Annotated in this window: 59 protein-coding genes (2 of these 59 running past the window's edge); 31 read left to right on the forward strand and 28 right to left on the reverse strand. The window is 62.8% G+C overall.

Annotation, left to right across the window (positions count from 1 at the left end; all coding sequences use genetic code 11):
* The 4 genes from V6767_RS06515 to V6767_RS06530 all read left to right on the forward strand — a co-directional run.
* Positions 1-859: the 3' portion of a urate hydroxylase PuuD gene (locus V6767_RS06515; RefSeq protein ID WP_448472712.1), read on the forward strand. It extends 380 nt beyond the left edge of the window; the window shows 859 of its 1239 coding nt (coding positions 381-1239); its start codon lies beyond the left edge, outside the window; its stop codon occupies positions 857-859.
* Positions 823-2154 carry a guanine deaminase gene (guaD, locus tag V6767_RS06520; protein ID WP_448472713.1) on the forward strand — a complete coding sequence of 444 codons (1332 nt, stop codon included), beginning with the start codon at positions 823-825 and terminating at the stop codon, positions 2152-2154. Before V6767_RS06515 ends, guaD begins: the two co-directional genes overlap by 37 nt.
* A gap of 98 nt (positions 2155-2252) precedes the next feature.
* Entirely contained in the window at positions 2253-3401 is a 1149-nt protein-coding gene (locus tag V6767_RS06525; protein WP_448472714.1) for an alpha-hydroxy acid oxidase, read from the forward strand.
* 31 nt (positions 3402-3432) lie between these two features.
* The gene (locus tag V6767_RS06530; protein ID WP_448430832.1) at positions 3433-3825 is read left to right on the forward strand and encodes a hypothetical protein; all 393 of its coding nucleotides are present in this window, start codon (positions 3433-3435) and stop codon (positions 3823-3825) included.
* Positions 3826-3838: 13 nt separating this feature from the next.
* Here the strand turns inward: V6767_RS06530 and V6767_RS06535 are convergent, their stop codons facing one another.
* From V6767_RS06535 to V6767_RS06565, 7 genes are all read right to left on the reverse strand, one after another.
* On the reverse strand, positions 3839-4576 hold the full coding sequence (locus tag V6767_RS06535) for a metallophosphoesterase family protein (protein WP_448472715.1): 738 nt from the start codon (positions 4574-4576) through the stop codon (positions 3839-3841).
* Entirely contained in the window at positions 4576-4932 is a 357-nt protein-coding gene (gene uraH, locus V6767_RS06540) for a hydroxyisourate hydrolase (protein WP_448430827.1), read from the reverse strand. The genes V6767_RS06535 and uraH overlap by 1 nt, the downstream gene beginning before the upstream one ends.
* Positions 4929-5426 (reverse strand): ureidoglycolate lyase, encoded by a 498-nt coding sequence (locus V6767_RS06545; RefSeq protein ID WP_448472716.1) that lies wholly within the window; start codon positions 5424-5426, stop codon positions 4929-4931. The genes uraH and V6767_RS06545 overlap by 4 nt, the downstream gene beginning before the upstream one ends.
* A complete protein-coding gene (alc, locus tag V6767_RS06550; protein WP_448472717.1) occupies positions 5423-6454 on the reverse strand; it encodes an allantoicase in 1032 nt (343 codons plus the stop codon). Before alc ends, V6767_RS06545 begins: the two co-directional genes overlap by 4 nt.
* Positions 6455-6457: 3 nt before the next feature.
* On the reverse strand, positions 6458-6952 hold the full coding sequence (gene uraD, locus V6767_RS06555; protein WP_448472718.1) for a 2-oxo-4-hydroxy-4-carboxy-5-ureidoimidazoline decarboxylase: 495 nt from the start codon (positions 6950-6952) through the stop codon (positions 6458-6460).
* Positions 6949-7884 (reverse strand): allantoinase PuuE, encoded by a 936-nt coding sequence (gene puuE, locus V6767_RS06560; protein WP_448472812.1) that lies wholly within the window; start codon positions 7882-7884, stop codon positions 6949-6951. Before puuE ends, uraD begins: the two co-directional genes overlap by 4 nt.
* Before the next feature lie 125 nt (positions 7885-8009).
* A complete protein-coding gene (locus V6767_RS06565; RefSeq protein WP_448472719.1) occupies positions 8010-8726 on the reverse strand; it encodes a DUF1045 domain-containing protein in 717 nt (238 codons plus the stop codon).
* A gap of 448 nt (positions 8727-9174) precedes the next feature.
* Here V6767_RS06565 and adhP point away from each other — a divergent pair, with 448 nt between their 5' ends.
* Positions 9175-10200 (forward strand): alcohol dehydrogenase AdhP, encoded by a 1026-nt coding sequence (gene adhP / locus V6767_RS06570; RefSeq protein ID WP_448472720.1) that lies wholly within the window; start codon positions 9175-9177, stop codon positions 10198-10200.
* Between the two features lie 99 nt (positions 10201-10299).
* On the opposite strand, the gene V6767_RS06575 is transcribed toward adhP, so the two are convergent.
* Complete coding sequence (locus V6767_RS06575) at positions 10300-11472, reverse strand: NAD(P)/FAD-dependent oxidoreductase (protein WP_448472721.1); 1173 nt, start codon at positions 11470-11472, stop codon at positions 10300-10302.
* Between the two features lie 29 nt (positions 11473-11501).
* On the opposite strand from V6767_RS06575, the gene mnmD reads away from it, so the two are divergent.
* The 5 genes from mnmD to V6767_RS06600 all read left to right on the forward strand — a co-directional run bounded on the left by mnmD (position 11502) and on the right by V6767_RS06600 (position 17287).
* Positions 11502-12206: a tRNA (5-methylaminomethyl-2-thiouridine)(34)-methyltransferase MnmD gene (mnmD, locus tag V6767_RS06580; RefSeq protein ID WP_448472722.1), complete on the forward strand. Its 705-nt coding sequence runs from the start codon at positions 11502-11504 to the stop codon at positions 12204-12206.
* A gap of 277 nt (positions 12207-12483) precedes the next feature.
* Positions 12484-13848: a DEAD/DEAH box helicase gene (locus tag V6767_RS06585; RefSeq protein ID WP_448472723.1), complete on the forward strand. Its 1365-nt coding sequence runs from the start codon at positions 12484-12486 to the stop codon at positions 13846-13848.
* A 237-nt stretch (positions 13849-14085) separates the two neighbouring features.
* Positions 14086-15507, forward strand: coding sequence for a circularly permuted type 2 ATP-grasp protein (locus tag V6767_RS06590; RefSeq protein WP_448472724.1), 1422 nt, complete (start codon positions 14086-14088; stop codon positions 15505-15507).
* Between the two features lie 2 nt (positions 15508-15509).
* Complete coding sequence (locus V6767_RS06595; protein WP_448466257.1) at positions 15510-16448, forward strand: alpha-E domain-containing protein; 939 nt, start codon at positions 15510-15512, stop codon at positions 16446-16448.
* Between the two features lie 20 nt (positions 16449-16468).
* Complete coding sequence (locus V6767_RS06600; RefSeq protein WP_448472725.1) at positions 16469-17287, forward strand: transglutaminase family protein; 819 nt, start codon at positions 16469-16471, stop codon at positions 17285-17287.
* Positions 17288-17292: 5 nt separating this feature from the next.
* Here the strand turns inward: V6767_RS06600 and V6767_RS06605 are convergent, their stop codons facing one another.
* The 5 genes from V6767_RS06605 to V6767_RS06625 form a co-directional block, all read right to left on the reverse strand.
* Positions 17293-17583, reverse strand: coding sequence for an addiction module antidote protein (locus V6767_RS06605; RefSeq protein ID WP_448472726.1), 291 nt, complete (start codon positions 17581-17583; stop codon positions 17293-17295).
* Positions 17584-17647: 64 nt separating this feature from the next.
* Entirely contained in the window at positions 17648-18196 is a 549-nt protein-coding gene (locus V6767_RS06610; RefSeq protein WP_448472727.1) for an ImmA/IrrE family metallo-endopeptidase, read from the reverse strand.
* Positions 18162-18554 (reverse strand): hypothetical protein, encoded by a 393-nt coding sequence (locus V6767_RS06615; protein WP_448472728.1) that lies wholly within the window; start codon positions 18552-18554, stop codon positions 18162-18164. Before V6767_RS06615 ends, V6767_RS06610 begins: the two co-directional genes overlap by 35 nt.
* A gap of 160 nt (positions 18555-18714) precedes the next feature.
* Positions 18715-20217, reverse strand: a complete 1503-nt coding sequence (guaB, locus tag V6767_RS06620; protein WP_448472729.1) for an IMP dehydrogenase — start codon at positions 20215-20217, stop codon at positions 18715-18717.
* A gap of 182 nt (positions 20218-20399) precedes the next feature.
* Positions 20400-21389: an MBL fold metallo-hydrolase gene (locus V6767_RS06625; RefSeq protein ID WP_448472730.1), complete on the reverse strand. Its 990-nt coding sequence runs from the start codon at positions 21387-21389 to the stop codon at positions 20400-20402.
* A 45-nt stretch (positions 21390-21434) separates the two neighbouring features.
* Here V6767_RS06625 and V6767_RS06630 point away from each other — a divergent pair, with 45 nt between their 5' ends.
* The 4 genes from V6767_RS06630 (at position 21435) to glpK (ending at position 26100) form a co-directional block, all read left to right on the forward strand.
* On the forward strand, positions 21435-21581 hold the full coding sequence (locus V6767_RS06630; protein ID WP_448472731.1) for a hypothetical protein: 147 nt from the start codon (positions 21435-21437) through the stop codon (positions 21579-21581).
* Positions 21578-22987 (forward strand): MFS transporter, encoded by a 1410-nt coding sequence (locus tag V6767_RS06635; RefSeq protein WP_448472732.1) that lies wholly within the window; start codon positions 21578-21580, stop codon positions 22985-22987. Before V6767_RS06630 ends, V6767_RS06635 begins: the two co-directional genes overlap by 4 nt.
* 95 nt (positions 22988-23082) lie before the next feature.
* Positions 23083-24585: a glycerol-3-phosphate dehydrogenase gene (gene glpD / locus V6767_RS06640; RefSeq protein WP_448472733.1), complete on the forward strand. Its 1503-nt coding sequence runs from the start codon at positions 23083-23085 to the stop codon at positions 24583-24585.
* A gap of 24 nt (positions 24586-24609) precedes the next feature.
* The gene (gene glpK, locus V6767_RS06645; RefSeq protein ID WP_448472734.1) at positions 24610-26100 is read left to right on the forward strand and encodes a glycerol kinase GlpK; all 1491 of its coding nucleotides are present in this window, start codon (positions 24610-24612) and stop codon (positions 26098-26100) included.
* A 357-nt stretch (positions 26101-26457) separates the two neighbouring features.
* Here glpK and V6767_RS06650 read toward each other — a convergent pair whose 3' ends face one another.
* The 5 genes from V6767_RS06650 to V6767_RS06670 all read right to left on the reverse strand — a co-directional run bounded on the left by V6767_RS06650 (position 26458) and on the right by V6767_RS06670 (position 29540).
* Entirely contained in the window at positions 26458-26952 is a 495-nt protein-coding gene (locus tag V6767_RS06650; RefSeq protein ID WP_448472735.1) for an N-acetyltransferase family protein, read from the reverse strand.
* 67 nt (positions 26953-27019) lie between these two features.
* On the reverse strand, positions 27020-27532 hold the full coding sequence (locus V6767_RS06655; RefSeq protein WP_448472736.1) for a lysozyme inhibitor LprI family protein: 513 nt from the start codon (positions 27530-27532) through the stop codon (positions 27020-27022).
* A 137-nt stretch (positions 27533-27669) separates the two neighbouring features.
* The gene (locus V6767_RS06660; RefSeq protein WP_448472737.1) at positions 27670-27990 is read right to left on the reverse strand and encodes a TraR/DksA family transcriptional regulator; all 321 of its coding nucleotides are present in this window, start codon (positions 27988-27990) and stop codon (positions 27670-27672) included.
* 53 nt (positions 27991-28043) lie between these two features.
* Positions 28044-28454 (reverse strand): universal stress protein, encoded by a 411-nt coding sequence (locus tag V6767_RS06665; RefSeq protein WP_448430775.1) that lies wholly within the window; start codon positions 28452-28454, stop codon positions 28044-28046.
* 72 nt (positions 28455-28526) lie between these two features.
* Positions 28527-29540, reverse strand: coding sequence for a LysR substrate-binding domain-containing protein (locus tag V6767_RS06670; RefSeq protein ID WP_448472738.1), 1014 nt, complete (start codon positions 29538-29540; stop codon positions 28527-28529).
* Between the two features lie 258 nt (positions 29541-29798).
* Between V6767_RS06670 and ytfQ the strand changes: the two genes are divergently transcribed.
* The 8 genes from ytfQ to V6767_RS06710 all read left to right on the forward strand — a co-directional run bounded on the left by ytfQ (position 29799) and on the right by V6767_RS06710 (position 39352).
* A complete protein-coding gene (gene ytfQ, locus V6767_RS06675) occupies positions 29799-30749 on the forward strand; it encodes a galactofuranose ABC transporter, galactofuranose-binding protein YtfQ (RefSeq protein WP_448472739.1) in 951 nt (316 codons plus the stop codon).
* A gap of 141 nt (positions 30750-30890) precedes the next feature.
* Complete coding sequence (locus V6767_RS06680) at positions 30891-32402, forward strand: sugar ABC transporter ATP-binding protein (RefSeq protein ID WP_448472740.1); 1512 nt, start codon at positions 30891-30893, stop codon at positions 32400-32402.
* Complete coding sequence (locus V6767_RS06685) at positions 32402-33415, forward strand: ABC transporter permease (RefSeq protein WP_448472741.1); 1014 nt, start codon at positions 32402-32404, stop codon at positions 33413-33415. The genes V6767_RS06680 and V6767_RS06685 overlap by 1 nt, the downstream gene beginning before the upstream one ends.
* Positions 33412-34383: a galactofuranose ABC transporter, permease protein YjfF gene (gene yjfF, locus V6767_RS06690; protein WP_018064763.1), complete on the forward strand. Its 972-nt coding sequence runs from the start codon at positions 33412-33414 to the stop codon at positions 34381-34383. The genes V6767_RS06685 and yjfF overlap by 4 nt, the downstream gene beginning before the upstream one ends.
* Before the next feature lie 67 nt (positions 34384-34450).
* Positions 34451-36112, forward strand: coding sequence for a ribulokinase (locus V6767_RS06695; RefSeq protein ID WP_448472742.1), 1662 nt, complete (start codon positions 34451-34453; stop codon positions 36110-36112).
* Positions 36113-36201: 89 nt separating this feature from the next.
* Positions 36202-37710 (forward strand): L-arabinose isomerase, encoded by a 1509-nt coding sequence (gene araA, locus V6767_RS06700; protein ID WP_448472743.1) that lies wholly within the window; start codon positions 36202-36204, stop codon positions 37708-37710.
* A 10-nt stretch (positions 37711-37720) separates the two neighbouring features.
* Positions 37721-38413, forward strand: coding sequence for an L-ribulose-5-phosphate 4-epimerase AraD (araD, locus tag V6767_RS06705; protein ID WP_448472744.1), 693 nt, complete (start codon positions 37721-37723; stop codon positions 38411-38413).
* Between the two features lie 144 nt (positions 38414-38557).
* Entirely contained in the window at positions 38558-39352 is a 795-nt protein-coding gene (locus tag V6767_RS06710; RefSeq protein ID WP_448472745.1) for a metallophosphoesterase family protein, read from the forward strand.
* 3 nt (positions 39353-39355) lie between these two features.
* Here the strand turns inward: V6767_RS06710 and V6767_RS06715 are convergent, their stop codons facing one another.
* Both V6767_RS06715 and V6767_RS06720 read right to left on the reverse strand, forming a co-directional pair.
* Entirely contained in the window at positions 39356-40666 is a 1311-nt protein-coding gene (locus V6767_RS06715) for a surface lipoprotein assembly modifier (protein WP_448472746.1), read from the reverse strand.
* Positions 40667-40855: 189 nt separating this feature from the next.
* Positions 40856-41650, reverse strand: coding sequence for a transferrin-binding protein-like solute binding protein (locus tag V6767_RS06720; RefSeq protein WP_448472747.1), 795 nt, complete (start codon positions 41648-41650; stop codon positions 40856-40858).
* 204 nt (positions 41651-41854) lie between these two features.
* Here V6767_RS06720 and V6767_RS06725 point away from each other — a divergent pair, with 204 nt between their 5' ends.
* Complete coding sequence (locus tag V6767_RS06725) at positions 41855-42607, forward strand: SapC family protein (RefSeq protein ID WP_448472748.1); 753 nt, start codon at positions 41855-41857, stop codon at positions 42605-42607.
* A gap of 26 nt (positions 42608-42633) precedes the next feature.
* On the opposite strand, the gene V6767_RS06730 is transcribed toward V6767_RS06725, so the two are convergent.
* The 4 genes from V6767_RS06730 to V6767_RS06745 form a co-directional block, all read right to left on the reverse strand.
* Positions 42634-43398: an SDR family NAD(P)-dependent oxidoreductase gene (locus V6767_RS06730; RefSeq protein WP_448472749.1), complete on the reverse strand. Its 765-nt coding sequence runs from the start codon at positions 43396-43398 to the stop codon at positions 42634-42636.
* A 140-nt stretch (positions 43399-43538) separates the two neighbouring features.
* Positions 43539-44042, reverse strand: a complete 504-nt coding sequence (locus V6767_RS06735; protein WP_448472750.1) for an invasion associated locus B family protein — start codon at positions 44040-44042, stop codon at positions 43539-43541.
* A 224-nt stretch (positions 44043-44266) separates the two neighbouring features.
* On the reverse strand, positions 44267-44644 hold the full coding sequence (locus V6767_RS06740) for a YkvA family protein (protein WP_448472751.1): 378 nt from the start codon (positions 44642-44644) through the stop codon (positions 44267-44269).
* 39 nt (positions 44645-44683) lie between these two features.
* Complete coding sequence (locus V6767_RS06745) at positions 44684-44989, reverse strand: 4a-hydroxytetrahydrobiopterin dehydratase (protein ID WP_448472752.1); 306 nt, start codon at positions 44987-44989, stop codon at positions 44684-44686.
* A gap of 47 nt (positions 44990-45036) precedes the next feature.
* Between V6767_RS06745 and V6767_RS06750 the strand changes: the two genes are divergently transcribed.
* Entirely contained in the window at positions 45037-45507 is a 471-nt protein-coding gene (locus V6767_RS06750; protein ID WP_448472753.1) for a low molecular weight protein-tyrosine-phosphatase, read from the forward strand.
* Here V6767_RS06750 and thpR read toward each other — a convergent pair.
* Positions 45459-46052, reverse strand: coding sequence for an RNA 2',3'-cyclic phosphodiesterase (thpR, locus tag V6767_RS06755; protein WP_448472754.1), 594 nt, complete (start codon positions 46050-46052; stop codon positions 45459-45461). The two genes, V6767_RS06750 and thpR, sit on opposite strands and share 49 nt — an antisense overlap.
* A gap of 65 nt (positions 46053-46117) precedes the next feature.
* Entirely contained in the window at positions 46118-46771 is a 654-nt protein-coding gene (locus V6767_RS06760) for an arylesterase (protein ID WP_448472755.1), read from the reverse strand.
* 104 nt (positions 46772-46875) lie between these two features.
* Between V6767_RS06760 and V6767_RS06765 the strand changes: the two genes are divergently transcribed.
* Positions 46876-47568, forward strand: a complete 693-nt coding sequence (locus tag V6767_RS06765) for an ABC transporter ATP-binding protein (RefSeq protein WP_448472756.1) — start codon at positions 46876-46878, stop codon at positions 47566-47568.
* Positions 47565-50114 (forward strand): ABC transporter permease, encoded by a 2550-nt coding sequence (locus V6767_RS06770; protein WP_448472757.1) that lies wholly within the window; start codon positions 47565-47567, stop codon positions 50112-50114. The genes V6767_RS06765 and V6767_RS06770 overlap by 4 nt, the downstream gene beginning before the upstream one ends.
* A gap of 18 nt (positions 50115-50132) precedes the next feature.
* Here the strand turns inward: V6767_RS06770 and V6767_RS06775 are convergent, their stop codons facing one another.
* Positions 50133-50336: a YqaE/Pmp3 family membrane protein gene (locus V6767_RS06775; protein ID WP_230721072.1), complete on the reverse strand. Its 204-nt coding sequence runs from the start codon at positions 50334-50336 to the stop codon at positions 50133-50135.
* A gap of 277 nt (positions 50337-50613) precedes the next feature.
* On the opposite strand from V6767_RS06775, the gene V6767_RS06780 reads away from it, so the two are divergent.
* From V6767_RS06780 to phnN, 5 genes are all read left to right on the forward strand, one after another.
* Complete coding sequence (locus V6767_RS06780) at positions 50614-51369, forward strand: Bax inhibitor-1/YccA family protein (RefSeq protein ID WP_448430730.1); 756 nt, start codon at positions 50614-50616, stop codon at positions 51367-51369.
* A 347-nt stretch (positions 51370-51716) separates the two neighbouring features.
* Positions 51717-52250 carry an N-acetyltransferase family protein gene (locus tag V6767_RS06785; protein ID WP_448472758.1) on the forward strand — a complete coding sequence of 178 codons (534 nt, stop codon included), beginning with the start codon at positions 51717-51719 and terminating at the stop codon, positions 52248-52250.
* Between the two features lie 131 nt (positions 52251-52381).
* Positions 52382-53137, forward strand: a complete 756-nt coding sequence (locus tag V6767_RS06790; RefSeq protein ID WP_448472759.1) for a DUF1045 domain-containing protein — start codon at positions 52382-52384, stop codon at positions 53135-53137.
* The gene (locus V6767_RS06795) at positions 53134-54273 is read left to right on the forward strand and encodes an alpha-D-ribose 1-methylphosphonate 5-triphosphate diphosphatase (RefSeq protein ID WP_448472760.1); all 1140 of its coding nucleotides are present in this window, start codon (positions 53134-53136) and stop codon (positions 54271-54273) included. The genes V6767_RS06790 and V6767_RS06795 overlap by 4 nt, the downstream gene beginning before the upstream one ends.
* A 22-nt stretch (positions 54274-54295) precedes the next feature.
* Positions 54296-54847: a phosphonate metabolism protein/1,5-bisphosphokinase (PRPP-forming) PhnN gene (gene phnN / locus V6767_RS06800; RefSeq protein ID WP_448472761.1), complete on the forward strand. Its 552-nt coding sequence runs from the start codon at positions 54296-54298 to the stop codon at positions 54845-54847.
* Positions 54848-54850: 3 nt separating this feature from the next.
* Here the strand turns inward: phnN and V6767_RS06805 are convergent, their stop codons facing one another.
* Positions 54851-55399: the 3' portion of a 2Fe-2S iron-sulfur cluster-binding protein gene (locus tag V6767_RS06805; protein ID WP_448466327.1), read on the reverse strand. Its footprint extends 537 nt past the window's final position; the window shows 549 of its 1086 coding nt (coding positions 538-1086); its start codon lies beyond the right edge, outside the window; the stop codon is at positions 54851-54853.

Consider the following 55399-nt stretch of genomic DNA (forward strand, 5'->3'; position numbering starts at 1 on the left):
GGCGTCGCTGTCGATCGGCTGGCTGTTTTACCATTATCTGTGCAAATCGCCGCTCGGCAAGCACACCATCGGCCTGATGCTGCTGCTCTATGTGCTGCTGGTGTTCATGGCCTGGGGGTACTCGCATCTGTTCACCGGCCGCGCCGCCTTCCTGCATATGGGCGCATTCACGGCGACGATCATGACGGCAAACGTGTTCTTCGTGATCATTCCCAACCAGAAGATCGTGGTCGCTGATCTGAAGGCCGGAAGGACGCCCGACCCCAAGCTCGGCAAGGAGGCCAAGCAGCGCTCGCTCCACAACAACTACCTGACGCTGCCGGTCATCTTCTTCATGCTGTCGAACCACTATCCGCTGGCATTCGCGACCACCTATAGCTGGATCATCGCCTCGCTGGTTTTCCTGATGGGCGTTACCATAAGGCACTATTTCAACACCGTGCACGCCCGCAAGGGTCAGCCGAACTGGACCTGGCTGCTGACCGCGCTCATCTTCATCGTGATCATGTGGCTGTCCACCTCGCCGCAATTCTTCAAGGTGGAAAACCCCGACATGGCTGTCGCCCCCGCCTTCGAGAAATTTGCCGCGGACCCGCATTTCGCCGACGCCAAACAGGTCGTCTCAACACGCTGTTCTATGTGCCACATGGCCGAGCCCGTCTATGAGGGCATTCACCGCCCGCCGCTCAATGTGCGCTTCGAGACCGACGCCGAAATCGCCTCGCGCGCCAACCAGATTTACTTGCAGGCCGGGCGCAGCCATGCCATGCCTCCGGGTAACGTGACCGGCATGACGCCGGACGAACGGGCAAAGCTGGTGGCATGGTACAGGTCGAGCACGCAGGCAAAGAGCGAATGATCCTCAGGGGGCGGTTGCTGTCGTTTCACCGCCGCCCCGAGAACCTGTCGGATACGGGAAGCTATCTCTACGAGGAAGATGGCGGCCTGCTGATCGAAGACGGCCGCATCACCGCCTGCGGCGCGTTTGGCGATGTCCGGGCGCAGGCCCCGGAGGACGTCGCGATCATCGATCATCGCCCGCATCTGATCCTGCCGGGCCTGATCGACACCCATCTGCACTTCCCGCAGATGCAGGTGATCGGCTCCTATGCTGCGAACCTGCTGGAATGGCTCAACACCTACACCTTTGTCGAGGAACAGCGCTTCGTCGATTCCGCGCACGCCGCCCGCATCGCCGTCGCCTTCTTCGACGAGATGATCCGCCAGGGCACCACCACATCCGTTGCCTACTGCTCGGTCCACAAGGCCTCCGCCGACGCCTATTTCGCGGAAGCCGCGCGCCGCAACATGCTGATGCTCGGCGGCAAGGTGATGATGGATCGCAATGCCCCGGACGCGCTGACGGATACGCCGCAATCGAGCTATGACGACACCAAGGCCGTGATCGCCGACTGGCACGGCAGGGGCCGCAACCATGTGGTCATCTCGCCGCGCTTCGCCATCACCTCCACGCCGGAGCAGATGGAGATGGCGGCCGCACTCGCCCGCGAGCATCCCGACCTGCATATCCAGACGCATCTGTCGGAAAACCTGGCGGAGATCGAATTCGCCTGCTCGCTCTATCCGAAGGCGAAGGACTACACCGATATCTACGCGCATTACGGCCTGCTGCGCCCCAACATGCTGCTCGGCCACGCGATCCACCTTTCGGAGCGCGAGCGCGATGCGTTGTCGGAAACCGGCGCGGTCGCCGTCCATTGCCCGACATCGAACCTGTTTCTCGGCTCCGGCCTGTTTCCGCTGAAGGAATTCGAGCGCCGGGACAGGCCGGTGCGCATCGCGGTCGCCACCGATATCGGCGGCGGCACCAGCTATTCGATGCTGAAGACCATGGACGAGGCCTACAAGATCCAGCAATTGCGCGGCGAAAGGCTGACGCCGCTGGAGAGCGTCTTCCACATGACCCGCGGCAATGCCGAGGCGCTTGGCCTTGCCGACAGGATCGGCACGCTGGAGCCGGGCAGCGATGCCGATATCGTTGTACTCGATGCGCGCGCGACCCCGGCCATGGCGCTGAAGATGGAAGCCGTCACCACGCTTGCCGAGGAGCTGTTCCTGCTGCAGACGCTCGGCGACGACCGGGCGATCGCCGAGACCTATATCGCCGGCAGGCCGGCCAAATCGGCGCTCTGACACCGCTTGCCGGGCTGCGTACCGCCGCCGTGTTTGCAGGCTTGGCGCGGCACGCCGGATTTGCCATAAGCGATATGCGGCGTTTACCGGAGAGACCGATGTTTTCTGAGCCACTGACGATTGCCGACCTGAAGAAACGGGCCAAACGGCGCGTGCCGAAGATGTTCTACGACTATGCCGACAGCGGCGCGTGGACGGAAAGCACCTATCGCGCCAACGAGGCGGATTTCGCGAAAATCCATCTGCGCCAGCGGGTTCTGGTCGATATGTCGGATCGCTCTCTCGCAACCACCATGGTGGGCGAGAAGGCCTCGATGCCGGTCGCGCTCGCGCCCACCGGGCTTTGCGGCATGCAGCATGCCGATGGCGAAATTCTCGCCGCCCAGGCGGCCGAGGAGGCGGGCGTTCCCTTCACCCTGTCGACCATGAGCGTGTGTTCGATCGAAGATGTCGCCGAGCACACCAACAAACCGTTCTGGTTTCAGCTCTATGTGATGAAGGATCGCGGCTTCGTCGAAAGCCTGATCGGCCGCGCCAAGGCCGCCGGCTGCAGCGCGCTGGTGCTGACGCTCGACCTGCAGATTCTCGGCCAGCGCCACAAGGATATCGTCAACGGCCTTTCGACCCCGCCGAAATTCACGCCGAAACATGTCTGGCAGGTCGGCACCCGCCCGTTCTGGGCGCTGGAAATGCTGCAGACCAAGCGCCGCTCGTTCCGCAATATCGTCGGCCACGCGCCGGCCTCGTCCGATCTGTCCTCGCTCGCGGTCTGGACCGCCGAACAGTTCGACACGCGGCTTTCCTGGGCGGATGTCGAATGGATCCGCGAGCGCTGGGGCGGCAAGCTGATCCTCAAGGGCGTGCTCGATACCGAGGACGCCGCGATGGCGGCAAAGACCGGCGCCGACGCAATCATTGTCTCCAACCATGGCGGCCGACAGCTCGACGGCGCGCTGTCCTCGATCTCCATGCTGCCGAAGATCGTCGATGAAGTCGGCGGCGAGATCGAGATCCACATGGATGGCGGCATCCGCTCCGGCCAGGATATCCTGAAAGCCCGCGCGCTCGGCGCGAAAGGCACCTATATCGGCCGCCCCTATCTCTACGGCCTCGGCGCCATGGGCAAAAAAGGCGTCACCCGCGCCCTCGACATCCTGCGCAAGGAACTCGATGTGACGATGGCGCTCTGCGGCAAGCGCGATATCGAGGAGATCGACCGCAGCATCATCGCGAAGGTGGATTTTTGAGTTGACGTTGATTCGCCGAACCGCAGTTTTGATGACGCTGACAATATCAGGCACCGGCCTTCTGGCCTCTTGCAGTCAGACATTGCCTGCTTTCAGCCAATGGAACGAAGCCGACTTCACGATACAAAGTGGCCCTGCCGCGCTATCCGCACCCCGGTTCAAGTTTCGAAATGGCGTCGTGACAGTCTACGAGAAAGATTTCAGTTGTTCCGGGAAGCTGAAGGAAATTTTGGCAGAATCGGAACCGGTCCGTATTGCAATAGATTGCGGAGAAATGGGCGAAGGATCTGCAACGTTTAAGGTCACTCATTTGCCAAACGGGACAAGCCGGTTGGTTGGGATATTTGCGTATCCCAATCGAACCGCGCGGCCGCTTATCGTCAAACAATTGGCTCAAGTTTCCGCGTTGGATCAGCCCCTATGACTGGCCCTTGGCATCATACTCGCCCCGTGGCCAATACCCGCGCCCAATCCTCGTAACCGCGCTCCCGCGCCAGTCCTACCATCCGCGCGGTGTCATAGCGCACCTGCCGAAAGTTCGGCGTCCAGCCGGCATCCGTTTTCTCGATGAGCGCGTAGCAGGCCATGGGGCTGGCGGTTTCGAGCTTGTGGTCAACGGGAATGTGATAGGCGAAGCCCGGGCAGCCGACGGAGCCCGGATTGACGATCAGGCGGCCATCGGCGAGCATCGCCGAGCGGGCGACGTGACTGTGGCCGCACAGGATAAGCGGATAGGTGATGCCCGCCGCGAAGGTTTCGATCTCATGCTGGCCGCGCAGCGTGAAGCGGCCATTGTCGAGCAGTTCCTCCAGCCACATGATCTCGTCGTTCTTCGGCGTGGCGTGGCAGAGATACACCTCCTGCGCCACCACGGCGGCGCTCGGCATATCGCGGAACCATTGCAGATGCGCATCCGAAAGCTCGCCGAAGATCGGCTGCTCCCAGTCGCCCATCTCCTCGAAGGGACGATCGACAAGGGCGCGATCGTGGTTGCCGCGCACCGTGGTCAGGCCGAGCGGCAGCAGGCGGGCGGCGGTTTCGCCGGCGGCGAGCGGGCCGGAAAGGCTGTCGCCGAGATTGACGATAAGATCCGGCTGATGCTGCTCGATATCGGCAAGCACCGCCTCGAGCGCGTCGATATTGCCGTGAATGTCGGCGATCGCGGCAATCTTCATCAACTGCCCCGATAGGTGGAATAGGCGTGCGCGGAGACCAGCAGCGGCACGTGGTAATGGGCGGTCACATCCGCGATCGCGAACCGCAGCGGGATATCCTCCAGGAAGGCGGGCTCGGTTAGTGTCGCGCCAGTGCGCCTGAGATAGTCGCCGGCGTGGAACACGAGTTCGTACTGGCCCGGCTCGACTTCCTCCGATGTCAGCATCGCCCCGCCGTCGATCCGGCCGTCATCATTGGTGTAGACGGTCTTCAGAAAGGTGCGCTCGCCGCCCTTGATGCGATAGAGATCGATCTTCATCTCCGAAGCGGGCTGGCCAAGGGCGGTGTCGAGAACATGGGTGGTCAGGCCGGTCATGGGGTTGGCTCCTCGATGATGAACGGGTCGGAATAAAAATACTCCTCCAGATTGTCGCCCGGACCGGCGCGATCGACAACCAGAAAATCGCTGCTCTCGCCGAGCGCCATCAGCGGATGGTGCCAGATATTGGCGCGGTAGTTCACGCCCTGTCCGCCTTCCGCCAGAAAGACGCGCGGTATCGAAGGCTTGCCGCCTTCATCTTCGGCCACGACCACCAGAAAGGGGCGCGGCGACAGCGGCGAGAAGCTCTGGCTGCCCAGCGGATGCCGCTCCATCATGTCGACCGTGTAGGGAAAGCTGCGCGCCGCCCCCCGGAAGATGTTGATGATCACCGCAGCGCCTTCGCCCAAAGCCTCGGCGCGGGCAAGTTCATGGAACCGCGTAGTCGTGCCGCCATTGATCATCCTGGCTTTCGCCGGATCCGGCGCGATCACTGTCCCGAACGGGGCAAACGCCTCCGGCGTCAGCCGCTCGAGCGTCAGCCGCGTCACGCCTTCACTCCGTAAAGCCTGAGCCGGCTGATGCCGCCATCGGGGAAGATCGCCAGCCGCACATGGGTGACCGGGCCGATATCGGCGACCGCGCTGCCGCTGAATTCATGGATGTGATCGGCCTCAAGCTTGGTCTGCGGCAGGATCGGCTGCCAGTTTTCGGAGGCTTCGATCTCCTCCATGCTGAAGACGTCGTTCTGCTCCGGCAGGTTGGCGCCGAGCAGCATGCAGGTATCGGGATAATTGCCCTTGAAATGGGCGGTATCGACAACGGCACGGCGGATGATGCCGGGATGGCCGAGCTTGAAGATCACCCAGTCATGCCCTGGTCCGCGCCGGCGCGCGGTTTCCCAGCCGTCGCCCATATTGACGCCGCGACCGGGGGCCAGCATGCGGTCGGGATGGCCGTAATGGGCATCCGACCAATGCAGCGCATGGGTTCCGCCGAAGATATAGGCAAGATCGATCTCCTCGTTCTCGCCGACCTTCTCCCAGTTGAAATAGGCCGAGCCATAGACCCTCAGCCGCGCAATGCCGCCATCGGGGAAGATATGGATCCTGAGATGGGTGAACACCTTCTGGCGCGTGTCCTGGTCCATTTCGAAATAATGGTGCTTGTCGGGCCCCAGGTCGGAGCGCGCAAGCACCTCCTGCCAGTCGGCGTTCTCGTCCGGCTCGCCGCTTTCCATGAAGCAGCCCTCGATCGAACACTGCGGCGGGTAGTTGCCGGTGAAATAGCTGGTGTCGACATCGAAACCACGGATGCGGCCTGGCATGGCGAGCCTGATGATCGCCCAATCGTGTCCGGGCACGCGCTTGCGGCGGCTTTCCCAGCCATCCATCCACTTGCCGTGCTCGTCATATTCGCCGGGCAGGAAGATGGCGGCATCATCCTTCAGCATGCGGGCAAGCGGGGCGAAGAACTGGTCCGTGGCGTAGATCGCCCGCGCGCCGAGCCGGGCGGAGGCAAGGTTGATGGCGCCGACCGCGAAATCGGGCAGGGCAACGGACGTTTCTTGTTCTGACATAGTTTACTCCGCGAGCATGTGGCGCAGCCTGAGACCGGCGATCTTCTCGACCTCAGCACAGGCTGTTTCAAGCTCGACGGCTTCGGAACTGTCGATCCGTCGCCGGAAGGCGGAGAGAATATCGTCCTTATTGAGGCCGCTGACCGCAATAATGAAAGGGAACTTGAACTTGTCTATATAGGCGGAATTGAGCTCAGTAAACTCCGCATGCTCTTCAGGCGACAGCCGGTCGAGGCCCGCGCCGGCCTGCTCGCGGCGGCTTTCCTCGGTCAGTCCGCCGGCGATCGCAAGCTTGCCCGCAAGGTCCGGGTGGGCGCGCAGCACGCCGAGCCGTTCTTCCTCGGTCGCTTCGCGGAACACCGTTGCAAGCGCTTCGGCAACGCCCGTTGCCGTCAGCGGTTCGCGGATCAGGCCCCGGTCATAGGCCCGCTCGGCGATGAACGGGGAGTGCTCATAAACCCCGCCGAAACGGCTGACGAATTCTTCGCGGTCCATCATTGCGCATCCTCCTGCGGCAGGTGGTTTTCATACCAGTGGCGCGCGATCTCGATCCGCTTCGCCAGCCAGACCTTGTCGTGGTTCTGGACGTAATCGAGAAAACGCTTCAGCCCCGCCATCCGCCCCGGCTTGCCGACGAGCCGGCAGTGCAACCCGATCGACATCATCTTCGGCGCGCCCTCGCGGCCCTCGTCATAGAGCGTATCGAAGGCGTCCTTGAGATAGGTGAAGAACTGTTCGCCGGAATTGAAGCCCTGAGGGGTGGCGAAGCGCATGTCGTTATTGTCGAGCGTATAGGGAATGCGCAGGAAGGGCTTGCCGTCCTTGGTGCGCAGCCAGTAGGGCAGATCGTCGGCATAGGTATCGGAGGAGTAGAGGAAGCCGCCCTCCTCCATCACGAGATCCAGCGTGTTGACCGAAGGCTTGCCCTGATAGAGGCCGTAGGGTCGCTCGCCGGTAATTTCTGTATGAAGCCGCACCGCCTCGCGGATATGGGCGCGCTCGGTCTCGATATCGAAATCCTTGTATTCGAGCCATCTGAGACCGTGGCTGGCGATTTCCCAGTTCGCCTCCTTCATGGCGGCGACGGCTTCCGGGTTGCGGGCCATCGCCTGGGTCACGCCATAGACGGTGACCGGTATTTCCATGCGGGTGAACAGCCGCCACAACCGCCAGAAACCGGCGCGCGAACCATATTCGTAGAGCGATTCCATGTTCATGTTGCGCTGGCCGGGCCAGGCCTCGGCGCCGACGATTTCCGACAGCAGGCATTCCGACGCCGGGTCGCCGTCGAGAATGCAGCTCTCGCCGCCTTCCTCGTAATTGATCACGAACTGCACGGCGATATTGGCCTCGCCCGGCCATTGCGGGTCCGGCGGATTGCGGCCATAGCCCACAAGATCACGCGGATATGCGTTCGTTTCAGCGTCCATCATGCCCTCAATTCCATTCCTTGCCGACGGTAGACGACCGTCGCCATCGCCGGAAGAGATAAGGCGAAAAGGCCGGCAGGAATCAAGGGGAAAAGCCGGATCGACCCGAAAGCGGCCGGTTGGGTCTAAGCCGACTGCCGGGCCCTGACCGCCCCCATCGGATGCAGCGAATGGACGCAGAAGGGCGCGCCGGGCTCCTCCTCGATGAACAGCGCGATATGATCGACCTCGACCGGCTCCAGCAGGATCGGCCCGAAAAACGCCGCCACCGAGCGCTCCATCCGGGCCATTTCGCTTGGAGAAAGAGGGCCGGTCAGCGGCATGTGGAAGGAGAAGGCTGCAAGCACATCCGGCTCGCCCCAACGGTGCAGGTTGTCAAACTGAACCGGCGTCAGCCCGCCCGACGCCCGCCGCTCGATCTCGGCCTCGGAAAGCGGCGCGCGGAAGCCATCGAACTCGGTGACGATGCTGGCGGCAAGCGTATCGAGCGCGGGCACAGCCGTCATCGGCGCGAGCGCCAGAATATCGCGGCGATGCACGACCGTGAGCGGCGGCAGGGTGAAGGGCTGAAAACGCATGGCAAAGCGCATCATCGCCTTCAGCAGCATGGATTCATTCATGCCGTCGGCCAGATGGAACGGCGATTTCAGCATGCCCTGAAAGCCGTAGCGGCGCGGCAGCGCCGTGTGATAGGCGATTTCGGCAAGCGGCAGGCCAGAAATCATCGGCGGCTCGACCACCTCACCGGAAAACGCGCTCCGCCCGATCCAGTTCGCGCCCACGATGGCGAGCCCGTCATGCGGCGATGGCGTAAAGCAGATGGCATAGCGTTCGGCGGGCATCGCGGATCACATGAGCAAGCGGTTTCTCGCCTCTGAGATAGCTGATTCCAATGACACTGATACGACGGGCTTACCGTTTGCGGCGCCGCCCAGGTGCGGCAATCTACACCATGGACAATCCGGCACCACGTTCTATTCTGTTTATGCGCAATGCCTGTGCATGACATCAAGGTGTCGGCCATCTCGGACCGCGCGGACGATCTGCGGTGAAAAATTGCCGGCATCGGTTGAAATGACAGGCGCATGCCAACCGGGAAAGGAAGCGTCGTGCACTTCGGTTGCAAATATTCCCGATCAGAGAACAGTCGCCTCCGCTGCGCCTTAAAGCAGGCCCTAGCAGGCGTTGGTCGACGTCTCGAAAACGATCGGTCGCCCCGAAGACCGCCTTCCCCGGCCAAACCCTTTTGCGGAAGCTCCATTCCGCATTTTCTCAAGACAGGATGTTCCGATGGATAAGACCATGAAAGCCGCCGTTGTCCGGCAATTCGGCAAACCTTTGGTAATGGAGGAGGTTGCGGTCCCCTCGGTCGGACCGGGCCAGATTCTCGTCAAGATGGCCGCAAGCGGCGTCTGCCATACAGACCTGCACGCGGCGGAGGGCGATTGGCCGATCAAGCCCGAGCCGCCCTTCATTCCGGGCCATGAGGGCGTGGGACACGTCGTCGCCGTGGGCGCCGGGGTAACCCATGTCAAGGAAGGCGACCGCGTCGGGGTTCCGTGGCTCTACACCGCCTGCGGCTGCTGCAAGCATTGCCTCGGCGGATGGGAGACGCTGTGCGAATCGCAGCAGAACACCGGCTATTCGGTCAATGGCAGTTTCGCCGAATATGTTCTGGCCGACCCGAACTATGTCGGACACCTGCCTGACAATGTCAGCTTCACAGAGATTGCGCCGATTCTCTGCGCAGGCGTTACGGTCTACAAGGGCCTCAAGGTGACGGACACGAAGCCCGGCGACTGGGTCGTGATCTCGGGTATCGGCGGGCTCGGCCATCTGGCCGTGCAATATGCAAAGGCGATGGGCCTGAACGTGCTTGCCGTGGATATCGACGACGCGAAACTCGATCTGGCGAAGCGTCTTGGCGCAAGTCTGGCGGTCAATGCCCGCAACACCGATCCGGTGGCCTACGTGAAAAAGGAAATCGGCGGCGCGGAAGGGGTTCTGGTCACCGCCGTTTCGCCCAAGGCCTTCGAACAGGCGCAGGGCATGGTCCAGCGCGGCGGAACCGTATCGCTCAACGGCCTGCCGCCCGGTGATTTCCCGCTGCCGATCTTCGACACCGTGCTGAACGGCATCACGGTGCGCGGATCGATCGTCGGAACCCGGCTTGATCTGCAGGAGGCGCTGGATTTCGCCGGCGCGGGGAAGGTCAAGGCGACGATCAAGACCGACAAGCTCGAAAACATCAACGAGATCTTCGCAAAGATGCATCACGGCGAAATCGAGGGCCGTATCGTCATCGATTATCAGTGATCGCCGAGCCCGACAAAGCAAACAGCCGCGTTCCATCCGGATGCGGCTGACGACAGGCAGACGGAGCCGTTTTGCGTTTCGCAGGAAAGCAGAACGGCTCTATCGCTTTTCGCCATGAGCGCGTCTGCGATAGATCGCAAGATCGTAGATATCGGGCAGCGCCTCGACCGGCTGGCCCGCAGCAAGCCGCACGGCATGCCCCGCCAAGCGATGAGCGATGCCGAAGCTTGTCTTGAAACCGCCGCCAAGCGCGATGACGCGAGGGGCGGCATCGATTGCGCCGATCATCGGCTCGCGGTGAACGCCGCGCGGCCGCAGGCCCGCCCAGCGCTCGACGACCGGCGCATCGGCAAGCGCGGGGACGATCTTGCGGGCCATCTCTATAAGGCCGTCAATCTGGTGATCGGCGCCGAAGGGGTCATCGAAATCGTCTTCGGTGGTCGAGCCGATGGCGACATGGCCGCCCTGGTGGGCGACGACATAGAGCCCGTTATCGAAGATCACCGGCCATGCGGGATCGCAATCGAGCACAAGCAGCGCCGCCTGCCCCTTCACCGGCCGGCCAAGCGGCTTTCCTTCAGGCGCAAGCAGCGGCTGCAGCAGCGGGAAAGCGCCGACGCCGGCGGAAACGATAACATGGCCGAAGCCGACCCGCCCGCCATCCGCCAGCAAAAGACTCGAGGCGGCGACATCGATTTCCGTAACGCTTGCGGTCAGCCGCTTGACGTAGCGCGCGCCGCTCAGGAAGGCGCCGAGCGCTTTCACCACGCCGCGCGGGAAAACATGGGCAGCGAAATCTTCATGGACATAGCCAAGCGCCGCTGGATCGGCAGGCGGCCAGTGACCGAGCGGAGGACGATCCACCACGGACCACTGAAAGCGCCGCGCGCCATCGCGCCAGTTTTGATCCGCAGCTTCGGCGCGCAGGCGTGCGGTTTCCACCTGCTGTTCGCCATAAAGCGGCATCACCCGGCCGGCGCGGCGATAACCGGTCGCGATACCGGTTTCATCCTCGAGCGTGCGGACCTGCCCCTCAAGCGCCGCCAGCGCCTCGAACTGGAACCGCTTTTTTTCGTCCCACTGATCCGGCATATAGGCCATCAGCGCGCCGAGAAGGCCATTGCTGGTGGCCGGCGCGCCGCTATCGATCAGCAGCGTGTCGATGCCGGCCTTTTCGGCATGATAGGCCGCCCACAACCCCATGATGCCGCCGCCGATGATGGCGAGATCGGCATTCAGGGTTTGACGGGAGGTTTCGGTCGAGTCATTCATCCCCGCGATGGATCACAAACGGCGCGCCCATGCAACAGCTTCCCACATCCGAGGTCACCTGGCACGACGACGACCGGCCGTTTTCAGAGGCGTTTCAGGACCACTATTTCTCCAAGGCGGACGGGCGGGCCGAATGCGGCCATGTGTTCATTGATGCCAACCGGCTCGGCGAACGCTGGCGGGCGGGTGGGCCCTTCAAAATCGGCGAGCTCGGCTTCGGCACGGGGCTGAATTTCTGCGAGACCTTTCGGCGCTGGAAGACGCTCAGGCGGCCGGACGGCCATCTCACCTTTACATCGTTCGAGCTGTTTCCGATGGGAAGAGCCGATATCGACCGCGCCCTGTCGCACTGGCCGGAAATCGCGGCGGAGCGCGAAACCCTCACCGCCCATTGGCCGGAGCGCCCTGAAGGCGTCATCACGATCGACGCGGATCCGCAGACCCGCCTCACCGTCATCTGCGCCGACGCTCTGGCGGCGCTCTCTACCCTCTCCGACCGATTCGATGCCTGGTATCTCGACGGCTTCGCCCCCTCTCGCAATCCCGACATGTGGTCCGAGCCCCTGATGCGCGCCGTTTTCGACCATACCGCGCCCGGCGGCACGTTCGGCACCTATGCCGCCGCCGGCTTCGTGCGTCGCAACCTTCAGGCCGCCGGCTTCACCGTCAAGCGCCGCCCCGGCTTTGCCGGAAAGCGCGAAATGCTGGCGGGTTTTCGCCCGGCCGGGAGGTAAAGCTTGACTTTTGTCGGTCCGGGCATCATATCGAGCCCAGCTTTCCACCTGTTCGCATGCCGCGTGAGCATGCCTGGCGCAGATGACCCAAGTCGGTCGCGTCAAGTCCGGGTCAAGCGCATGAGAAAAGTCCGGCACTCCCAGCCGGCGCGCGGAAGGCATTTTCCACCGATAAGCTCCCACTTCACGCGGGGCGCTTGAAACCGAAACCACCGGCATTTGCGTTTGGACGCAATGCGCGGAGGGCTTTCGGCATGCCTTGAAAGGCGCTTTTGAATTGACTGAATTTAATACACTTGGACTTTCCGACCAGCTCGTGGCCCGCATTGCAGCCGAAGGGTACAAGACCCCGACGCCGATCCAGGAAAAGGCGATCCCGCTGGTGCTCGAAGGCCGCGACCTGATGGGCCTTGCCCAGACCGGCACCGGCAAGACGGCCGCCTTCGGCCTGCCGATCATCGACATGCTGCTGGCAAATGGCGGCAAGCCGGCACCGAAGACCGTCAAGACGCTGATCCTCGCGCCGACGCGCGAACTGGTGAACCAGATCGCCGAAAACCTGCGCATCTTCGCCCGCAAGACGCCGCTCAAGGTCAACATCGTGGTCGGCGGCGCGTCGATCAACCGCCAGCAGCATCAGCTTGCCGGCGGTACCGATATTCTGGTGGCCACCCCCGGCCGCCTGCTCGACCTGCTTGACCGCAGGGCGCTGAACCTTGCCGCCGTGCGCTATCTGGTGCTGGACGAGGCCGACCAGATGCTCGATCTCGGCTTCATCCACGACCTGAAGAAGATTTCGGCGCTGGTGCCGGACGAGCGCCAGACCATGCTGTTTTCGGCGACCATGCCGAAATCGATCGCCGAGCTTTCCAAGCGCTTCCTGACCAATCCGGAACGCGTTGAAGTGACGCCCCCCGGCAAGACTGCCGACCGCGTCGAACAGGCCGTGCATTTCGTTGCCGGCAAGAACGACAAGGTCGAAATCCTGCGTCAGGAGCTTTCCAATAACCCGGATGGCCGCGCGATCGTTTTCCTGCGCACAAAGCACGGCGCGGAGAAGCTGATGAAGCATCTCGACAGCCGCGGCTTCGCCACCGCCTCGATCCACGGCAACAAGAGCCAGGGTCAGCGCGAGCGGGCGCTGAAGGCCTTCAAGACCGGCGAGATCAACGTTCTGGTCGCGACCGACGTTGCCGCCCGCGGCATCGATGTGCCCGGCGTGACGCATGTCTACAATTACGACCTGCCGGAAGTGGCCGACGCCTATGTCCACCGCATCGGACGCACCGCGCGCGCCGGCAAGGAAGGCAAGGCGATCGCGTTCTGCACGCCCGAGGAATCGGCGCTGCTGCGCGATATCCAGAAGCTGACCGGCATCGAGATCACGGTCGCCAGCGGCGAACCGCATGCGATGGCCGAGCGCCCCGCCCGTGGTCGCGGCAATGGCCGTGGTCGCGGCGGCGCCGGCAACGGCAAGCCCGCCCGCCGGGCGCGGCCTTCCGCCAATGGCGGCCAGCGCCAGGGCGAGGCCCGCAACGGCGCACCGCGTGACGGCGCCCCCCGCGAGGGCGCCAACCGCAACCGCCCGGCCAAGAACCGCCGCCCGCGCAACCGCCAGGGCGACCGCCGCCAGAGCGCCTGACCGACGCAAACATGCCGAAACTGCAGAACCCGCCGCACCTCCGGCGGGTTTTGTTTTGTTCGGAAAGCGCCCACGGCGGGCAGGCGTTGCACACTAAATCGGCGAAGTATTACGGAACTGCCTGTTTTTCGGCGCGTTTCATAAAAACGGGACTTTAAAAATGGTTGTCGCGCGGCAAGGCATGGTCCTTGCATTGCTGACGATGTTGTATTGATATGGAAGAAGAACAATCGGGGGATGAACGCTTTGGCATTCGATGAAATGATGACCGCGGACAACCAGCCGCGCGCGCCCTACCAGGATTATTACGACTGGTACAGTCAGCAAAATCCCGCATCATTGATCGCTAAATCCCGAGATGCCGAGAATATCTTCCGCAAGACGGGCATCACCTTTGCCGTTTACGGCCATGCCGACAGTTCGGAGAAGCTGATCCCCTTCGATATCGTGCCGCGCATCATCGCCGGGCGCGAATGGCGCAAGCTGGCCGCCGGCATCGAGCAGCGGGTGATCGCGCTCAACGCCTTCCTGAAGGACATCTACCACAAGCAGGAGATCATCAAGGCCGGCCGCCTGCCGCGCCGGCTGATCGAGGAGAACGACGCCTTCCTGCCGCAGATGATCGGCTTCGAGCCGCCCGGCGGCGTCTACACCCATATCGTCGGCACCGACATCGTGCGCACCGGCGAGGACCAGTTCTACGTGCTGGAGGACAATGCCCGTACGCCGTCCGGCGTCTCCTACATGCTGGAGAACCGGGAAACCATGATGCAGATGTTTCCCGAACTGTTCTACAAGAACCGGGTGCGCCGGGTGGAGGACTATCCGCAGCTGCTGCGCCAGAGCCTCGCCACGCTCGCCCCGCCCGGCTTTTCCGGCACAAGGCCACGGGTCGCGGTGCTGACCCCCGGCATCTACAATTCCGCCTATTACGAGCACTCCTTCCTCGCCGACATGATGGGCGTGGAACTGGTAGAGGGCCAGGATCTGCGCGTCATCGACGGCAAGGTGCAGATGCGCACCACGCGCGGCTATCAGGCGATCGACGTGATCTATCGCCGTGTCGATGACGATTTCCTCGATCCGCTGACCTTCCGTCCGGATTCGGCGCTCGGCGTCCCGGGCATCATGGATGTCTACCGCGCCGGCAACATCACCATTGCCAATGCGCCGGGCACCGGCATTGCCGATGACAAGGCGATCTATTCCTACATGCCGGAAATCGTCGAGTTCTACACCGGCCAGAAACCGCTTCTGGAGAACGTGCCGACATGGCGCTGCTCGGAACCGGAAAGCCTCGCCTATGTGCTCGACAACATCGCCGATCTGGTGGTCAAGGAAGTTCACGGCTCCGGCGGTTACGGCATGCTGGTGGGCCCGACGGCGAGCAAGAAGGAGCTCGAGGATTTCACCGCCAAGCTGCGCGCCCGACCGGCCAACTACATCGCCCAGCCGACGCTGTCGCTCTCGACCGTGCCGATCCTGGTGAAGAAAGGCATCGCGCCGCGCCATGTCGACCTTCGCCCCTATGTCCTGGTCTCCGATCGCGTGCGCATCATGCCCGGCGGGCTGACGCGCGTGGCGCTGAAGGAAGGCTCGCTGGTGGTTAATTCCAGCCAGGGCGGCGGAACCAAGGACACCTGGGTGCTGGAGGACTGATCATGCTTGGAAAAACCGCAAACGGCCTCTACTGGATGTTCCGCTATATCGAGCGCGCGGAAAACATCGCCCGCCTGATCGATGCCGGCCAGCGCGTTTCGCTGACCCGCTCCAAGGGCGCCGACGACTGGGACGGCATCCTGCAAAGCGCCGGCGTGCAGGAGGCCTATTTCGAGGTCTATGACAAGCTGACGGCGGACAATGCCATCGACTTTCTGCTGCGCGACCGCCGCAATCCGTCCAGCGTCGTCTCCTGCATCGATTCCGGCCGCCAGAACGCACGCATGGTGCGCACCGCGCTGACCCGGGAAACCTGGGAGGCGACCAACGAGTGCTGGATCGATACCCGCGGGCTTCTGGGCGCGAAGGTGAAGCCTGCCGACCTGCCCAAGGCGATCGACGTGATCAAGCACCGCACGGCGCTGATTCGCGGGGCTTTTCATGGCTCCATGCTCAGGAACGAAATCTATAATTTCGCCCATATCGGCACTTTCATCGAGCGCGCCGACAATACCAGCCGCATTCTGGACGTGAAATATTACGTGCTGCTGCCTTCGGTGCACCATGTCGGCACCTCGCTCGACAATCTGCAGTGGGAATCGATCCTGCGTTCGGTCTCCGCCCACCGCGCCTATGGCTGGGTGCACAACGGCGAATACCGGCCGAGCGAGATCGCCGAGTTTCTGCTTCTGGATGTGCAGCTTCCGCGCTCGCTTGCCTATTGCTACGAGAAGATCGTGCTGAACCTCGACTACCTGGCCGCCGATTACGGCGCCCGGGTGCAGGCGCACGAAACCGCCCATGCGATCCGCAACACGCTGAGAACGCAGAAGATCAAGACCATCATGGATAACGGCCTGCACGAATTTCTGGAGGATTTCGTCAGCCGCAACAATACCGTGAGCCAGCAGATCAGCGAGGGCTATCGCTTCTACGCCTGAAGCGAAGAGAGGGATCGACGATGCTTTTGAACATCCATCATGTGACTGAATACAGCTATGACGCGCCGGTTCAGTTCTCGCTGCAGCGGCTGCGCCTGACCCCGGTGGACGGCAATGGCCAGACCGTGCGCGACTGGGCGGTTTCAATCGAGGGGGCAAAAAGCGAGGTTTCCTATACCGACCAGTACGAAAACCATGTGCGCCTGGTCTCGGTGGAGGGCGACCACAAGACCGTGCGCCTGACGGCAAGCGGCACGGTGGAAACCCGCGACACCGACGGCATTTTCGGCCCCGCATCGCCGGATATTCCGCTCTGGCTGTTCCTGCGGCCCACCCCGCTGACGCTTGCCGAGGAGCCGATCAAGGCGCTGGTCGCGCGGCTTGAAGGCGATTCCGATCTCGCCCGGCTGCACGATCTGATGGCTGTGTTGCACAAAACGATGACCTTCAAACCCGGCGCCACCTCGACGGCAACCACCGCCGCCGAGGCGCTGGAAAACAAGGAGGGTGTGTGCCAGGACTATGCCCATATCGTGATCGCCGCCGCGCGCGCGATGAAGGTGCCGGCGCGCTATGTCTCCGGCTATCTCTACATGGAGGAAGGCCCCAACCAGACGGCCAGCCACGCCTGGGCGGAATGCTATCTCGAAGGCCTCGGCTGGGTCGGCTTCGACGCCGCCAACAAGGTCTGCCCGGACGAACGCTATGTCCGCATCGCCACCGGCCTCGACTACCGCGACGCCGCCCCCGTCTCCGGCATGACCATCGGCGGCGGCCATGAGACGCTCGCCGTAAAACTCACCGTGGCCGGCCAGAGCCAGTCGCAGAGCCAGAGCTGAGCCGTTCAGGCGGCATCATCGCGACGGTTCTCCGGCCTGACAGCAAGCTGGAGACCGAGCGCTTTCAAAACGCCAATGAGCGTGGAGAGCTTTGGATCGCCGTTTTCGCCCAGCGCCTTGTAAAGCGCTTCGCGGGTGACGCCCGCTTGCCGCGAGACCGCCGACATGCCTTTTGACCGGGCAACATCACCGAGAGCGGCGGCAATAAGCGCCGGATCCTCCAGCACCGCCTCCAGATAGAAGGCGATATCCTCCGGCGTATCGAGATAGTCTGCCGCGTCGAAGGAAGCAGGCATTGCCCCTTTCTCCTCAGTCATACAACCACTTTGAGTGTATTGGAGCTGAACAACCGCCCGGCACCTAATTGACTTCAACCAGCCCTAAATCCTGCATCGCAGCCTGTTTTTTGGTCGGCATGCCCTTGCGGATACGCATCGCGTCTTCAGAGACTTTAAAAAGCTTGGCCAGTTGCTGCACATCGGCACCCGGGTGCTCGGCTTCCGCCTTCCTGATCAGTTTGCGTGGCATAAGCAAGTTAGCCGCAAACTGATTGGCTTGCGTCTCGTGGAACCGTTCCAGGGGCGTCTCATCGTAAATGGCCTCATCAGGCGCGCGATAGGCAGGTGAATCGGCGATGCCATCGCCTATTAGCGCGCGATGATAAATGTAATGACCAAGTTCATGGGCAATTGTGAATCGCTGACGCACTTCCGGTTCGGTTGTGTTAGCTACAATGTAGTATCCACCGCGCTCGTCTCTTTGGATTTTGCCGGAGATTCCAGAGGGCAGCGTATCGTAAAGGACACGCACCCCTATAGCGTTGGCCGCCTCCGCAACATCGACAGGGTAGTCGGCAGCGAAATCTGCCAGAATATCAAGATTGGACTTCACCTGTATCTTGCTGTCCATAGTCGCCTCCGTCTCTCTCTTGGATTATCAGTTCGACTAGTCGGCGAACCTCGTCAGGCAATTCATCATTTGCATAGTTCTTCAACAGCCCGGCGGCAATTGTGCGGCACTCTGATCTTGCTGTATCCTGAGCAACTAACTTAGCACGATATCTGATTTCGAAGAACGCAAACAGTCCGCCGAAAGCCAATATGATTGCTATCGCCGTTAGGAGAATCGATATAAGATCAAGCCGATGGGTCTGAGCCGCGACAAAAACAGCATCTCCAAGATTCCCCGATTCAGCCTCATCCAGAATTATCGAGGCGCGGTCTATCAACGCCTGCAACTCATTCTTCATCTCATTGATAGACGCCACAGATCGTCTCCCGCATTATATCGTGGCAGATTGCATCATTATCCATAGTTGAGAGAAAAAAATCTAGTCGCCTAGGTTGAAGTCATGCGCGAATTCAAAACGCATAAAATTGAACCCGGAGAAACTCCGGGTCCTAAAAAATGCGAAACTATCAACTCGTTCAAACGCTACCCGGATAATTCGGGCTTTCGCGGGTGATCGTCACGTCGTGGGCGTGGCTTTCGCGCAGGCCGGCGTTGGAGATCTGGACGAAGGTCGCTTTTTCCTGGAAGTCGGGGATGGTCTTGCCGCCGACATATCCCATGGCGGCGCGTAAGCCCCCGCCGAGCTGGTGCAGCACCGCGCCGGCGGGGCCCTTATAGGGCACCTGGCCCTCGATGCCTTCGGGCACCAGTTTCAGCGTGTCGCGCACTTCCGCCTGGAAATAGCGGTCGGCGGAGCCGCGCGCCATTGCGCCGACGGAGCCCATGCCGCGATAGGCCTTGAACGAGCGGCCCTGATAGAGAAACACCTCGCCCGGGCTTTCATCCGTGCCGGCCAGGAGCGAGCCGACCATGACAGCATCCGCCCCGGCGGCGATCGCCTTGGCCATATCGCCCGAAAACTTGATTCCGCCATCGGCGATCACCGGAATGCCGGCATCGCGCGCGGCCTCGGCTGCGGCCATGACGGCCGCCAGCTGCGGCACGCCGACGCCGGCGACGATGCGGGTGGTGCAGATCGAGCCAGGTCCGATGCCGACCTTGACGGCATCCGCGCCGACATCGATCAGCGCCTTGGTGCCGTCGGAGGTGGCGACATTGCCGGCCATGATGCGCACCGAATTCGACAGCGTCTTCACCCGGCCGACCGCATCCAGCACCTTCTGCGAATGGCCGTGGGCGGTATCGATGACGATGAGATCGACGCCGGCATCGACCAGCATTTCGGCGCGCTGGAAGCCGTCATCGCCGACAGAGATAGCGGCGGCGGCGCGAAGCCTGCCCTGCGCATCTTTCGAGGCGTTGGGGTTGAGCTGCGATTTTTCCATGTCCTTGACGGTGATCAGGCCGACGCAATGGCCGCGATCATCGACAACGAGGAGCTTTTCGATGCGGTGGTGATGGAGAAGACGCTTGGCTTCCTGCTGGTCAACCGTTTCGCGCACGGTGATCAGGTTTTCGCGCGTCATTAGTTCGTAGATGCGCTGTTCGGGATTGGAGGCGAAGCGGACATCGCGATTGGTGAGGATGCCGACAAGCCGGCCCGAGGTGTGGCCGTCGCTGGTGCCCTGCTCGACCACCGGGATGCCGGAGATGTGATGGGTTTTCATCAGCGCCAGCGCTTCGGCCAGCGTGGCGTCGGGCCCGATCGTCACCGGATTGACGACCATGCCGCTTTCGAACTTTTTGACCTGGCGGACCTGTTCGGCCTGCTCATGGGGCGAGAGATTGCGGTGGATGACGCCGATGCCGCCGGCCTGCGCCATGGCGATGGCAAGTCGGGCCTCCGTGACGGTATCCATGGCGGAAGAGAGGATCGGCAGGTTGAGGTGGATGTCCTGGGCGATCGTGGTCGAAACATCGACCTCGCCCGGCATGACCTCCGAATGACCCGGCTGCAGCAGCACATCGTCGAAGGTGAGCGCCTGCATGCCGGTAGCGGCCTGAATGATTTGCGCCATGGCCAATTTCCTTTTCAAAATACGAAATGGCCCGGAAGGATTTCCCCATCCGGTCCCTTGCAAGATAATCCTGGAAGTTGGCGAGTGCTCGTAACACGAAGATGACGGCTTGGAAATAGCAATCCGCAGCCATGACCACGGATTGCAAGGTTTTCCAGCAAAGCCGTGGCGCTATTGAGGTCTCAAAGCGCGAACTGGTAGGTTTTCGGCATGAACATATAGCCCTGATCGGTCTTCTCGACATAGCCGACCGAGGGGAACGGCATGTGATAGCCGAGGAAAGGGATTTTCTCTGCGGCGACCATGTCGAAGACCTGTTTCCGGGTCGCCGCCGCCATTTCCTTGTCCATGTCGAAGCGCACCTGCCAGTCCGGCCGCTGCAGCGACAGAACATAGTGATTGGCGGTGTCGGCGGTGAGCAGAAGCTGCCGGCCGCCCGATTCGAGCATGAAGATCATGTGGCCGGGCGTATGGCCGAAAGCCTCCATGGCGGTGATGCCGGGGGCCACCTCATCGCCGCCCGTGATGAACCGTGCCTGTTCGGCGAGCGGAACAACCAGTTTCTTGACGCTTTCATGCCCGCCTTCCGCCGGCGTGCCCATCCGCGCCTCGTCGCTCCAGAAGGCGTATTCCTTTTCGCCGAACACATAACTTGCATTGGGAAAGGCAGGCCCATCCTCTTCCATCAGGCCCATAATGTGGTCGCCATGCATATGGGTGATGACCACAACATCGATATCGCCGGGCTGGTAGCCGTTTGCCTTCAGCCCCGCCATAAGCTGGCCCGCGCCCCAGGAGCGGCCGGCCGGGCCCATGCCGGTGTCGAACAGGATCGTCTGCTCACCGGTATCGACCAGCACCGGCGCGAAGCCGTTCACCATCTTGTCCTCGGGCAGGAAGTTTTCTTCCAGGAGTGCCGCGACGGTTGCCGGATCCTGCCCCGTGCCGAAGGTGTCGCCCGGATTTTCCATCACGCGGGTGCCGTCCTCGACCACGACCAGCTTGAAATCGCCGAGATTGAAGCTGTCGGTCCGGGGCCCCTGCGCCGTTTCCATCATCTCTCCGTCGGCGGCGATCGCGCTGCCGCCTCTTGCAATAAAGGGCGCGGCAAGTGCGGTAATGCCGGCTGTCGCCATCAGGCGGCGGCGGTGAATGCCATTGTCTTCTGCCATCATCGTCCTCCTTGAAATGAAACCATTCAGTTTGGGGAGAAAACCATGGTTTCAAGACAATCGGCCGATTTCGGCCGCGCGCCGGACTCACTTTTGCGTGAAACGCTGCGTGATTATCATTTGGCGTTTCAGGCGGTGGGGTCTAATAAGTATGCCTTTCGCATGTTTCTGACAGAGAAGTCCCGCCAATGAATCCCGTCGTTCCGCTCATCATGGCTGTTGCCCTGTTCATGGAAAACATGGATTCAACGGTGATTTCCACGGCACTACCGGCAATCGCCGCCGATCTCAATGTCGGGCCGATCACGCTGAAACTGGCGCTGACGACCTATATGGTGGCGCTGGCGATCTTCATTCCGGTCTCGGGCTGGATGGCTGACCGGTTCGGCGCCGCACGGGTGTTCCGCTCCGCGATCCTCGTGTTCCTGATGGGCTCGGTGGCCTGCGCCGTCTCCAGCAACCTGCTGGAATTCGTCGGCGCGCGCTTTCTGCAGGGCATGGGCGGGGCGATGATGACGCCGGTGGGCCGCCTCGTGATCCTGCGCACCACCAACCGCTCCGAACTTGTGCGCGCCATGGCGCTGCTGACGATCCCGGCGCTGGTCGGGCCGATGGCGGGGCCGCCGGTCGGCGGTTTCATCACCACCTATTTCTCCTGGCACTGGATCTTCCTGATCAATGTGCCGATCGGTATTATCGGTCTCATCATGTCGGCCATTTTCCTGCCGGCGATCAAGGACGAGCCGGTGTCGAACCTCGACTGGATGGGATTTTTCCTTGTGGCGACCGCCGCATCCGGCATTGTCTTCGGCATGTCGGTGATCTCGCTACCGGCCCTGCCGCCGGCGACCGGGATCATCACCACCCTGATCGGCATCGCGGCAGCCCTCGCCTATCTTTGGCACGCAAGGCGCAAGGCCAACCCGCTTCTGAACCTGAAACTGTTCCAGACGCCGACCTATCGCGCGGCCGTCGGGGCCTCCGCCTTCTTCCGGATGGCGACCGGCGCGTTTCCGTTTCTGATGCCGCTGATGCTGCAGCTCGGCTTCGGGCTCAACCCGTTCCAATCCGGCATGATCACCTTTGTCGGCGCGGTCGGCGCGCTGGTGATGAAATTCGCGGCGCCGCGCGTCTTCTCCGCCTACGGGTTCCGCACCGTGCTGATGATCGCAGCGCTGGGCGCCTCGCTGCTGACGATGAGCTTCGCCTTCTTCGAGGCGACGACGCCCTATATCATCATCGTCACGCTGCTGTTTGCCACCGGGCTCTGCCGCTCATTCTTCTTCACCGGCGTCAATGCGCTCGGCTATGCCGATATCGAACCGGCGCAGGCGAGCCAGGCCACCGCCTCCACATCGATGTTCCAGCAGGTCAGCCTCGCGCTCGGCGTCGCCTTCGCCGCAACCATCCTCGAAGTCACGGCCTGGATCACCGGCGAAGGGCTGACGGTCCAGCATTTCCATATCGCCTTCCTGGTCGTCTCCTTCATTTCGCTGGCCGCGATCATTCCGCTGCTGCGGCTTGATGCCGACAGCGGCTCGGCGGTTTCCGGCCACAGGCGACTGAAGCCGGAGACGAGCAGCGAGGCGGCGGAATAGGTTCGCAGAACAGCGAAACGAATATTTACGAACATTTTCTTTGACAAAACGAACGCACCCGCGCATGCTTGCATCGTTGAAAAGCGGGAGCGCGCATGTCAGAATCTGTCGACATTTTCGTTATCGGCGGCGGCGTCAACGGCGTCGGCGTGGCGCGTGATGCCGCGGGCCGCGGCCTGACGGTGGCGCTCGCCGAGATGAACGACCTCGCCTCTGCCACCTCCTCCGCCTCGACCAAGCTCTTTCATGGCGGGCTGCGATATCTCGAATATTACGAATTCCGGCTGGTGCGCGAGGCGCTGATCGAGCGCGAGGTGCTGCTGAAGGCGATGCCGCATATCTCGTGGCCGATGCGCTTCGTGCTGCCGCACCACAAGGGCCTGCGCCCCTGGTGGCTGGTGCGGCTCGGCCTGTTCCTCTACGACCATCTCGGCGGCCGCAAGATCCTGCCCGCCACCAAGGCACTCGATCTTTCGCGCGACGAGGCCGGCAAACCGCTCAAAAGCGAATATCGGCGCGCATTCGAATATTCCGACTGCTGGGTGCAGGATGCCCGCCTCGTCTCGCTGATGGCGCGCGATGCGGCCACGCGCGGCGCGAACATCATGACCCGCACGCGGGTGACTGGGGCCGAGCAGGTGCAGGGTTCGGACGGGAAGACGCTGTGGAAGGTCTCGCTGGAAAGCGCCGAAGGCCTGCTGCCGCCCATCCATGCCCGCGCGCTGGTGAATGCCGGCGGGCCGTGGGTCGCCGACATGCTGAAGGGCACGCTCGGCATCGACACGAAGGAAAAGGTGCGGCTTGTGCGCGGAAGCCATATCGTCACCCGCAAGCTCTATGACCATGATCGCTGCTACTTTTTCCAGGGCTCGGACGGCCGGATCATCTTCGCCATTCCCTATGAGCAGGATTTCACCCTGATCGGCACCACCGATCAGGACCATCATGGACCGGCGAGCGAAGCCAAATGCACGCCCGAGGAAGCGGACTATCTCTGCCGCTTCGCCTCGGAATATTTCGAAACGCCTGTGACGACCGACGACATCGTCTGGACCTATTCAGGCGTGCGCCCGCTTTACGATGACGGCGCATCATCCGCCACCGCCGCCACCCGCGATTATGTCCTCTCGCTGCGCAAGGAGGGCGCGCCGCTGTTGAGCGTCTTCGGCGGCAAGATCACCACGCACCGGAAACTCGCCGAAGCGGTTATCCACAAGCTGTCCCCTTATTTTCCACAGGCGGGCGGCGACTGGACAGCGGCATCGACCCTGCCTGGCGGCGACTTTCCGGTGGCCGACACAGCGGCCATGCCGGACAGGCTCGTGCGCGATTATCCCTTCCTCGACCATGCCGCGGCGCTTCGTCTGATTCGCAGCTATGGCAGCGAGTGCTGGGATATGCTCGGCGCGGCAAAAACGCCCGCCGATCTCGGACGCGACTTCGGCGGCGGGCTCTACGAGGCGGAGGTGCGCTGGCTGGTGGAGAAGGAATTTGCGCAGACGGCGGAGGATATCGTCTATCGCCGCACCAAATGCGGCCTTAGGATGAGCGCGGATGAAATCGCCGCGCTGGACGACTGGCTGAAGGCGGCGCACTGACAACAAGACGGGGAGGAGAAACCCATGGGCCATATTCTGGCGATCGACCAGGGCACGACATCGAGCCGCGCCATCATCTTCGATGATCAGATGAAGATCGTGGCCTCCGCCCAGGAGGAATTCCCCCAGCATTATCCGGCCTCGGGCCATGTCGAGCACGATCCCGCCGACATCTGGTCGACGGTCGCCGCCACCTGCCGCGAGGCGGTCGAGCGCGCCGAGGTCGCGACCTCCGATATCGCCGCGATCGGCATCGCCAACCAGCGCGAGACCGTGATCGTCTGGGACCGCGAGACCGGGCGGCCGATCCACAACGCCATCGTCTGGCAGGACCGGCGCACCGCAGATCGATGCGCGAAACTGCGCGAGGATGGCCATGAGAAGTTCATCACAGCGGCCACGGGCCTGCTGCTCGACCCCTATTTCTCCGCCACCAAGCTTGCCTGGCTGCTCGACAATGTCGACGGCGCACGGCAGCAGGCGGAAGACGGCAAGCTCGCCTTCGGCACGGTCGACACCTATCTGATCTGGCGGCTCACCGGCGGGCGCTCCCACGTGACGGACGCCACCAACGCGGCCCGCACCATGCTCTACAATATCGAGAAGGGCGAATGGGATGCCGATATCTGCAAGCTTTTGAACATCCCGCAGGCGATCCTGCCGGAAGTGAAGGATTGCGCCGCCGATTTCGGTATGACCCGGGCCGATCTGTTCGGCCGCGAAATTCCGATCTACGGCGTTGCCGGCGACCAGCAGGCGGCAACGATCGGCCAGGCCTGCTTTCAGCCCGGCATGCTGAAATCCACCTATGGCACCGGCTGCTTCGCGCTGCTCAACACCGGCGAGCGGATGGTTGCCAGCAAAAACCGCATGCTGACAACGATCGCCTACCAGTTCGACGGTAAGCCCACCTATGCGCTGGAAGGCTCGATCTTCATCGCCGGCGCGGTGGTGCAGTGGCTGCGCGACGGGCTGAAGGTGATCCGCCATGCGCGCGAGACCGATGCGCTGGCGAAATCCGCCGATGCGAAACAGACGCTCTACATGGTGCCGGCCTTCACCGGGCTCGGCGCGCCCTATTGGGATGCCGAAAGCCGCGGCGCGATCTTCGGGTTGACCCGCAATTCCGGGCCCGCCGAATTCGCCCGCGCCGCGCTTCAGAGCGTCGGCTACCAGACCCGCGACCTCTTGGAAGCGATGCAGGATGACTGGGGCAGCGCCGACAGCGCCAATATCCTGCGCGTCGATGGCGGCATGAGCGCCAATGACTGGACCATGCAGTTCCTCTCCGACATTCTTGGCGTTCCCGTGGACCGACCCAAAGTGGTCGAAACCACCACGCTCGGTGCTGCCTGGCTCGCCGGCAGCCGCGCCGGGCTTTATCCCGACCGCGAGGAATTCTCGAAGATCTGGGCCCTCGACCGCCAGTTCACCCCGTCAATGGACGAGGCCACCCGCGAGCGCCTCTACAAGGGCTGGAAAAACGCCGTCAGCAGGACGCTGGGGGCGATCTGACTGCGTGACGCTCATCCCTTCCCTCTCCCACGTCATGCTCGGGCTTGCCCCCTGTTGGGGCAAGCGTATCGCATATGACTTTTCCGCATAGCCCCCCTATCTTCTCGCCCCGGAGGGGAGAGATGTCGCGAAAGCGACAGTGAGGGGGGAGTCTTTCCTCTCGAACGCCCTCACGATCTGATCCGCCGCGCCACCCTCACTGCCCCTGTCGGGGCATCTCTCCCGCAAGCGGGAGAGAGTATTGGGAGCAAGCTGCTACGCCATAGGCGATACCCCTGCCTGTTGGGAGGGCTCTGTGGGACAAAACGCTGAAGCCGCGGCTTGGCCAGCAGTCTCAACCTTTCCCGGCCTGATGCCCTACTCCGCAAACAGATACTGCATGGTGACGAGGTCGAGCCAGCGGTCGAACTTGGTGCCGACCTCGGGGTAGCGGCCGGTGTGGAAGAAGCCGAGCTTTTCGTGCAGCGCGATGGAGCCGGTATTGCCGGCCTCGATGGCCGCGATCATTGCATGAACGCCCGCCTTTTTCGCATAGGCGAGCAAGCCCTCCATCAGCGCCCGGCCGATGCCGCCGCCGCGCATATCGGCGCGGACATAGACGGAATGTTCCACGGTGTGGCGATAGCCGTCAAAGGCCCGCCAGTCGCCATAGCTCGCATAGCCGAGGACCGCGCCCTCGCGTTCGGCCACCAGCACCGGAAAGCCCTTGGCCCTGCGCGCGGCCAGCCAGGCCTTGCGGTTGTCGAGATCGACCACGATCTCGTTCCAGATCGCGGTCGAATTGATGACGGCGTCGTTGTAAATCTCGAGAATGGCCGGAAGATCGGCCTCCGCGGCATCGCGTATCAGCATGGGTCCTAATCATCGGTTCTTGGTATTACCCGGCTTTACAACGCCGCGCCGTCGCCGTCCATGCGGTTCAGTTCTCCTGCCACGCGGTCGCGAGATAGATATACTGCTCCGCCGTCATCTCGAGCTGGCAGTTCGAGGACAGCGTCGAGGCGATCGTGCCGCCCATACCGAGCGCATACTGAAAGGTGCAGGTCGCGTCGCGGAAGGGAATCCAGGCGCGCTGCATGTCGCGCAGGCTGTCCGCGATCTTTTCCACGATGCGCGGATCGTCCGCGTTCATCTTGTCGAACTTTTCGGCGCGCGCCATCAGTTCCTTGTAGGTCGCGTTCAGCTTCGCGTCCCAGAAGTCGGTTTCCTTGCCAGTACATTCCATCATGCCGACGGTGGTCGAGCCATAGTCCGAGGCATCGACGCATTTTGCCGTCGCAAGCCCGATACAGGCGCGCATCGCATCCGCCGTATCGGCCGCCGCGAGGCAATCCGCCGTCGGCGCGTCGGAATACTTGACCTGTTCGTCCTGAGCGAAAGCCGATCCGGCGACCATCAATGCCGCCGCCAGCCCCAATACGAACCCCTTCATGCGCACCTCCCTGCTTTTGTGTTGACCGAAAGCATAGTGCGAAGAGCGGGGAAGTGGAAACCTGTTTTTCACAAACCCCTAAGGGCCGGAGAAAACGCAGCATCGCGCGGTGTGGGGCGCGATGCTGCTTTGGCCGATCAAAGCGCGGCGGCGCATTTCTTGCAGAACGGGGTCTGCGGCAGAACCTCCAGCCGCTCTTCCGAAATCGGCTTGCCGCACTTCACGCATTTGCCATAGGTGCCGGCCTCGATGCGTTGCAGGGCGGCGTCCAGCGCCTTCAACTCGTCCGAGCCGACATGGCCGAATTCCTCCAGCACTTCGTCGTTTTCGGCTTCGGTCGCCCGGTCCGCGCTGTCGGGATTGCGGGTGCGGCCGAGATCGTCGTCGATCCGGTGCAGCCGTTTCAGGATTTCGGCCTGGCGCGTTTCCAGCACGGCCTTGTAATGTGCAACGTCCATGATTGTTCTCCTCGGCTGTCCAGCCTTACGGCCGGACGCCCTCATTGATATGATTATCTGCGCACCAGCACCGAGCAGACGGCATGGCGCACGACCCTGTCGGCGGTCGATCCCAACAGATAGTTCGAGAAATCGGGCCGATGCGAGGCGATGATGATCAGGTCCGCGCCCTGCTCCTTGGCGCAGGCAAGAATTTCGCGCGCCGGCGGGCCGCTGCGCAATTCGATCTCAGCATCAATGCCGGTGTCGTCGCGCAGCTTCACGAGCTTGTCCTGCGCCTCGTCGGTGGCGTTTTCGATGAGATCGGCCGGCACGTCGATCGCGAGGTAAGAGGGCACTTCCTCCACCACGTGGAGGAGAATGATCTTCCCGCCTTCGTCCAGAAGGCTGGCGGCTTTCCTGAAGATATCGGCGCCCTTGTCGAGGGTCGAAATATCGACAGGAACGATGATCTTCGTAAACATGGCTATTTGCTCCCTTGTGCAGGATTAATGCCCTCAATCTGCCCCTCTCACAGGAGCGCGCATTGACTAAGATCAATTCTGCGGGCGCCGCGCGCCGCTTTCGGGAAACTGGTCGGGATGGAGCGCGATCTCGCGTTCGATCAATGCCAGCACGCGCTTGACCGGCGGCGGCTGCAGCGCCGAAACGCGCTGGATGATCGAGTAGGCGCTGACATCGATGCCCTCGCGCACGGGCAGCTGGCAGATCGCCGCGCCGAGCTTGCCGCCGGTATGAAAGAAGTCCGCCACCGGGCGCGCAACCGGCGTCACCGCGTCTGTCTCCGCGATCATGGCGAGCGAGAGCAGCGGTGAGGTGGTGACCAGGACATGGCGGGGAAGCTGGAAGCCGTTGGCCATCAGATGCGCCTCGACCGAGCGACGCAGCGGCGTGCCGACCGGCTGCATCACCCAGTCATAGTCCAGGCACTCGCCGATCGAGATCGACTCCCGGCCGGCGAGCGGATGGTGCACGCCCGCGATCATGGTCACCGGCTCGACGCCGAGCGGCCGCATGGTCACGGATTTCGCGTCCATATCCTCCGGCAGGCGACCGATGTAGAAATCGACATCGTGGGAAAACAGCGCCTCCGCGAGCTTGTCCGAGGTATCGACCTGCACCGAAACCTCGATCTCGGGAAAATCTCTCCTGAGCTGCCGGATCACCGGCATGATCAGTTGCAGCGAGGGGCCGGTCACCGCGCCCATGCGCACCAGCCCGCGCGCGCCCTCGACGATCTGCGCGATCTCGCGATGGGCGTAATCGAGCTGGTTGAGGATCACCAGCGCCTGCTCGGCCATCGCCTGGCCCGCCTCGGTCAGTTCGACGCCGCGGCCGTGGCGTTCATAGAGCTTGGCGCCGACCGTGTGCTCCAGTTCCGAGAGCAGCCGCGAGGCCGCCGACTGGGTCATGCCGAGCTGGGCGGCGGCCGATGATATCTGGCCCTTGCGGTCGAGCAGAGCGATCAGCCGCATCTGCGAAAACCGCAGTCCGCGCCGGATGAATTCGTCCTGTCCGCTGTAGCGCTCGCCGTCTGACGTCATATCCATACCATTTCTGCTATATCAGAAACACGATTATTCATTTGTCCCTATAGCGGTAAATTGCAACACTCCCCTCATCGCAAGGACATTTTTTGCGGGAAGCCGGGCCGGGAAACCTGCCGGTTGCCGCAAGACGAACGGTCGTGGCGGGAGGACATGCCCCGACCGTGCGGAATGTCTCGGCGTATTGCCGGGTGGCTCATAAGCGCCGCCCGCATCTGCGGCAAAGCCTTGCCGCGTTCTGTTAACGGGAGGACATAACAGATGAAGTCTCTATTGCTTACAACCGTCGCCGCCATCACCATGACGGCAGCCGCCGCCTCGGCCCAGACCGTCGGCTTTTCGCAGATCGGCTCCGAATCGGGCTGGCGCGCGGCTGAAACCACGCTCACCAAGCAGCAGGCCGAAGAGCGCGGCATCGACCTGAAATTCTCCGATGCCCAGCAGAAGCAGGAAAACCAGATCGCCGCCATCCGCGCCTTCGTGGCCCAGGGCGTTGACGCCATCCTGCTCGCCCCGGTCGTCGCCACCGGCTGGGACAGCGCGCTGGAAGAAGCCAAGGATGCCGAGATTCCGGTCGTCCTGCTCGACCGCCAGGTCGACAGCTCCGACGATCTCTATCTGACGGCGGTCGGCTCCAACCTCGTGCATGAGGGCGAAGTGGCCGGCGGCTGGCTGGTCGACACGGTTGGCGACAAGGATTGCCGCGTCGTGGAACTTCAGGGCACGACCGGCTCCTCGCCGGCGATCGACCGCGCCACCGGCTTCCGCAATGCCATCGATGGCCATTCCAACATCGAGATCGTCCGCAGCCAGACCGGCGACTTCACCCGTTCGCAGGGCAAGGAAGTCATGGAAAGCTTCCTGCAGGCCGAAAACGGCGGCGCCGACATCTGCGCGCTCTATGCGCACAACGATGATATGGCCGTCGGCGCCATCCAGGCGATCAAGGAAGCCGGCCTGAAGCCCGGTTCCGATATCCTGATCGTCGCGATCGACGCGGTTCCGGACTATTTCCAGGCCATGGCCGCCGGCGAGGCGAACGCCACGGTGGAACTGACGCCGAACATGGCGGGCCCCGCCTTCGACGCTCTGGAAGCCTACTGGGCCGACGGCACCACGCCGCCGAAATTCATCCAGACGGAATCGAAGCTCTACACCCAGGCTGACGATCCTGCGGGTGAGGCAGAGCGCCGCAAGAGCCTCGGCTACTAAGCCATCCTCCCGGGTGCGGCCGGGGTCATCGGGGTCCCGGCCGCCTCGGCACGCCTGAAGCATAGTTCGGTCGGGCGCCTCGCCCGCCGGAAATGCTTACAAGACAAAAGGCGCCGCGCGATCGATCCAGGGTGCTCGAAAATGCTTCTGACAATTCAAAACCTCACCAAGAGCTTCGTCGGCATGAAGGCGCTCGACGATGTCGGCTTCGAGCTTGCCGCCGGCGAAGTGCATGCCCTGCTCGGCGAAAACGGCGCCGGCAAATCCACGCTGATCAAATGCCTGACCGGCGCCTATAGCCGCGACGAAGGCACGATTACCCTGGAAGGCCAGACCATTTCCCCGCGTTCCACGCTGGAGGCACAGGACCTCGGCATCGGCACGGTCTATCAGGAGGTGAACCTGCTTGCGAACCTCACGGTCGCGCAGAACCTCACCTTCGGCCGCGAACCACGCCGCTTCGGTATCATCGACGGCGGAGCAATGCGCCGCGAGGCCGAAGCGATGATCGCCGGCTACGGGCTCGACATCGACGTCAACCGCGATCTCGGCAGCTATTCGGTCGCCGTCCAGCAGATCGTCGCCATCGCCCGCGCGGTGGCGCTTTCCGGCAAGGTGCTGATCCTCGACGAGCCGACCGCAAGCCTCGACGCCCGCGAGGTCGAGATGCTTTTCGACGTGGTGCGCAAGCTGCGCGATCAGGGTCTCGGCATCATCTTCGTTTCCCACTTCCTGGATCAGGTCTTCGCGCTCACAGACCGCGTGACGGTGCTGCGCAATGGCTGCAAGATCGCCACCGAAAAGACCGCCGAGCTCGACCGGGTGCGGCTGATTTCCCATATGCTCGGCCGCGAACTGGACGAGAGCGAAGCCGACGCCCAGCGCCGCGGCACCGAAGGCCGGGTCGGCAGCGAACCGCTGATCAAGGTCCGCGAGTTCGGCAAGCGCAATTTCATCGAACCCTTCGATCTCGACATCCATCGCGGCGAGGTGGTCGGGCTGGCCGGGCTGCTCGGTTCCGGCCGCACCGAAACCGCGGAACTGATCTTCGGCGTGCGCAGCGCCCAGTCCGGTTCGATTTCCGACGACAACGGCAAGATTTCGATCGCCAATCCGCGCGACGCGATCGCGGCCGGCTTCGGCTTTGCGCCGGAGGATCGCAAGACCGACGGCATCATCGCCGATCTTTCGGTGCGCGAGAATATCGCGCTGGCGCTGCAAGCGCGGCGCGGCTGGGCCCGCCCGATCAGCCGCGCGGAGCAGGACAGGCTGGCCGCAGACTATATCAAGAAGCTCGATATCCGCACCTCCAGCGCTGAAAAGCCGATCGGCGAACTCTCCGGCGGCAACCAGCAGAAGGTGGTGCTTGCCCGCTGGCTGGCGATGAACCCGCGCTTCCTGATCCTCGACGAGCCGACGCGCGGCATCGATGTCGGGGCGCACGCGGAAATCCTGCACCTGATCCAGACCATTACCGAGGAGGGCATGGCGATCCTGATCATCTCATCCGAGCTTGACGAACTGATCGCGGTTTCCGACCGCGTGATCGTCGTGCGCGACCGCCGCCATGTGGCCGAACTGACCGGCGCGGAGATCGCCACCGACAACATCGTCAAGACGATCGCCTCCTCCAAGAAGACGGAGGCCGTGTAATGCCCGCCGGACTGAAACGCGTCGTCCCGCAACTGATCACGCTCGCGGTTCTGGTGGCCCTCGTCAGCCTGTTTTTCCCGAGTTTCCTGCAGGTCGAGTATTCGTCCGGCCGCTTCGTCGGGCCGGTGATCGACGTTCTGAAGCGCGGCGCGCCGGTTGCGCTGCTCGCGATCGGCATGACGCTGGTGGTCGCCACCCGCGGCATCGACCTTTCGGTCGGCACGGTGATCGCGATTACCGGCGCGATGGCCGCCGCCACGATCGGCGCGGGCTACGGCCTTGTGGCAGCCATTGCCATGGCCGTTATCGCCGGGCTAGCGGCGGGCCTGTTCAACGGCGTGCTGGTCGCCTTCATCGGCATACAGCCGATCGTCGCCACGCTGATCCTGATGATCTCCGGGCGCGGCATCGCCCAGCTCATCACCGAGGGGCGGATTCTCACCTTCAACCTGCCGGGCTTTGCCTTTCTCGGCTCCGGTTCCTTGCTCGGCATTCCGGTGCCCGTGTGGATCTGGGTGCTGACGGCGGCGCTTGCGATCCTGCTGGTGCGGCGCACCGCGCTCGGGCTTCTGATCGAGGCGATCGGCGTCAACCGGCGGGCAAGCGCGCTGGCCGGCATCAATGCCCGCGTCCTGCTGATCGCGGTCTACATGGCCTCCGGCTTCTGCGCGGCGCTTGCCGGCATCATCATCACCGCCGATATCCGCGGCGCCGACGCCAACAATGCCGGGCTCTGGCTCGAGCTTGACGCGGTGCTCGCGACGGTCGTCGGCGGCAACTCGCTGATGGGCGGACGGTTTTCGATCTCGGCGGCGGTGATCGGCGCGATGATCATCCAGACCATCGACACCGGCATTCTGCTCGCGGGCTTCCCCTCGGAATACAATCTGGTGATCAAGGCGGTGCTGGTGATCTTCATCCTGGTTCTGCAATCGCCCAACATTACCGGCGACCTGAAATATCTGCGGCAGAAACTGCTTGCCCGCAAAACCGCACAGGAGGCGGGAGAATGAGAAATCCGCGCCTCTATCCGCTCTACGCGACGATCGCGATCTTCATCGTCGCCTATGCGATCTGCTACATCCAGTTCCCGTTCATGCTGTCGACGCGGGTGGTGGGCAATTTGCTCACGGACAATGCCTATCTCGGCATCGTCGCCGTCGGCATGACGGTGGTGATCCTGTCGGGCGGCATCGATCTTTCGGTCGGCTCGGTGATCGCGTTTTCGGGCGTGTTCATCTCGGTTCTGCTGCGAGATACCGGGCTTCATCCGCTCGTCGTGTTCGCGCTGCTTCTCGCCATTACCACGGCCTTCGGCGCGGCGATGGGCTGGCTGATCTACACGCTCGGCATGCCGGCCTTCATCGTCACGCTGGCCGGCATGTTCCTGGCGCGCGGCGTCGCCTATATGCTGACCATCGATTCCGTGCCGATCGACAATGAATTCTTCAACATGCTGCAGAAGACCTACTGGGTGATGCCCGGCAAGGGCCGGCTGACGCTGATCGGCATCGTCATGCTGCTGTCCTTTGTCGCCGGCCATCTGGTCGCCCACAAGACAAGGTTCGGCGCCAATGTGTTCGCGCTTGGCGGCGGCGAACAGACCGCGCGGCTGATGGGCTCGCGGATCGGGCACACCACGGTGTCGATCTATGCCTTTTCCGGCTTCATGGCGGGGCTCTCGGGCATCGTGTTCGCGATCTACACCGGCTCCGGCTATCCGCTCGCAACCGTCGGCACGGAGCTGACCGCGATTGCGACAGTGGTCATCGGCGGCACGCTTCTGACGGGCGGGGCGGGCTATGTGTTCGGCACGCTGTTCGGCGTGCTGACCATGGGCCTGATCCAGACCTACATCGTCTTCGACGGGACGTTGTCGAGCTGGTGGACCAAGATCGCCATCGGTATTCTTCTGCTCCTGTTCATCCTGCTGCAGAAAGGCTTGCTGCGCTTGACCACGGAGCGGGCAACAGCACAATGAAAACAACAGCACAGTCTCCGGCCTGCCGGGGACCCGCGAATAAGTGAATGGTTTAGGCGAGGCACCCATGTTCTCCATAGGTATCGATTACGGCACAAACTCGGTGCGCGCTCTGGTCGTCGGTTGCGATGACGGGTTTGAATACGGCACCCATGTCTTCGATTATCCAAGCGGCGATCAGGGCGTAATGCTCGACGCCGATGATCCGCTGCTGGCGCGCCAGAGCCCCGCCGATTATCTGCAGGGGCTGGAAGCGAGCGTTCGCGGCGCGCTGGAACAGGCGGCCCGGCATGAAAAGTTCGATGCCGCGAAGGTGATCGGAATCGGCGTGGACACCACCGGCTCCAGCCCGCTGCCGGTGAACGCCGAGAACGGCGCGCTGGCGATGGACCCGGAATTTGCCGACAATCTCAACGCCCATTGCTGGCTGTGGAAGGATCATACGAGCTGGCGCGAGGCGGAGAAGATCACCGCGCTCGGCAAGGCGGAACGGCCACATTATCTCGCCATGGTCGGCGATACCTATTCATCGGAATGGTGGTGGTCGAAGATCTGGCACTGCCTGAATGTCGATCGCGCCGTGTTCGATGCGGCCGCCTCCTGGGTCGAGCTTGCCGACTGGATCCCCTCCGTGCTGGCCGGGGTAAAAGCCCCCGCCGATATCAAGCGCGGCGTCTGCGCGGCCGGTCACAAGGGGCTTTACAATCCCAAATGGGGCGGCCTGCCGGACAAGGAATTCCTGGGCATGCTGGACCCCGCGATCGCCGACCTGCGCGACCGGCTTTACGATACCGCGCAGGACATCTCGGTGCCCGCCGGCACGCTATGCGCCGAATGGGCCGAGAAGCTCGGCCTGCCGGAAGGCATCGCGATCGCCACCGGCGCCTTCGACAACCATCTCGGCTCGATCGGCTGCGGCATCGAGGAAGGCATGCTGGTCAAGGTCATCGGCACCTCCACCTGCGACTGCGCGATCGTCGATCTGTCGAAATCGGACACAATCCCCGGGCTTTGCGGCATTGTCGAGGGCTCGATCCTGCCGGGCTTTTTCGGTATCGAGGCGGGGCAGTCCGCCGTCGGCGACATCTTCAAATGGTGGGTCGAACGTGTCTGCCAGGGCGGCCAGGCGCTGCATGAGGAGCTTTCGCGCGAGGCGGCGGGCATGAAGGCCGGGCAGAGCGGGCTTCTGGCGCTCGACTGGAACAATGGCAACCGCACCATTCTGGTCGACCAGCGCCTCACGGGCCTGATCCTTGGCCAGACGCTCTATTCGACCCGCGCCGAGATCTACCGCGCGCTGGTGGAGGCCACAGCCTTCGGCGCGCGCGCCATCGTCGAGCGCATGACCGATTACGGCGTGCCGATCGACAAGGTGGTCTGCGCCGGGGGCATCGCCGAGAAGAACCCGATGCTGATGCAGACCTATGCCGACGTCATGAACCGGACGATGCTTGTGACCCGTTCGGCCCAGACCTGCGCGCTGGGTGCGGCCGTGGCCGCCGCCTCCGTCGCCGGCGCCCATGGGAATATCAAGGCGACCACGCGGGCGATGACCGGGCTGAAGGACATCCGCTACGACCCGATACCCGAAAACGTCGCGGTTTATGAGGAGCTCTATGGTCTCTACCTGACCCTGCATGACGGTTTCGGCGGGATTACCCGCGATTCCGACCTGTCGAAGGTCATGAAGGACCTGATCGAGATCCGCGACAGGGTTCGCGCCGCATAACAGGGCGCGAAACCGCCACACACTTGCTTCACGCGCGTCAGGACGGAAAACGACAATCCTCCGACGCGCTCACATTCCGGAGGATAAACATGATCGGCCTCAAACCACTGAAAATCTGGTTCGTCTGCGGCTCGCAGCATCTCTATGGCCCCGAAACGCTCGCCCAGGTCGACGCGCAATTCACCGAGATCGCCACCGCGCTGTCGACGGATGGCAATCTGCCGCTCGAAATCGTGCCGCAGCCCGTGGTCAAGAGCCCGGCGGAGGCGACCGAACTGGCGGTGCGCGCCAATTCCGATCCCGAATGCGGCGGCCTGATCCTGTGGATGCACACCTTCTCGCCGTCGAAGATGTGGATCCGCGGGCTCAACCTGCTCAACAAACCTTTCCTGCACTTCCACACCCAATATGCCCGCGACCTGCCGTGGGATACGATCGACATGGACTACATGAACCTGAACCAGGCCGCCCATGGCGACCGCGAGGCGGGCTTCATCCACACCCGCATGCGGCTCGGCCGCAAGGTGGTCGCGGGCCACTGGAGCGACCCGGAAGTGCACGCCCGCATCGACGCCTGGATGCGCGCCGCCCGCGCCTGGGACGACTGGCAGGGCGGCCGGTTCTGCCGCTTCGGCGACAATATGCGCGAGGTTGCCGTCACCGAAGGCGACAAGGTCGCAGCCGAAATGAAGCTCGGCTTCTCGGTCAACGGTTACGGCATCATGGATCTCGTCGACGTGATGAACACGCTCTCCGACAGCGATGTCGCCGATCTCGCGGCAAGTTATGAGAACGAATACAATGTCGCTGACGTTCTGAAAAAGGGCGGTGATCGCCATGACAGCCTGCTGAACGCCGCGCGCCAGGAACTCGGCCTCAAGACCTTCCTCGAGGCCGGTGGCTTCAAGGGCTTTACCGACACGTTCGAGGACCTGCACGGCATGGAAACCCTGCCGGGCATGGCGACCCAGCGGGTGATGGCGGCCGGTTACGGCTTTGCCGGCGAGGGCGACTGGAAGACGGTGGCGCTGGTGCGCGCGCTGAAGGTGATGGGCCACGGCATGAGCGGGTCGACCTCGTTCATGGAGGACTATACCTACCACATGGCCCCCGGCCACGAGCAGGTGCTCGGCTCCCACATGCTGGAAATCTGCCCGTCGATCGCCGACGGCAAGCCGGCGATCGAAATCCATCCGCTCGGCATCGGCGGCAAGGCCGATCCGGTGCGCATGGTGTTCAACGCGAAGCTCGGTCCGGCGCTCAACGCCAGCCTGATGGATATGGGCAACCGCTTCCGCCTGTTGGTCAACGAGGTGACCTCGGTCGAGCACCCCGACCTGCCGAAACTGCCGGTCGCGCGCGCCGTGTGGGAATGCAAGCCGGACTTCAAGACCGCGCTTTCCGCCTGGATTCTCGCCGGCGGCGCCCACCACACCGCCTATTCCAACGATGTGACCACCGAAATGCTGGAGGATTTCGCCACCATGGCCGGCATCGAGCTTGCCGTCATCAATGACGACACCCGCCTCGACCGGTTCAAGCAGGATCTCAGAAACAACGAGATCTACTGGCATCTCGGCCTCGGCATCAAGGCTTGAGGAGAAAGCCATGTACAAGGAAATCCGGCGCGAGGCCTATGAGGCCAATATCGCGCTTCCGAAACAGGGGCTGATCAACCTCACCTTCGGCAATGCCAGCGCGGTGGACCGCGACAGGGCCGTGTTCGCAATCAAGCCAAGCGGGGTCGATTATGCCGATCTCGCGCCCGAGAACATGGTGATCGTGGATTTCGAGGGGAAGATCGTGGAGGGCAATATGCGCCCCTCCTCCGATACGCCTACGCACCGCCGTCTGTTTCTGGCCTTCGAGGAGATCGGCGGCGTGGTCCATACCCATTCCACCCGCGCCACCGCCTTCGCCCAGGCCGGCCGCGCCATCCCCAATTTCGGCACCACCCATGCGGATTATTTCTATGGCGAGATACCGGTGACCCGGAAGATGACGCCGGAGGAGATCGCATCCGCCTATGAGTGGGAAACCGGCAATGTCATCATCGAGCGGTTCAAGAACCTCGATCCGCTCGATTTTCCGGCCGTGCTCGTCAACCGCCACGCGCCGTTCACCTGGGGCAAGACCGTCGCCAAGGCCGTCGAGGTCGCCGTCGCGGTGGAATGCATCGCAGATATGGCGCTGATGTCGCTTCAGCTTGAGCCGGGCCTGAAGCCGATCGAACAGGAACTGCTCGACAAGCACTTCCTGCGCAAGCACGGCGCGACCGCCTATTACGGGCAGCCGGAATAGCCATAGCAAACCCGGCGCGGCGTCGGCGCGGCCGGACCTGAAACGGGTTTCTTGCGCGGCGGCCCCGCTCTCTGTTAGCGTGAGTGCATATTCGCGGCTCGCCCGCGACCACGCCGTCTGGCCTTGGCAGGAGACGTCCCGACCATGAAATCACTGCGACGCCTCTTCACCCGCCCTGCCCCCGAAAACCGGGCGGAACCCGCGCGGCCGTTTCGCGGCGGCCTGCCGACGCCGGACGAGGGCTTCGCCGCGATCGGCGATATTCACGGTTGCGCCGATGCGCTCGCGGCGCTGTGGGACAAGATCGCCGCCGCCGCGCCCGGTATGAAGATCATCCATGTCGGCGATTATATCGACCGCGGCGAGAATTCCGCCGGCGTGTTGCGGATGCTCCACCAGCGCCAGACCCGCGACGGCGATATCCTCTGTCTCAAGGGCAATCACGAGGAAATGCTTCTCGACTTTCTGCGTGCGCCGGAAGAAAAGGCCGAGCGCTGGCTGCGCAATGGCGGGCTGCAGACGCTTGAGAGCTTCAAGGAAATTTCCCTCGGCAATGCGCTGACGGACCGCAATTTTCCCGTGGTTCGAGATGCCCTGCTCCAACAGCTCGGCGACATGGCCGGCTTTCTGGAGGAAATGCCCCGGCTCTGGAAAAGCGGCAATGTCGCCGTGGTCCACGCCGGCGCCGACCCGCGCAAGCCGCTGGAGAGCCAGCGCCCCGCCAACCTGACCTGGGGACATCCGGCGTTCGGGCAACTGCCACGCGAGGACGGCACATGGATCGTCCACGGCCATACCGTGGTCGACCGTCCAATCATAGCGAACGGCGTGATCTCGATCGATACCGGCGCCTATGCCAAGGGTCGGCTGACCGCCGCCATCATCCGGCCGGGGCGCGAGGTCGAGTTCCTGCAGGCCGCTACACAGCGGTCGGGTTGAGCCCTAAAACTGCTTGGTCACGAACAGCGAGACCGTGCTCTTGTTGTAATCATAGAGCTCGACATTCGAGAAGTTCTGCGAATAGGCGTATTCCAGCCGCGGCGCGAAGCCCTTCATCGCCAGCGTGCGGAAGGTCGCGCCGACTTCGATATCGATGCGCCGGTCGAGACGCGGCTCGGTCATCAGCGGAAAGACGCCGACATAATCGCGAAGCGTACCCGAAACCGCGATATCGGTGAGGATGCCGCCCGACCATTCGCGCGCATATTTGGCGTTCAGATTGTAGCCATCATAAGAATTGATGTCGTTTTCGGCATGGACATAATTATAGCCGCCGCCGACGCGAATGCTGCTCGCCGCCGTCAGCGCATAGCGGTGGTTGAGGCTGAAGCCGACCTGATAGCCGTCAAAGGCATCGACCTCATCATAATCCAGCCACTGATAGGAAACACTGGCCGAGGTGACGCCGAAAGCCCCGAACGACCGGCGCACGGAAAACACCGGACCATAGCCCACGCGATAAGGCTCATTGCCCAAGAGCACCCGCTCCGCCGCGATGCCGCCGCTGAATATCCAGGGGTCCATGCGCCAGGAAAGCTGCGAGAAGCCGCCGAACTGAGTCTGGTTATAGACGGTTTCCTTATAGGCAAGGCCGGTGACCGAGCCGCCAAAGGTCAACGAGAGATCGTCAACCAGTTCGAACGTATAGGTGCCGTTCACGCCATAGTTCAGCCCGACGCCGCTTTCGGCCTTTTCGCCGGGCACAAGCGGAATGCCGCCGATATGAACGAGGTCCTCATCGGTCGAATTCGAGATGTTGGTGCTGGGGGCAATCGCCACATAGCCGCCGAGCGTCCATGGCCGATCGAGGTTCACGCGGTCGATGAAATCCTCGTAGAAGGAGCGCAGCGATTCGCTCGGCGCATTGTCGGCGAGAATCGAGAAATGGTAGATCGCGGCCTTCTTCTCGCCCATCAGGGAAAGCGTATGGGCAAGCTCCTGACGCACCCGCGACAGGTTCGGCTTTTCCGCGAGGATCGCGCGCATGATCCCCGCTGCCTGTTTCAGCTTGCCCTGGCGCTTCAGGATCAGCGCATAGGTAAACTTCTGCGACAGGGCGGACATTTCCGGATCCCGGGTCAGATGCGCCGAGAGCGCCATCGCCTGGTCATACTGGCCAGACTCGATCAGCATCTTGATCTCGGGAAACGGGTTGTCGGCCAACGCCGCGCCGCCCGAAAGGCCGATGACCAGCGCCACGGCGGCCGAAGCCGCCATGCGTTTCAGGCGGAGAATGAGACGTGCGAACTGCATTCGATGACCGCGAACTCTGTACCGCTGCGTTTCGCGACCGGATAGGTTTGCCCGAGGTCTGCGAAAAGGCTTGAATTACATGCTTAGAACGGACCCGCACACTTGCGGAAGGCGACCGCTCCATTGACCGGGATATCTCCCGATGAATGACCGCGGGCCGAAAGCGACCCGCGATCACCATGGCGACGGTCAGTTCCGGTCGGCGACGAAGGCGCCGACGGCGCCTGCGCCATCCAGCGACCCCTGGCCGTTCAGCTTATAGGTCCCCGCCATGCCGGCAGCGCCAGCGCCGTAGAAACCGCCCTCGACGGCGGAAGCCCCCTGGTTGATGACGCCGTAATCATTGCCGATCGCGATCGAATTGGCGTTCGAATTGAACTCGGCCCCGGAAATGGTGGCATCGAAGGTGATATCGCCGAGATCGCTTTGCATCGCGCCGGCAAGCTGACCGGCGCCGAAATCGACATTGGCCTGGAAGCCGCCCTCGATATAATCGAGATACTGGCCAGGGATCGTCGCCCCGCCCAGATGGCTGCCGGTATAGGTCGCAAAGCCCGAGAGCGGCATGTCGGATTCGGCCGTCATGTCGTTGCTCGAGCGGAGCGCCATCAGGGTTAGCTCTTCGTCGTTGTCATTAACGTCGATCAGGGCCACCACCGGACCATCCTTGACGTTCGGATTGTCGAAATAGCCGAGCTGCAGATAGGCATCGGCATCGTCGGAATAATAAACGCCGTCGCCATCGTAATAAAATGTTGTGGTTTCCCCGGAATAGGGCCCCTCATTGATCTGAACGGTCACGCTGTCATCGTCGTTGACACGAATGCCGGCCTCCGCCGTCCCCGACCCGTCGATCCGGCCCGTGTCCCAGTTCACGTCCCCGTAATAGCCAAGCGCGTTGGTCGCGATGCCGTCATTGCCATTGTTGCCGCAGCCAGCCGCAAGCGCGGCCGCGCCCAGCACGACACATGTCAGATATTTCATTGTCCCTCTCCAGTCACTCGTCAGATTAACAAGTAGTTAACTTTCTCAATCTCCGCTTGTAATGTCAACCAGAGGTAAAAGAAATTATAGCCTGCAACTCAGGCAAGACGAATCGAGAAGAGATCAGCGATTGTTCCGTTCCGGCAACCCATGTAAGAGAGCGGTACGTCATACCGGACAGGGCCGAGAGGAGACCATAATTCAATGACCACCCAAACCCAGTTGCCGCTTTTCTACAGGAAGCCGCAGGTGCTGCGCTTCGAGGACCACAAGGCGATGGGGCTTGTCGGCAGCCAGGATTTTTCCTTCACGGCCGAGGCCACGGCAATCCCGCTTTCGGTCAGCGAATTCATGCCCTCGATCCGGCATTATCCGATCGTGTTCGTCGGCGGAAAAGAGCCCTCTCCGGTAGCGATCGTCGGGCTGAAGCAGGGTCGCAACCTGATGCTCGAGGAAGACGGCGCCTGGGCGGCGCACACCTACATTCCGGCCTATATCCGCCGCTATCCCTTCATTCTGGTGCAGTCGCCGGACCAGGATACCCGCTACCTTGCCTATGACAGCGAGAGCGGCCGGATCAGGCCGCTTGCCGATGCGCCGGATGCCGCGCCGATCTTCAACGAGGATGGCACCGCCAGCAAGGCGGTCGAGCCGATGCTGCATCTGTGCGAGGCCTATCACCAGCACCGCGCGCAGGACACCGCCTTCCTGAAGGCGATTTCCGAGGCGGATATCCTCGTCGCCCGCCATGTCGACATGGATTTCCCGGACAAGTCGCGCTACCGCCTCGACGGCTTCAGCGTCATCGATATCGAGCGCTACCGCGCGCTGCCGGCAAGAACCCTGAAGCAATGGACGGAAAAGGGCTGGACGGACGCCATTGCGCTCCACCTCGCCTCGGCCCAGAACTGGGGCCTCCTGATGGAACGCAACCAGCGCTTCGTCAAAAGCGCCTGATCGGCCAACCGGCAGCTGGCCGCCGGTCAGGGCATATATTGCCCGCCATTGATGTCGATGATCTGGCCGGTGATAAAGCCGGCCATGGTCGGCGAGGCCAGGAACACGAAGCTCCAGGCGCAATCCTCCGCCGTACCGAGGCGGCCGAGCGGGATCGCGTTCAGCGCCGCGTTCATGGCCGCATGCGGCGTCTCGTCGTGAAACGGCGTCTCGATGACGCCCGGCGCAAGCGCGTTGACGCGGATACCGTCGCCGGCGAGCTCCTTGGCAAGGCTGCGCGTCAGAGAATGGACGGCTGCCTTGGCCGCGGCATAAACGCCCGATCCCTTGTTGCCGCCATGGCGCGCGGCGATGGAGCCGAGATTGATGATCGAGGCGCGATCGCTTTCCCTGAGCAAGGGTGCGGCGTGGCGCACCATTCTGAGGATCGACCGGGTATTGAGATCGAAGACCTGCTCATAGACCCCCTCGTCGAAATCGGAGACCGCGACCCGGCCGATCGCACCGGCATTGTTGACAAGGCAATCGAGCCCGCCCATCAGCTCCGCCGCTTCCTTCACGATCCGCTCGGTATCCGGCGCCCGCGAAACATCGCCGCCGACCACATGGGCCTTGCCGCCAGCCGCTCTCAGCTCCGCCGCCAGCGTTTCGGCGGCTTCCTTGCCGCTGTAATAGTGCAGGCACACCTCGGCCCCGGAGCGAGAAAAGGCGACTGCGGCCGCAGCGCCAATGCCGGAGCTTGCGCCCGTTATCAGAACCTTCATTCCAACGAGATCGTCGACAGGTATCATGGGATCGCCCTTTCAATCGAGAGTGCGGGTTTTATAGACCGGAAGCCGCCGGCGATTCCACTGATGATTTCCTCGAAGTCTGCCGCCGAAATGCAAAAAACCCGGCCGGAGCCGGGTTTCTGGCGTCAGTCAGCGCGCGATCAGTTGCAGGTGCTGATCTTGTTCAGCGCCGCGGTGATGCCGATCAGGGAATAGGTGTGGGACGTCTTGGTGCCGCGGGCGGAGGTGGCGTCCACCTCCATGGTGCGGCCGGCCTTCATGGCGGCCACCAGCGTCGGCTCCTGCGCGGCGTTTTCAAGCCAGCCGCCCTTGCCCTTGTGATACATCGGGAAGCTCTTGCCATCGACCACGACATCAATTGTCGAGCCTTCCTTGAGGGTGAAGCCCATCATCGCCTGCGGTTCGAGCGAAACGTTCTGGCCCGGATATTTGGTCACGACGAAGAAATTGTCGCCGTGATCGACATTGGCCGGCTCCTTCTTGGCCGGCACCGAAAGGGCGTAACACACCTTCCCGGCATCCGACTGGTAGGAATAGGCGACCCATGCGTCGAATTTCTGGATGGGCGTCGGCGTCTGCGCGGAAGCGATCGAGGCGCCGGTGAATAGAAGTACCAGTACGAGGACGATTCTTTTTGCAAACATGTGATCCTGCCGATTTTCTCTGCTTTGGGCCGGTCGCGGCACCATAAAGATGCGCGCCCCGCGACTTTGAGACTTGTCCAAATACATACGCAAGCGAGGTTACCAAAATCTCAACACCGAAACGGTTTCCGGCCTGGTCTCGCGCATGTGCGTCCTGACGATTATGCCACGACAAATGCCGCCAATCACGGCAAGATTGCGGCAGAGGGCGGATCGAATTCCAATCAGGTCTCGCGCATCACCGTCAGCGCCGAATCCGCGCGTTCATAATGCTCCTCGCCGATATTCCTGCGGATCATCGTGAGCGCGGTGGTCAGCACCGCCAGATCGTCGGTAAAGCCGACGAACAGGAAGATATCCGGGATGAGATCGGCGGGCATGATGAAATAGGCAAGCGCCGCATAAAGCACCACCCGCGCGCCGAGCGGCGTGTTGCGGTCGGTGGCGCAGTAATAGGCGGCCACAGCATCGCGGGCGAAGGGAATACGCGCCGCCGTGCGGGTCAGCTTGCGCCAGAAGCCCTCGCGCACGATCCGCTCGTTTTCGGCCTGCGTCTCCTCGTCGCCCGGCTCAAGAATGTCGCCATATTTGATATCGCTCATGACAAACTCCCTGTTACCGGCGATATAGGGCGTATGCGCTCAAATGCCATAGCGCCGGGCCGCCGCATCCATGATCTTCGACATTTCGATGTCGCGGGCGGAAACGCCGCCGGAGGAATGGGTGGTCAGCGACACGCCGACCCTGTTATAGACATTGTTCCAGGAGGGATGATGATCGAGCCGCTCGGCGGCAAGGGCGCATTCGCTCATGAAGGCGAAGGCCTCGCGAAAGTCGGCGAACTTGAAATCGCGGGTGATCGCAGTCTCGTCTTCGGCAAGCGCCCAGCCCTCGCGCGCGTCAAGCGCTGTGCTCAGTTCTTCAGGTTCCAGTCGGGTGTCATCCATGGCATCCTCCATTTCGACAGTACCATTCATGAAATTGCGTAAACATCATGGCACAACCGCATAAACACGCCGTCCTGTTCGTCTGCAGCGGCAATATCTGCCGCTCTCCGCTGGCCGAGGGCCTGTTCGCCCAGCTTGCAAAAGACGCCGGGCGGCTTGACGAATTCAGGCTGGATTCCGCCGGCATCGGCAGTTGGCACCAGGGCGAGCTGCCCGATCCGCGCTCACGGGCGACGGCGATCCGCCACGGCTTCGATATCGCAAATCAGCGCGCCCGCCAGATCACCCGGCAGGATTTCAACCGGTTCTCGCTGATCCTCGGCATGGATTTCAACAATGTCACGGCGCTGAACCGCCTCGCCGGCCCCGACCCGGAAGCGACCGTGGCGCTGTTCAGCGACTATGCGCTCGGCCGGCGCGAAGAGATCCCCGACCCTTATTACGATGAGGAAGACGGGTTCGAGACCGTCTACCACATGCTGTTGGCGGGCTGCCAGTCGCTGCTGTCGAAGCTGTAGGCATCCATCGGATCGTAGAGATCGAACGCCTCCTCGACCTTGTAGGGCCCGCCGCCGACTGAATCGCGCGACGACATCAGTACGAAGCGCCCGACCGTGAACGGCAGCGTCTGGAAATTGCCGCGCGCGGCCAGGTAATCGACGACATCGGACACCTTGGCGCCGCGCAGCCGCGCCAGCGTGACATGCGGCATGAACTTGCGCGGATCGGCCTTCACCCCGAGCCTCTGACAGATGCGGTCGATATCGGCCTGCAGCGCGAAAAGCCCTGGCGAGGGCGACACCCCGGCCCAGATCGAATGCGGCTTCTTGGAGCCGAAATGGCCGGTTCCGGCGAGGCTGAGGCGAAAAGACGGACGCTCGATCCGGTCAAGCCAGTGGACGACCTCGTCTGCGGTGCGGAAGTCGACATCGCCGATGAACCGCAAGGTGATGTGGTAGTTCTCCACATCGATCCAGCGGGCCCCGGGCAGGCCGCCGCGCAACAGCGAAAGACTTAACGCCTGTTCGCGCGGGATTTCGAGGGCGGTGAAAATTCTCGGCATGGCGAGCTCCCCGAATCTGCTAGTCGTAACCTCAGCGAATCATTTAACCCGCCGCGAGGCAAGCGTTAATTTGATTGTCCCCCGCTCTGTGGCCTGATCGACCGGATGAAGGCCTCGACGCTGGGCAGGGTGTTTTCGACCATCACGTCCACGCCCGCCGCATTGGGATGCATGCCGTCGGCAAGCTGATATTCGGCATGGGTGGCGACGCCATCGAGGAAGAAAGGATAGAGCTCCAGCCCGTATTCACTGGCGAGTTCGGGGTAGATCGCGTTGAAGTCCGCGCCATAATCGGCGCCCATGTTCGGCGGCGCCATCATGCCCATCAGCATCACCGGAATTTCGCGGTCCTGAAGCCGCTTGATGATCGTCGACAGGTTTTCGGCGGCCTGATCCGGCGAAAGGCCGCGCAGCGCATCGTTGGCGCCAAGCTCCAGGATCACGGCATTGGCGCTGTCGGGCACGGACCAGTCGAGCCGGGCCAGCCCGCCGCTGGTGGTATCGCCCGAAACGCCGGCATTGGTGATCGCGACATCGTAGCCGGCCTCCTTGAGCGCGGTTTCAAGCTTTGACGGGTAATCCTCGCCGGGCGCGAGTTCGTAGCCGGCGACCAGACTGTCGCCGAGCACGACGATTTCGAGCGGCGTTTCGGCGCTTGCCGAGGCGCCGGAGAGCGCAAGAGCGGCAAAAACAATCGGCGCTGTCGCTTTTAATCGCATGGTCGAACTCCTAAATCCAGTTTTCTACCCGGTCCATCGGGACCGATGCTGCGTATTCCTTTATGTGTTGAGCCAAGCGTCGAATTTCAAAGCGGGAAGCGAATTTGTCCGAAAATCTGATTGCACTTGAAGACGCCCACCTGACCCTAGGCAGGGGCACCGCCGCCGTTCATGTGCTGAAAGGCATGTCGCTTGATATCGGAAAAGGCGAATCCGTCGGCATTCTCGGGCCCTCCGGCTCCGGCAAGTCGACGCTCTTGATGGTGATCGCCGGTCTCGAACGGCTCGACAGCGGCGAAATCACCATTCTCGGCACCCCTTTGTCCGGCCTTTCGGAAGATGCGCTTGCCGCCTTTCGGGGCGAGAATATCGGCATCGTGTTCCAGTCCTTCCACCTGATCGCCAACATGACAGCGCTTGAAAACGCCGCAATCCCGCTGGAGCTTGCCGGCAAGCGCGACGCCTTCGAGCGCGCCCGCGCCGCCCTTGAGAGCGTCGGCCTCGGCCATCGCCTCAGCCATTATCCGGGCCAGCTTTCCGGCGGCGAGCAGCAGCGGGTAGCGATTGCCCGCGCGCTTGCCCCCGAACCGGCGGTGCTGATCGCCGACGAGCCGACCGGCAATCTCGATGGCGATACCGGCGCGCAGATTGCCGATCTTCTGTTTGCGCGCCAGCGCGAAATGGGCACCACGCTTGTGCTGGTGACCCATGACGCAACGCTTGCCGCGCGCTGCGACCGGCAGGTCCATGTCCGCTCCGGCGAGATCGTTTCCCCCGCCGGGCTTGCCGCGCAATGAGGCAAAACCGGCTCAACCTTCTCCTCGCGCTGAAATTTGCGCTGCGCGAAATGCGCGGCGGGCTTTCGGGCTTCTACATCTTTCTCGCCTGCATCGCGCTTGGCGTGGCCGCGATCGCCGCCGTCAACTCGGTGTCCGACGCCGTCAATGCCGGGATTGCCGAACGCGGCCGCGAGATTCTGGCCGCCGATATCCGCTTCGAACGCGACAACGAGCCGCTTTCCGGCGATGCGCTCACCTGGATCGAGGCCCTGGGACCGATGTCGCAATCGGTGACGATGCGATCGATGACGCGGCTGCCGGATGGCTCCGACCAGTCTCTGGCGGAAATCAAGGCCGTTGACGGGGCCTATCCGCTCTATGGCGAAGTCATTTCCGAGCCCGCCATGCCCGTCCGCGAGGCGCTTGCAGAGACCGATGGCCGATACGGCGTTCTGATCGCGCCGCTCCTGGCGGAACGGCTGGGGCTTGCCCCCGGCGACAGCCTTCTGCTCGGCAATGCCGAACTCACCGTATCCGGCACGCTGGTTCAGGAGCCCGACGCGTTGTCGGAAGGCTTTGCGTTTGCCCCGCGCATCCTGATCAGCCGGGACGCGCTCGACGCCTCGGGCCTCGTCCAGATCGGCAGCCTTGCCGAATACGGCTACCGTGTGCGGCTCGCCGATCCGTCGACAACGCCGGAGACGGTAAAGACCGAGGCGGAAGAAAAATTCCCGGATACCGGCTGGCAGATCCGCACCAGCGACCGCGCCGCCCCCTCGCTCAGCGAGAATGTCGACCGGCTGTCGGAATTCCTGACGCTTGTCGGCCTCGCCACGCTGATCACCGGCGGCGTCGGGATCGCCAATGCCGTCAGCGCCTATCTTGAGAGCCGCCGCCGCGCGATCGCCGCCTTTAAGTGCATGGGCGCGCCGGCCGATATGGTGGTCGCGATCTACTTCCTGCAGATCATGCTGGTCGCGCTGATCGGGATTGCGATCGGCCTCGTCTTCGGGGCCATCATACCGCTGATTGCGCTGCCGCTGCTCTCCTCGCTGCTCGAAATCGCGATCCCCGCCGGCATCTTCCCTCTCGCGCTGGCGCTTGCGGCGCTGTTCGGCATCCTGACGGCACTTGCCTTCGCGATCCTGCCGCTCGCCGCCGCCCGCAACGTGCCGGCGACCGCGCTGCTGCGCGAACACAGTTTCGACGAGGGCGGCCGCCCGGCATGGCCGTTCCTGGCGGCCACCGGGGTGACGCTGGCTCTGCTTGCGGCACTTGCGATCTTCACCGCCGAGGAGCGCTTCGTCGCGGCCGTGTTCCTTGCCTCCGTCGCCGGCGCCTTCGTGGTGCTGCGGCTGGTGGCGATCGCGATCAAATGGCTGGCCGCGAAGGCTCCGCGCCCGCATGCACCGTCGCTCAGGCTCGCGGTCGGCAATATCCACCGCCCCGGCGCGCTGACGGGCTCGGTCGTGCTGTCGCTCGGCCTCGGGCTCACGCTCCTGGTCGGCCTCGCGCTGATCGACGGCAATCTCAACCGCGAGCTTTCGCGCTCACTGCCGGAACGCGCGCCGGATTTCTTCTTCGTCGATATCCAGGGCAGCGAGGTCGACGGCTTCAAGGCGCTGATCGACGAGGAAGCGCCCGATGGCGAACTGGCGCTGGTGCCGATGCTGCGCGGCCGCATCCTGAGCCTCAACGACACACGGGCGAGCGAATGGGAAGCCCCTTCGGAAGATGCCAAATGGGTGCTCAGAGGCGATCGCGGTATCACCTATGACGCCGACCTGCCGGAAAACTCGACGCTGGCCGAGGGCGAATGGTGGCCGGAGGATTACAGCGGCGATCCGCTGGTGTCGTTCTCGGCCGAAGAAGGCCAGGAGCTCGGCCTCAAGCTCGGCGATATCGTGACCATCAGCGTGCTCGGCCGCGATATCACCGCGACGATCGCCAATTTTCGCAACGTCGAATGGGATTCGCTGTCGATCAATTTCGTGATGGTGTTTTCACCCAACACCTTCGCCGGCGCGCCGCATGCCTGGCTCGCCACCCTCACCGATCCGGGCTCCGACACCGCCAAGAACGCTGACATCCTGGGCGCCGTCACCCGCGCCTTCCCGACCGTCACCACGATCGAAGTAAAAGCGGCCCTTGAAATTGCCGGCGATCTCGTCAGCCAGCTTGCGACCGCGATCCGGGCGGCGGCGGCCATCGCGCTGATCGCCTCGGTGCTGGTGCTTTCCGGCGCGCTGGCTGCCGGCAACCGCCGGCGCGGCCATGACGCGGTGGTGATGAAGACGCTGGGCGCGACCCGGCCGGCGCTGATCCGGGCCTTCGTCTATGAATATCTGCTGCTGGGGCTTGCAACCGGCGTCTTCGCGCTTGCCGCCGGTTCGGCCGCGGCATGGTATGCGCTGACGAAGATCATGATGCTGCCCTTCGCCCTGCTGCCGGCCGTGGCGCTTGCGACCGTGATCGGCGCGGTGATCGTCACCGTCGCCATCGGCCTTGCCGGCACCTGGCATCTCCTTGGCCAGAAGCCCGCGCTCTATCTGCGCGAGCTTTGAGGGCCTGGAGAAACGGGACTATTTGTCGCGGCGGAGCGCGTCCATCAGTTCGGCGTTGCGGCGGTCGGCCCAGTAGTTCTGGACGGCGAACAGGGCCCAGAGCGCGGCGACCGGCCAGCCGATCAGGGTGATCTGAAGGATCAGGCAGATGATTCCCGAAAACGGTTTGCCGATGGTGAAAAACGAAAGCCACGGCAGAATGACGGCGATGAAATAGCGCATGAATATCCTCTTATATTGCGTTCGGCATTATTGCCGGATGGAGGGGCTTTGCAGGAGAAATGGTGCTTGCGATAGCGGTTTTGCAGGCCGCCGGCGCGTTTCTTACGAAAAATTGAGGATTTGCCGACGGATTCCAAACGGATATGCCTTGTATCGCGTTGCCATTCCCCTCATATTATCGCCAGGCTTGCTGGAGCCCCCCAGCGGCGCCTGGGCTGTCGCCTTTGCGGCGATGCCCGACACCGTGAACAACGAGGGGCTTTTTTAGAGGAACTCAATGGCTGATCTTCGCAACTATCAGAACCACGCTCAGGCGGGAGCCCAGGCGAGTGCTGAAATCGATCAGGGACTGCGCGCCTACATGCTGCGCGTCTACAATCTCATGGCTCTTGGCCTCGTGATCACCGGCATCGCGGCTTTTGGAATCTTCACGGCCTCGGTATCGGGCGATGCCAGCGGCCAGGTTCAGCTTACCCAGTTCGGTCAGGTCATGTACGCCTCGCCGCTGAAGTGGCTCGTCATGTTCGCCCCGCTGATCGCCTTCTTCTTCCTGGCGTTCCGCATCAACAAGATGAGCGTCGCCGCCGCCCAGACCGCGTTCTGGGTCTATGCCGGGCTGACCGGTATTTCGCTGTCGACGATCTTCCTGGTTTATACCGGCCAGAGCATCGTCCAGACCTTCTTCATCACCGCGGCCTCGTTTGGCGCGCTGTCGCTTTACGGCTACACCACCAAGCGTGATCTGTCGGCGATGGGCTCGTTCATGGTGATCGGCCTGTTCGGCATCATCATTGCCATGATCGTCAACATCTTCCTGCAGTCGAGCGCGCTCGGCTTCGCGATCTCGGTTCTCGGCGTGCTGATCTTCGCCGGCCTGACCGCTTGGGACACGCAGAAGATCAAGGAAATGTATTATGAAGGCGACGGCCACGAAGTTGCCGGCCGCAAGGCGGTTATGGGCGCGCTGACGCTCTACCTCGACTTCATCAACATGTTCCTGTTCCTGCTGCGCCTGCTCGGCAACCGGAACTAAGCCGGTTGATAATGGAATAGTGATCGAGGCGGCTTTCGAGCCGCCTCTGCTTGTTTATAAACGTCTCCCACATTCCGGGTCATCCTCGGGCTTGACCCGAGGATCCAGGCCGCCCGGCAAAGTCTTGCTATTAATCTTTGCAAATTCAGTGGCGTAACTGCCTGGATGCTCGGATCAAGTCCGAGCATGACGCAAGAACGAAGGGCCGATGACAGACGATGGTCAAAGCTTGGCGCTTTGTCAGCAGTCTGAAGGCGGCTTTCGGGCCGCCTTTTTCATGCCCGCTTCCATGAGGAGGGTAAGCGGATTATCGTTATCGCATCCCTCCAACCGCCGCGACCGAGACCATGACCGTAACCCTCCGCCCTGCCGCACCCGCCGACCTTACCGCGATCACCGAAATCTATGCCGAATGCGTGCTGAACGGCGTCGCGAGCTATGAGCTGGAGCCGCCGGGCCGGGACGAAATGGAAGCGCGGATGACCGCGATCACCGCCGCCCATTACCCCTATCTCGCCGCCATCGAGGGCGACCGCGTGATCGGCTATGCCTATGCCAGCGCCTTCCGCACGCGGCCTGCCTATCGCTGGCTGGTCGAAAACTCGGTCTATCTCTCTCCGGAAGCGCGCGGCAAGGGCGTCGGCAAAAGCCTGCTTTCGCGGCTGATTGAGGAATGCGAACAGCGCGGCTTCCGCCAGATGGTCGCCGTCATCGGCGGGGCCAGCCCGGCCTCGATCGCGCTTCATACAGCGCTCGGCTTCACCGAGGCCGGCCGGCTGACGGGCACCGGCTTCAAGCACGACAAATGGTTGGACACCGTGTTCATGCAGCGCCCGCTTGGCGAGGGGAACCGGAGCGACCCGCTGCCATTATCGCTTTGACCGCGTGTGACATCGCCGCCGGCGGAACCTTCCGCTCGGGCCGCGCATTGAAGAAGACGGGACGCCTTGCAAAGACGGACGAATCCCTGCACTTTCCTCATCCTCCCTTCATTTCGGGCAAGGAAAACGATTTGCGCTACGCCATCTATTTCACTCCCGCCATCGACCATCCCTTGACGATTGCCGCCAGCCGCTGGCTCGGCTACGACGCCTTTGCCGGTGAGGAACGGCCGTTTCCAGACAGTATCGCGCTCGCCGCCGGCCGGATGAGCGCCGTGACGGCGGCGGCCGCCCGCTACGGCTTCCACGCCACGCTGAAGGCGCCGTTCCGGCTTGCCGACAATGCCACGCCGGCAGCGCTGGAGGCCGCCTTCGACGTGTTCTGCCGCAAGCACAGCCCGTTCGACATACCCGAACTGAAACTCGGCAAGCTCGGCAAGTTTCACGCCCTTGTTCCGGCTGGAGAAAGCCAGATGCTGCAGGATTTCGCCGCCGATGTGGTGCGCTATTTCGAGCCGATGCGCGCGCCGCTCGCCAATGAAGAGATCGCGCGGCGCAAGCCGGAGGAACTGAGCGAGACCGAGCGCGACAATCTGGAGCGCTGGGGCTATCCATATGTCTTCGATGACTTCCGCTTCCACATGACGCTGACGGGGCCGGTGACGGGCACTGACATGCATGTGATCGAGACCGCGATCGAGGATCATTTCGCCCCCTTTGTCGGCAAGCCGCTTGAAATTTCCGGCCTCGGGCTGTTCATGGAGGAGCGGCGCGGCGCGCCATTCGTCATCCGTCGCTGGCAGCCGCTGACAGGCGGCCAAACCACGCTTTTCGGGGCCGAAGAGACAGGTACGAGCGAGACTGGGGCCGGAGAAACCGAGGAATGAGCGCCGAAACCGTTTTCACCAATGCGCGGATCGTGCTTGAGGACGAGATCGTGCATGGCGCGCTCCTGGCGCGCGACGGCGAAATCGTTGACATCTCGGGACACCCGACCCGACATGGCGACGACATGGAGGGCGACTATCTGATCCCCGGGCTGATCGAGCTTCATACCGACCACCTCGAAGGCCATTATGCGCCGCGTCCCGGTGTGCGCTGGGACAAGATCGCGGCCGTCCAGGCCCATGACGGCCAGATCATCGCGTCGGGCATCACCACCGTTTTCGACTGCCTGCGCATGGGCTCCGATAATACCGACGGCTTCGATCTCGGCGAGATGCGCGACATGGCCGACGCGATCCAGCAGGCCGAGCGCGAGAACCGGCTGAAGGCCCAGCATTTCCTGCATCTGCGCTGCGAAGTTTCCGCAGCCAACGTCATGGAGCATTTCGCCGGCTTCGAGAATGATCCGCATGTCAGGCTGACATCGCTGATGGACCATGCGCCCGGCCAGCGGCAGTTCACCGATCTTTCCCAATACGAGCTTTTCTACAAGCCGAAGCGCGGGCTTTCCGATGAGGCGTTCGCCGCCTTCGTCGCGGAGCGTCAGGGCCAGTCGGAAAAATATGCCGGGCGGCACCGGCAGATGATTTCTGAACACTGCGCCGCCCGCGGCATCGCGATTGCCAGCCACGACGACGCCACGCTTGCCCATGTGGAAGAGGCGATCGGCCACGGCGTTGCGGTCGCCGAGTTTCCGACGAGTCTCGAGGCCGCCAACGCCTCGCACAAGGCTGGAATGTCGGTGCTGATGGGCGCGCCCAATGTGGTGCGCGGCAAGTCGCATTCCGGCAATATCGCCGCCCGCGATCTCGCCGAACGCGGCGTGCTCGATGTGCTATCATCGGATTACGTGCCCTTCAGCCTGCTCTATGCTCCGTTCATCCTCGCCGATACGATCGAAACGATCAGCCTGCCGCGCGCGCTCCAGATGGTGACGGCGACGCCGGCGAGGGCCGTGAAGCTCGACGATCGCGGACGGATCGCGCCGGGGCTGAGGGCCGATCTGGTGCGCGTCCACCGCCCCGCCGGCGCGCCTGTGACACGCGCGGTCTGGCGGGCGGGCAAGCGGGTGGCCTGACCGGATGGCAGAGCCGGGCAGGATGATTGTCGTAGTCGGCCCGAGCGGAGCGGGCAAGGACAGCGTGATCAACTACGCAGCTACCGTCCTTCGAAGCCATCCGCGCTTTGCCGTGGTGCGGCGCGTAATCACCCGGCCGAGCGACCACGACAGCGAGATCCACGAGACCATGACACCGGACGCCTTCGCGGCAAAAAAGGCTGTGGGCGACTTTGCGGTTTCATGGTCCGCCCATGGGCTGGACTACGGCATACCGGCCGAACACCGCGCCTTCGTCGCCAATGGCGGGGTGGCGCTCTGCAACGGTTCGCGCAAGGCGCTCGATGATTTCCGCTCGGCCTTTGCCCGACTCACCGTGGTCAACGTCACTGCCCGGCCTGAAATCCTTGCTGCGAGACTTGCCGCGCGCGGCCGCGAAAGCGCCGAACAGATTGCCGCCCGCCTCGCCCGCTCGACCATGGCGGTTCACGGCGATTTCGACGTGGTGACGATCGACAACTCCGATGCGCTTGAAACCGCCGGCGATCGGCTGGTCGCGCTTATCAGAGAAAGCCTCGAGGCAGACGAAGTCTGATCCTCAGGCCTCCACCTCGACATCGGTCAGCGGACGGGAGCAGCAGGCGAGGATATAGCCCTCCTCGATCTCGTCATCGAGAATGCCGCCATTGTGCTGCATGTCGACCTTGCCGGATTTGCACATGGTGCGGCAGGTGCCGCAGATGCCGCTCTCGCAGGCGGCGGGGATGCGGACGCCGGCATTGCGGGCGGTCTGCAGGATCGTGAAGCCGGGCGGCACCTCGGCGCGCACGCCCGAATCGGCGAATTCGATCACCAGCCGCCTGTCCTCGTCCGCGCTCTCGCCCACAAAGACCGCCGGCGTCGGCGCTTCCGGCTTGAAGGTCTCCTGGAAATAGTTGTTTTCCATGTCGAAGCTGGAGCTTTCAAGCGAATCCCGGACCGTCGCCATGAACGGATCCGGGCCGCAGCAGAACACCCGACGCTCAAGAAAATCCGGCACCAAGAGCGCGATCTTGGCGCGGTCGATAAAGCCCTTCAGCCCGGACCAGAGCTGGGTGCGCTCCAGCTCGGTGACGATGAAGCCGAGATTGAAGAACGGCATGTAGCG

It is taken from the genome of Martelella sp. FLE1502 (genome assembly GCF_053484255.1).

Excerpts from the sequence above, each read along its gene's own strand:
- guaD (WP_448472713.1), top strand. The coding sequence starts at position 823 with ATGGTACAGGTCGAGCACGCAGGCAAAGAGCGAATGATCCTCAGGGGG.
- V6767_RS06525 (WP_448472714.1), top strand. The coding sequence starts at position 2,253 with ATGTTTTCTGAGCCACTGACGATTGCCGACCTGAAGAAACGGGCCAAA.
- V6767_RS06530 (WP_448430832.1), top strand. The coding sequence starts at position 3,433 with ATGACGCTGACAATATCAGGCACCGGCCTTCTGGCCTCTTGCAGTCAG.
- V6767_RS06535 (WP_448472715.1), bottom strand. The coding sequence starts at position 4,576 with ATGAAGATTGCCGCGATCGCCGACATTCACGGCAATATCGACGCGCTC.
- uraH (WP_448430827.1), bottom strand. The coding sequence starts at position 4,932 with ATGACCGGCCTGACCACCCATGTTCTCGACACCGCCCTTGGCCAGCCC.
- alc (WP_448472717.1), bottom strand. The coding sequence starts at position 6,454 with ATGTCAGAACAAGAAACGTCCGTTGCCCTGCCCGATTTCGCGGTCGGC.
- uraD (WP_448472718.1), bottom strand. The coding sequence starts at position 6,952 with ATGATGGACCGCGAAGAATTCGTCAGCCGTTTCGGCGGGGTTTATGAG.
- puuE (WP_448472812.1), bottom strand. The coding sequence starts at position 7,884 with ATGGACGCTGAAACGAACGCATATCCGCGTGATCTTGTGGGCTATGGC.
- V6767_RS06565 (WP_448472719.1), bottom strand. The coding sequence starts at position 8,726 with ATGCCCGCCGAACGCTATGCCATCTGCTTTACGCCATCGCCGCATGAC.
- adhP (WP_448472720.1), top strand. The coding sequence starts at position 9,175 with ATGGATAAGACCATGAAAGCCGCCGTTGTCCGGCAATTCGGCAAACCT.
- V6767_RS06575 (WP_448472721.1), bottom strand. The coding sequence starts at position 11,472 with ATGAATGACTCGACCGAAACCTCCCGTCAAACCCTGAATGCCGATCTC.
- mnmD (WP_448472722.1), top strand. The coding sequence starts at position 11,502 with ATGCAACAGCTTCCCACATCCGAGGTCACCTGGCACGACGACGACCGG.
- V6767_RS06590 (WP_448472724.1), top strand. The coding sequence starts at position 14,086 with ATGAACGCTTTGGCATTCGATGAAATGATGACCGCGGACAACCAGCCG.
- V6767_RS06595 (WP_448466257.1), top strand. The coding sequence starts at position 15,510 with ATGCTTGGAAAAACCGCAAACGGCCTCTACTGGATGTTCCGCTATATC.
- V6767_RS06600 (WP_448472725.1), top strand. The coding sequence starts at position 16,469 with ATGCTTTTGAACATCCATCATGTGACTGAATACAGCTATGACGCGCCG.
- V6767_RS06605 (WP_448472726.1), bottom strand. The coding sequence starts at position 17,583 with ATGCCTGCTTCCTTCGACGCGGCAGACTATCTCGATACGCCGGAGGAT.
- V6767_RS06610 (WP_448472727.1), bottom strand. The coding sequence starts at position 18,196 with ATGGACAGCAAGATACAGGTGAAGTCCAATCTTGATATTCTGGCAGAT.
- guaB (WP_448472729.1), bottom strand. The coding sequence starts at position 20,217 with ATGGCGCAAATCATTCAGGCCGCTACCGGCATGCAGGCGCTCACCTTC.
- V6767_RS06625 (WP_448472730.1), bottom strand. The coding sequence starts at position 21,389 with ATGGCAGAAGACAATGGCATTCACCGCCGCCGCCTGATGGCGACAGCC.
- V6767_RS06630 (WP_448472731.1), top strand. The coding sequence starts at position 21,435 with ATGGTTTCAAGACAATCGGCCGATTTCGGCCGCGCGCCGGACTCACTT.
- V6767_RS06635 (WP_448472732.1), top strand. The coding sequence starts at position 21,578 with ATGAATCCCGTCGTTCCGCTCATCATGGCTGTTGCCCTGTTCATGGAA.
- glpD (WP_448472733.1), top strand. The coding sequence starts at position 23,083 with ATGTCAGAATCTGTCGACATTTTCGTTATCGGCGGCGGCGTCAACGGC.
- glpK (WP_448472734.1), top strand. The coding sequence starts at position 24,610 with ATGGGCCATATTCTGGCGATCGACCAGGGCACGACATCGAGCCGCGCC.
- V6767_RS06650 (WP_448472735.1), bottom strand. The coding sequence starts at position 26,952 with ATGCTGATACGCGATGCCGCGGAGGCCGATCTTCCGGCCATTCTCGAG.
- V6767_RS06655 (WP_448472736.1), bottom strand. The coding sequence starts at position 27,532 with ATGAAGGGGTTCGTATTGGGGCTGGCGGCGGCATTGATGGTCGCCGGA.
- V6767_RS06660 (WP_448472737.1), bottom strand. The coding sequence starts at position 27,990 with ATGGACGTTGCACATTACAAGGCCGTGCTGGAAACGCGCCAGGCCGAA.
- V6767_RS06665 (WP_448430775.1), bottom strand. The coding sequence starts at position 28,454 with ATGTTTACGAAGATCATCGTTCCTGTCGATATTTCGACCCTCGACAAG.
- V6767_RS06670 (WP_448472738.1), bottom strand. The coding sequence starts at position 29,540 with ATGGATATGACGTCAGACGGCGAGCGCTACAGCGGACAGGACGAATTC.
- ytfQ (WP_448472739.1), top strand. The coding sequence starts at position 29,799 with ATGAAGTCTCTATTGCTTACAACCGTCGCCGCCATCACCATGACGGCA.
- V6767_RS06680 (WP_448472740.1), top strand. The coding sequence starts at position 30,891 with ATGCTTCTGACAATTCAAAACCTCACCAAGAGCTTCGTCGGCATGAAG.
- V6767_RS06685 (WP_448472741.1), top strand. The coding sequence starts at position 32,402 with ATGCCCGCCGGACTGAAACGCGTCGTCCCGCAACTGATCACGCTCGCG.
- yjfF (WP_018064763.1), top strand. The coding sequence starts at position 33,412 with ATGAGAAATCCGCGCCTCTATCCGCTCTACGCGACGATCGCGATCTTC.
- V6767_RS06695 (WP_448472742.1), top strand. The coding sequence starts at position 34,451 with ATGTTCTCCATAGGTATCGATTACGGCACAAACTCGGTGCGCGCTCTG.
- araA (WP_448472743.1), top strand. The coding sequence starts at position 36,202 with ATGATCGGCCTCAAACCACTGAAAATCTGGTTCGTCTGCGGCTCGCAG.
- araD (WP_448472744.1), top strand. The coding sequence starts at position 37,721 with ATGTACAAGGAAATCCGGCGCGAGGCCTATGAGGCCAATATCGCGCTT.
- V6767_RS06710 (WP_448472745.1), top strand. The coding sequence starts at position 38,558 with ATGAAATCACTGCGACGCCTCTTCACCCGCCCTGCCCCCGAAAACCGG.
- V6767_RS06715 (WP_448472746.1), bottom strand. The coding sequence starts at position 40,666 with ATGCAGTTCGCACGTCTCATTCTCCGCCTGAAACGCATGGCGGCTTCG.
- V6767_RS06720 (WP_448472747.1), bottom strand. The coding sequence starts at position 41,650 with ATGAAATATCTGACATGTGTCGTGCTGGGCGCGGCCGCGCTTGCGGCT.
- V6767_RS06725 (WP_448472748.1), top strand. The coding sequence starts at position 41,855 with ATGACCACCCAAACCCAGTTGCCGCTTTTCTACAGGAAGCCGCAGGTG.
- V6767_RS06730 (WP_448472749.1), bottom strand. The coding sequence starts at position 43,398 with ATGATACCTGTCGACGATCTCGTTGGAATGAAGGTTCTGATAACGGGC.
- V6767_RS06735 (WP_448472750.1), bottom strand. The coding sequence starts at position 44,042 with ATGTTTGCAAAAAGAATCGTCCTCGTACTGGTACTTCTATTCACCGGC.
- V6767_RS06740 (WP_448472751.1), bottom strand. The coding sequence starts at position 44,644 with ATGAGCGATATCAAATATGGCGACATTCTTGAGCCGGGCGACGAGGAG.
- V6767_RS06745 (WP_448472752.1), bottom strand. The coding sequence starts at position 44,989 with ATGGATGACACCCGACTGGAACCTGAAGAACTGAGCACAGCGCTTGAC.
- V6767_RS06750 (WP_448472753.1), top strand. The coding sequence starts at position 45,037 with ATGGCACAACCGCATAAACACGCCGTCCTGTTCGTCTGCAGCGGCAAT.
- thpR (WP_448472754.1), bottom strand. The coding sequence starts at position 46,052 with ATGCCGAGAATTTTCACCGCCCTCGAAATCCCGCGCGAACAGGCGTTA.
- V6767_RS06760 (WP_448472755.1), bottom strand. The coding sequence starts at position 46,771 with ATGCGATTAAAAGCGACAGCGCCGATTGTTTTTGCCGCTCTTGCGCTC.
- V6767_RS06770 (WP_448472757.1), top strand. The coding sequence starts at position 47,565 with ATGAGGCAAAACCGGCTCAACCTTCTCCTCGCGCTGAAATTTGCGCTG.
- V6767_RS06775 (WP_230721072.1), bottom strand. The coding sequence starts at position 50,336 with ATGCGCTATTTCATCGCCGTCATTCTGCCGTGGCTTTCGTTTTTCACC.
- V6767_RS06780 (WP_448430730.1), top strand. The coding sequence starts at position 50,614 with ATGGCTGATCTTCGCAACTATCAGAACCACGCTCAGGCGGGAGCCCAG.
- V6767_RS06785 (WP_448472758.1), top strand. The coding sequence starts at position 51,717 with ATGACCGTAACCCTCCGCCCTGCCGCACCCGCCGACCTTACCGCGATC.
- V6767_RS06795 (WP_448472760.1), top strand. The coding sequence starts at position 53,134 with ATGAGCGCCGAAACCGTTTTCACCAATGCGCGGATCGTGCTTGAGGAC.
- phnN (WP_448472761.1), top strand. The coding sequence starts at position 54,296 with ATGATTGTCGTAGTCGGCCCGAGCGGAGCGGGCAAGGACAGCGTGATC.